Raw genomic sequence first — 57,671 nt, 5'->3', positions numbered from 1 at the left:
GGGTTCAATTTTCAATCGCAGCGCATGCAGCATGGGCACCGGGTCTAGAAACCGACGCTGAGTGGCGCGAATGGGCGCAACGTTGCCCCCTGATTCAGGGTGACACCGAGCCTCCGGTTTTATCCATGCCAGCGATGCTGCGTCGACGCGCCGGATCTGTCGGCAGGATGGCGCTTGAAGTAGCATATCTCTGCCTACAAGGGCGATCCGACGTTGCTACAGTGTTTTGTTCGCGGCACGGCGAGTGCGCACGTTCGGTAGAACTGTTGCAAGATCTGGTGCGAGAGGTGCCGCTATCTCCGACTTCCTTTAGTTTGTCGGTGCACAACGCGACCGCTGGTTTGCTGTCGATTGCGCGACACGATCAGGCAAGTCATAGCGCTCTATCTGCAGGTAATAGCGGCGTCGAGCATGCGGTGATTGAGGCTTGCGGATTGCTAGCTGACGGTGCGCCGGAAGTATTGTTGGTGGTCTACGATGGTCTGTTACCGGATGAGTTCGGTGAATTCAAGGATTGCGAAGATCAGCCCTTTGCCTGGGCTTGGTTAATTCAACCGACCGTGCAGAGTGGCGCTGATACGATATTTCTTACTTGGGAATCTGCGGCTAGTCATAGTCTTAGTACGCATAGTGGGCGTAATGCGGAAAATACCGACATCACTAAGTTGTTGATGGCGAAGGTTCCTCAGCCAGCTGGTCTGGATATATTGGCATTTCAATTACGACAAGATCACGAGTTGATTCGGTTGGTTGACAACCGCCGCTGGTCTTGGCGATACAGTGTCGACCAGGAGCAACGGCGAATCGCGATGGTGACCAGTGAATAGAATTGTCAAACGCGTGAACCATTTTTGGCGCGTTGCTGCAACCGGCTTAAGTTTTCTGGTGTTTGGTGTAGTTGGATTGTTGATGGGATTGATCTTTTTTCCCTTGATGAATAGTTTCGTCAAGAAGCCGGAATCAAGCGCATCGGTAGCGCGCAAGATTATACGCGTGATGTTTCGGACTTTTATAAGGTTGTTGCGCATATTAGGCGTTTTGCGTTATGAAATTAGTGGGCTGGAGCGACTACAACGGCAAGGTTTGCTGATCTTGGCAAATCATCCAACTTTGATGGATACCGTGTTCCTGATGGCCTTTGTAAAGGATGCCGATTGCGTGCTCAAAAGCCAACTCTGGGAGAACAACTTTATCAGAGGATCAGCGCGTGCCGCCGGTTATATACGAAATGATACCGGTACGGGTTTATTGTCCGACGGTATCGCCTCTTTGCGGAGCGGGAGCAATTTGATTATTTTTCCTGAGGGAACGCGGACAGACGGTTCTATTGCCTTCAAACGTGGTGCTGCAAATATTGCTGTACGCAGTTTGTCGAACGTGACACCGGTCGTCATTCGTTGTTCGCCACCGACTCTCGGAAAAGGAGAAAAATGGTGGCAAGTACCATCAGCCATGGCACATTTCAGTATTGCGGTAAAAGAAGATATCGACGTCCAACCCTTTGTTGAGACGGCGGGAAGTGAAACGTTGGCTGCAAGGCATTTAACTGCTTATTTACAGAATTATTTTATAAAAGAAAGTCAATGTGATGGAGCAGCTTGAAAACGAGGTAAAGCAAGTCATTATCGAGGTATTGCAACTTGAAGATATTACAACCGCAGACATTGATACGAATGCGCCATTGTTTGGTGAAGGACTTGGACTAGACTCGATCGATGCACTCGAACTTGGGGTTGCCATCCAGAAGCGTTACGGTATTTCATTATCAGCAGATTCGGCGGAAACGCGTAACCATTTTGCTTCGGTACGCGCATTAGCCGCGATGATTGCCAGCAACAGAAAAAAATGAAGGTGTGACATGACGGCATCGATAAAAGTGGCAACGGCAGGAACTGCAGCTGCGACAATGACGAAAGAAGACATTGGTGCTTGGGTAGTAGATGTGTTGCACGATATGTTTGAAATCGATAAAGCCAGCATCACGCCGCAGGCCAACTTATACACGGATCTGGATATTGATAGCATTGATGCTGTTGATCTGGTGGTCAAACTGAAGCAATTTACGGGAAAGCGATTGCAGCCGGATGTATTTAAATCGGTCCGCACGGTGCAGGATGTCGTTGATGCCGTGGTTGCTTTGTTGGCAGAGGATACAAAATAAAACGCTTCTTTTCCGGCCTCTCTTCTAGTTACTTGTCTCGCCTGGTGTCATGCCTTTTGCCACGCTCATTGACGCGCTTATTCTCAGGTTTCATGCAACCCTGGATGCGGACGGTGTTGACCATCCTGACTGTGGTAATTACGCTGTTGTATCCGTTTGTTATCTGGTTCGGACATGGACGGGTTTCGCCTCGCGCGCTTGCATTGCTATTAATCATCGCAGCTGCAACCCGGCTGCCAATGGTTAAATTAAGTAAGGTTAGTCGTTGGTGTTTGGTCGCGGCATTGCTATTAGCTGCTGTTGCGATTTGGAATAATGCGTTGTTACCGTTAAAACTGTATCCGGTATTGGTTAATGCAGGCATGTTATGCGTCTTTGGATATAGTCTTTTCGTACCGCCTTCAATCATAGAGCGGATGGCGCGACTAACTGACCCACAGTTACCGGATTTTGCGATTGCTTATACTCGCCGTGTCACACAGGTCTGGTGTGGCTTTTTTGTGGTGAATGGTTCGTTAGCATTGATCACGGCATTTTGGGCATCGCCAGCAGTGTGGAGCGTTTATAACGGCATAGTTGCTTACGTTGCAATGGGGCTTTTGTTTGTGGGTGAATATATGGTCAGAATAGCGCTAAAACGTCGGCATAGACTTCAGTCATCTGGGCCACAGAATGTCTAGTTTAAACGATCTGTTGTCGTTATTATCGCCATTAAGCGCGCCACCAAAAGTAGGTATTAGCTCTACGGACAGGGCGCGTCCATTCGCATGGCGCGATGGCGAGAGCCTCGATCGTGCTTACTTTTTGGCGCGGGTTGATGCATGGCGTAACGCGTTATCACGTGATTCGGGCGCTTCTTTTGCATTATATTTGACAGATTGCGCCGAATTTTCCTGCGCATTATTAGGTGCCTGGCAGGCGGACAAAATCATTTATCTTGCAGGTGATGTATTGCCAGCAACATGTGCCGCCTTGGCGACGCTTGTGGATGGTTTTGTGGGCGAGTTTCCAGACGATTATCTCCCAATACGGTTGTCAATGCATTTGCCAGTAAGGTCAGGCTTGGAAGCGGTCAATCTTGCAGAGTCATCGATTTTCCCGCACCGTATTGATGACGCTTCCTATTATGGCTTCAAGACGCTATCGCCTGATTTCTCGGGATTGGTGATTTATACGTCGGGTAGTACCGGCGAACCGCAAGCGGTTATTAAGAAATTATCTCAGCTATCAACTGAAATCACGACGCTAGAAGCTTTATTTGGAGACGCTATCGGCGATGCGCATGTTATTGCTACGGTGTCGCATCAACATATTTATGGGCTTTTATTCAAAGTGTTGTGGCCGCTGACAACTGGCCGCACTATTCATGCACGGCAAATCGCATTTTTAGAAGAGCTATTGCCAGTCTTGCGCGTCACTGTTGATCGGCCTGCAATACTCATTTCCAGTCCCGCGCATCTGAAACGGATTCCGGCGTCAATGCAACCAGAGCTATTGCATTCATTGCGTGCAGTCTTTTCTTCTGGCGGACCATTGTCGCAAGATGCTGCACAAATAGCCTCGCAGTTTCTCGGGCATGTGCCGATCGAGGTCTACGGAAGTTCGGAAACAGGCGGTGTAGGATGGCGTCAACGTTCTTTCGATTTCATTGACAATCCTCTTGCACAAGTGGATGAAAGTTGGACTGTCATGCCTGAGATTACGTGGCGTATCAGTTCGGATGAATCAGTCCTCGAAATTTGCTCGCCGCATCTGCCTGATGCGAATTGGTTCAGTTTGACGGATCGGGTACAAGCAATTGATGAAATGCGGTTTTTGTTAAGAGGCCGAATTGATCGTATTGTGAAAGTAGAAGAAAAGCGTATTTCGCTAGACATGATCGAGTCACAATTGAAGATATCTTGCCTGGTGACGGACGTACGGGTTTTATTGCTTGATGAAGGGCCGCTTCAGCGCCGTCAGCAGATCGCCGCATTCGTTGTGCTGTCGGATGCCGGTCGTCTTTTCTATGCCGAGCAGGGAAAATTACTATTGAATCGACGACTACGGGATAGTATCGCCCATGCGATTGAGTCGATCGCGCTGCCGCGTAGCTGGCGCTATCTCGACGCGCTCCCATTGAACGCGCAGGGCAAGACGACGCGTGCTGCGTTATTGGCCGCTGCGGCCGAGACCGTGAATGCGCCATCATCGAACGCGTTGTTGGTGAGTCCCGTGACAAAACCAAACGTACGCGTGCTGGAAATGGATCTGGCGCAATCACGCGTCGTGCTTGAACTTACTGTTCCGCGTGATCTTCTCTATTTTAATGGTCATTTTGACGGATCACCTATTTTGCCAGGTGTGGTTCAGGTTGATTGGGCGATTGCGTATGGACGAGAATATTTACCTTTAGCGCCGCGTTTTTTGAGCATGCATGCCCTTAAATTCCAGCGCGTAGTCATGCCCGAAGAGGTTCTGCAACTGAGGCTTCAGCATGATAGTCAAAAATCCTCTCTGACGTTTAGTTTCAGCTCTGATGCTGGTCAGCACGCAAGCGGACGTATTCTGTTTGGAAATACTTCTAAAGTGGACCAGCCTCAACATGGTAGAGATTCGGTGGATGACAATAATCATCAGACTTTGAGTCACCAAAAAAATCCCGATCAGAACCCCGATCAAAATATAGACATCAAAACGACTGCCAATATGGATGCGTCAGATATCGTCACGCGGCAAATTTTTACGGTGGACTTTAATCCTTGTGCCATTATTCCAGTTTATAACCACGCACATGCAATCGGTCACGTGGTGGCGGCAATTCTGTCGTGCCAACTGCCATGTATATTGGTCGACGATGGCAGTTCGGCGGAGTGCGCTGCAGTATTAGATACGCTCGCTGCTGCGCATCCGGACCACATCATTCTGCTGCGTCATGCCGTAAATCGAGGTAAGGGCGGAGCCGTCGTGAGTGGTGTTCGTCATGCGGCACAAGCTGGCTTTACGCATGGGCTACAAATAGATGCAGACGGACAGCATTGTACGGATGATATTCCACTCTTTTTAGCGCAATCTGCTGCACGGCCAGATGCATTGATTGCCGGTGTGCCGCAGTATGACGATAGTGTGCCCAAGGTGCGGTTTTACGGACGTTATCTGACCCACGTATGGGTTTGGATCAATACGTTATCGCTTGATATCAAAGATTCGATGTGTGGTTTTCGGATCTATCCACTCGCGCCATTTGTAGCCTTGTCACATAAAAGAATACTTGGTCAACACATGGATTTCGATACTGACGTCATTGTGCGTTTATATTGGGATGGCATGCAGATTGTCAATTTTCCGACCAAGGTCGGTTATCCGAGTGACGGTGTTTCTCACTTTCGTCTGGTGAGAGATAATTTATTGATTTCTCGGATGCACGCGACGTTGTTTCTTGGCATGTTATGGCGTGTGCCGACTTTGCTGGTGAGAAAGTTTTCGCGCCGACGGAGCGGTCAATGACGCGCGCGCACCGTCATTGGGCCCAGATTAACGAATCCAGTTTTGTGGTTGGCATGCGTCTGATGTTTTGGCTATATCGTATCGCTGGTCGTTTGCCGTTTCGATTGGTGTTATATCCCATTCTCGGTTTTTATCTGGCGACCAAACCGATAGCGCGCCATGCCTCAAAAGATTATTTGCGGCGGGTGCGCGCATGTGGTTCGGTTGATGATAACGCGCAACTTCAGTCAGGTTTATCCGGGGTATTTCAGCACTTTGGCGCGTTTGCAGAAAGCATTCTGGACAAAATGCTGCTATGGGGCGGATTGTTTAAAACCCAAGACGTCACCAGCACCGGGAAGGAGCTGATTCGGGATAATTTGGAGGCAAAGCGCGGTGGCTTGTTGATTTGCGCCCATCTTGGCAATTTAGAGTTATGTCGCGTGTTATCGCGGCAGCGCAGCGGTTTGCGTATTACTGTTTTGGTCCACACCAAGCATGCGAAAGCTTTTAACCGATTGCTGGCAAAGCTTGATCCGGATAGTCAGTTGAATCTGATGCAAGTGACTGAACTGACCCCCGTCATGGCAATGTTGTTGGCAGAAAAGGTGGCCCAAGGCGAGTTTGTGGCGATTGCTGGCGATCGCATTCCAGTATCGCCGCAGCCACGCGTCGCCCATGCCAACTTTCTTGGGAACTCAGCCCCATTCCCTATTGGTCCTTATGTCTTGGCTAGCGTATTGCAATGTCCGGTTTATTTGCTGTTTACGTTGACTATTGGTAGCCGTTCCCAATGTCATTTTGAATTGTTTCGGGATGCCATTCATTTGCCACGTAAACATCGCAATCAAATATTGAATGAACTGGCCGCCGCGTATGCGAAGCGACTGGAACACTATTGTTTGAAAGCGCCTTTGCAGTGGTTTAACTTTTATGATTTTTGGTATTTATCAACCTATGACAACGCACAACACTGATCTAAACACAGCATCAGAGATGCCTGACATTTTGCCGCGAAATATTTGTTTTGATCGAGAGCGTCTGACGATTGAAGATATTGTCGAGATCGCGTCCGGCTCAGCAAAAGTGACCCTATCTACGGATCCCGTATTTCGGGCCACGATCATGCGCGGAGCCGATTTTCTGGATCGTTTGTTGCGAGAGGACGGAACTATTTACGGCGTGACGACCGGTTATGGGGATTCCTGTATGGTCAATGTGCCGGCTGAATTAGTGCTGGAATTACCGCATCATTTATATACCTATCATGGCTGTGGTCTCGGGGAACATTTTACGCCCGAGCAGACGCGGGCTATTCTGGCGGTCCGCCTGGCGTCGTTGTGTAAAGGGTATTCTGGTGTCAGTGTCGGCCTACTCGAACAGATTACTCGGCTGTTGAAAGAAGATTTGTTGCCGTTGATTCCCGCAGAGGGATCCGTCGGGGCTAGCGGTGATTTGACGCCGTTATCCTATCTCGCCGCCGTGCTGTGTGGTGAGCGCGAAGTCTGGCGTAAAGGCGTCAAAGTATCTGCTGCCGAGGCATTGGCTGCGGTCGGCATGACACCATTACGTTTGCGACCCAAAGAAGGTCTGGCGATCATGAACGGTACTGCTGTGATGACGGCGCTGGCCTGCCTTGCATATGACCGCGCCGAGTATCTGGTGCGCATTGCCACCCGCATTACCGCGATGTCGAGCTTTGCGCTGGACGGCAATGCACATCACTTCGACGAGGCGTTATTTGCTGTCAAACCGCACGCAGGGCAACAACAAGTTGCCGCATGGTTACGCCAGGATTTGCCGGCTCCAGATGCGCCTCGCAACGAACAGCGTTTACAGGATCGTTATTCGATTCGCTGCGCCCCACACGTGATCGGTGTCCTGGCCGATGCGCTTACCTGGATGCGGCAATCGATTGAGAATGAACTCAATAGTGCTAACGATAATCCCATCATTGACGGTGAAAATGAACGCGTGCTGCATGGCGGCCATTTTTATGGTGGTCATATTGCCTTCGCTATGGATAGCATGAAAAATGCGGTTGCCAACGTGGCCGACTTATTAGATCGGCAGATGGCGTTACTGGTCGATAGTCGTTATAACCACGGCTTGCCATCCAATCTATCAGGCGCAGAAGGACCGCGGGCTAGTATTAATCATGGCTTAAAAGCGCTACAAATCAGTGCATCGGCCTGGACCGCTGAAGCGCTGAAACTGACCATGCCAGCCTCCGTATTTTCACGTTCTACCGAATGTCATAATCAGGACAAAGTCAGCATGGGTACGATTGCTGCGCGGGATTGTTTGCGGGTGCTGCAATTGACCGAACAAGTAACGGCGGCATTGTTAATTAGCGTCCGCCAAGGTGTTTGGCTGCGCTGCCGGGTGGACGAGACAGCAAAACCCCAAAAGAACTTGCAAGTAATGCTGGATGTGCTGGCGGATGATATTGCGGCGATCAAGGAAGACCGTATGTTAGAGCCTGATTTGCGTTTGTTGCTGGCGCGTATCAATTCGAAAGCATGGGATTTATATGTATAAAAAGGAAAGTCGCTGGACTGCCGAGATTGCCTTGAAAGTACAATTTTACGATCTTGACCCGATGGACATTGTCTGGCACGGCAATTATGTAAAGTATATGGAGCAAGCACGATGCGCGCTGCTCGATGCGATTGCGTACAACTACTCGGAAATGCAGGATTCGGGTTATGCATGGCCGGTGATTGATTTACATCTGCGGTATGTTCACCCCGCAACGTTTGGTCAAGATATCAGCGTTCGCGCAAGTATTGTCGAATGGGAAAATCGCCTGAAGATGGATTATTTAATCACCGATCTTACCACCGGCCAGCGCTTGACCAAGGGTACGACCACGCAAGTCGCGGTTGATATCGCGACGCGTGAAATGTGTTTTGCTTCGCCTGCTGTGTTGTTTCAAAAATTGGGAATTGCTACACCATGAAACGTTTATTTTCATCCGGTTTATTTTCGTCGATAGTCACGCCAGTTTTGATTAGTGGTTTTTTCATCGTTCTGGCTGCATCTGCGCAAGCGGCTGCACCTATCGCAAAAATACAGGAAATGTTGGCAAAGCCGCCGGTCTTGTGTGGTCGCTTCGACCAAGCCAAGCAACTGATGGGAATCAAAAAACCATTACTGTCGAATGGTCGTTTTTGTGTTGTGAGCGGCAAAGGTGTTCTATGGCGAACATTGCAGCCATTTCCGAATACATTGCGTCTCAAGCGCGATGAGATCGTGCAAATGCAGGGTGATCGCGTGGCTATGCGACTGGATGCCAAGCAGGAACCGGTAGTCCGAATGATCAATAGCGTGATGTTCTCTTTAGTAGCTGGCGATTTGAGTCAATTGGAATCTTTGTTTGACATGGATGGCAGCATTCAGGGCAGCATCTGGAAAGTCGCTCTAAAGGCACGTCAACCGGCGCTAGCCAAAGCGATCGGTACGCTGACACTGACCGGCGGTACTACCGTCAAAAGCGTGACGATCAACGAAGCCAGTGGTGACCGCACCGAGATTACTTTCTCCGGCGTGCAGAGCGGCGTAAATGCGATGACCAGCGAAGAAGGGGCCGCACTTGACTAACGAGGCCGGTGATAAGGCCAATACTGAAATCGATACCGGAACCAGTAATAGTGTTAGCAAGTGGCCGAAACGATTGGTGTGGATCTGGCTGCTGGTGGTTGGGCTGATATTGAGTCATAACGCCTATCTATGGTTGGTACAAAAGGTCGTACCCGATACTGATATTCTTGCGTTATTGCCCGTGGAGCAGCGTGATCCGGTTTTACAACAAGCGTTCACGCATATGGTGGATTCGGCCCAGCAACGGGTTATTGTGCTGGTTGGGGCCGACGATTGGGCGCAAGCGCGTGCAGCTGCCGATGCTTACTCTGCGGTACTGATCAAACATCCCGCATTGTTCGAGGCCACAGCACCGATGTCGGAGCAAGCGCAGACCGACTGGTTAGGGCCATCGCAGCAAAATCGACTCAGTTTGTTGACCGCCGAGCAGCAAAAGCTGCTGCAGGAGAAGCCACCGGCGTTCTGGGTTGAGTCCGCCTTGAGACAGTTATATAGTCCTTTTTCTGGTCCTAAATTGGGTGCGTGGCAGGATGATCCGTTTGGCTTGTTTACGGGCTGGGTGCAGGCGCGCGCGCAAGAGACGCCGGTCAGGCCCCGTGATGGCTATTTGTTCGTGGAGGCCAATGGCCGCCAATATGTGATGCTATTGCTGACTTTGCGTCAACCGGCGTTTTCAATGGCAAACCAGCAAGCAGTATTGCCATTGCTGAACGTCGCTGCCAAGGCAGCCAAATTAACCGTTCCCAAAGTTGAGTTGATTAGCGCCGGTGTGATATTGCACGCTGGTGCTGCCAGCGCTCAGGCTAGCGCCGAGATGTCGACCATTGGTGTAGGTTCGCTTCTTGGGATCGTACTGCTGATGTGGTTGACATTCGGTGCATTTCGGCCTGTCGGCTTGATTGTTCTGTCGATCGCTATCGGCTGCCTTGGAGCCTTTTCAATTTGCTGGCTTATTTTTGGACGCGTGCATTTGCTGACCCTTGTGTTTGGCGCTAGTCTGATCGGTGTTGCACAGGATTATGGCATCTATTTTTTATGTAGTCGTGCAGGAAGTGATAAGTCCCTACCGTCGCACCAATTGTTACGGCGTCTATTGCCGGGATTGTTATTGACGTTGACCGCTGCCGTGATTGGCTACATCGGGTTGGCGCTGACGCCTTTTCCAGGGCTAAGGCAGATGGCGGTCTTTTCGGTACTGGGTTTGGTGTTTGCGTGGCTGACCGTGATTTGCTGGTTTCCGACTTTGGTCCAGCCGTCGACTTTAAAGGGGACACGTTTTGCCGACTGGTGTGGGGCGAGTCGTCATCACTGGCCGCTATTTCAACGTAATTTTGGCACCTTGTTGGTAGCGATATTATTTGGTGTTTTCGTGGTGACTGGATTAACCCGATTGCGCGTCAACGATGACATCCGCTCTTTGCAGTCTCCGCCGAAAGTGCTGTTAGACGATCAGATCAAATTATCAAAAATACTCGACGCACCGACTCCCGTGCAATTTTATCTGGTACGCGGTGATAGCGCGGAGCAAGTGTTGCAACGTGAAGAAGCGCTGCGGTTACGGCTCGATCCATTGATCGCGCAGCACGTAATCAGCGGTTATCAGGCGATGTCCAGCTGGACGCCATCAATGCAAGCGCAAATCGCGAACCGCGTATTAATGGAGCGCGCTCTACTAGGTAAAGACGGACCGTTGAAAGCCCTGGCGGCGCAGCTTGGCGAGGACCAAAGCTGGATTAAGCAGATGCGTGAGCGGGCGTTGGGTGCGGCAACTCAGGTTGGTACCAACACCAGCACTTTGACGCCTGATGCATTTTTAAAAACCCCGGCGAGTGAACCGTCACGACATCTTTGGCTTGGTCGGGTTGAGGGTGTGCATGGTGTGACTTTTGCCAGCATTGTGGCGTTGCGTGGTCTGAATAATTATGCGAATTTACCCCTGTTACAAAAGACAGCATCGCACTTGGATGGTGTTCAATGGGTCGATAAAGTGAGCGAAATTTCTACTGTATTGGGTGATTACCGGCAATATATGGGAAGTGTATTACTGGGCGCTTATGTTGCCATTTTCTTGCTGCTGTTCGGGCGTTATCGTTTTGCAGGATGGCGTGTGGTGTTGCCTCCAGCTATTGCCAGTATTGGGGTGCTTGCTTTACTAGGGATTATTGGTCAACCCTTGCAAATGTTTCATATGCTGGCGCTGATGCTGATCCTCGGATTGGGTGTTGATTACGGTATTTTTTTGCAGGAGAAAACTGACCATCAAGATCCCGCAGGACGGTTTGCCTGGCTGGCGGTTTGTTTGTCGGCTGTAAGCGCCTTATTGTCATTCGGGCTATTAGCGTTATCAAGTACGCCGCCGTTGCATGCGTTTGGATTCACGATGTTGGTTGGCATCGCGATTGTGTGGCTGATAGCACCTTGTTTTAGCCAAAGTAAAAACTCACGGTTGTAAAGGTAGAAAAAATGGATATTAACGTTAAGAAGTGTGATGTTGTCGTAATCGGTGCGGGTCCGGCAGGATCGGTCGCAGCTGCGTTATTGCGACAGCAAGGTCGCCAGGTCCTGGTCCTTGAGCGTGAGCAGTTTCCGCGTTTTAGTATTGGTGAAAGTTTATTGCCGCAAAGTATGGCTTATCTGGAGCAGGCCGGCATGCTGCAAGCGGTAGTTGAAGCTGGATTTCAATATAAAAATGGCGCAGCTTTTGTGCGCGGCAAAAAATACACTGCTTTCGATTTTCGTGATAAACATGCTAACGGTTGGGGCACCACTTATCAGGTGCAACGTGCCAATTTCGATCAGTTGTTGGCCAAAGAAGCAGAGCGCCAAGGCGCTGAAATATGTTTTCAGCATACAGTCACCGCTGTCGACCTCAATGGCGGCAAGCCGCGTGTTAAGGTGCAAGATCCGAGTGGCATAGAATATAAGGTTGAAGCAGAGTTTATTTTGGATGCAAGTGGATTTGGCCGTATTTTGCCGCGCTTGCTGGAACTGGAAACGCCATCTAATTTTCCTGTTCGTGGTGCGATTTTTACGCATATTGAAGATGGCATCGCTTCACCAGATTTTGATCGGAATAAAATTCGTGTCACGGTGCATCCTGAGCATTGCGACGTCTGGTATTGGCTGATTCCGTTCGCTGGCGGTCGCTGTTCGATCGGCGTGGTGGCCGAAACAGCGTTTTTGGCTAAATATCAAGGGTCGGACACTGAACGTCTTCAAGCGCTGGTGAATGAAGATCCGGCATCGCGGAAACTGCTGGAAAACGCTTGCTGGGATACGCCAGCGCGTTCTATCGTCGGTTATTCTGCCAATGTTAAATCGTTATGGGGAAAAGGTTATGCGTTGCTTGGCAATGCTGGTGAGTTCCTTGATCCGGTATTTTCTTCGGGTGTCACTATTGCCTTAAAATCTGCCAGTTTGGCTGCCGAAGTATTAGGTCGCCAGTTATCCGGCGCTAAAGTCGATTGGGAGAGTGAGTATGCGACTCCACTCAAAAAAGGCGTCAATACGTTTCGGACGTTTGTTGAGTCGTGGTACGGCGGTGGATTTCAAAACGTTATTTTTCATGAAAATCAGCAACCCGAAATTCGTCGCATGATTTCGTCAATTTTGGCTGGTTACGCGTGGGACGAGAGTAATCCCTATGTACGCGAAAGTAAGCGTCGTTTGAAGGCGCTGGAGGAAATATGCGCTTGACTGCGATAGGCAAACGTTATGCGGCCTTAATCGTGGTGGCCGTGCTGATGGCGGGTTGCGCCAGTACCGAGCCTGCGGCACCGCCAGAGCGATTGGGTTTAAAACTGTCGCCAGCGTCATTGGGTGCCAGCATCAGCTTGCAACAGCATTTGACGGTTGAACGTAATGGTCGCACTGATCAACTGGATGCTGCGCTTGAAATTGATCCTAAAGAATTAAATATGGTCGGGTTGGCGTTGGGGCAACGCGTATTGACTTTGCATTATGATGGAAAAACGTTAGAGTCCTGGCGTCATCGGATGCTGCCGTCTCAAGTTCGGGCGGATGACGTGTTGGAGGATACGCAACTGACCTTATGGCCGGTAGAAGCCATTCGGAAGGCGTTGCCTGAAGGCTGGAAAATTGAACAACAGGGTTTGCGCCGGACCTTGTTGCGTGATGGCGTCCCGGTCACTGTCATTGTTTATAGTAATGCGTCGCCATGGAGCGGCAAGGTGGAATTAACGAACATCCGTTATGACTATCGTCTGACAATTGAGTCAGTTGGCGGCGATAGTTCAAGTACGCCGATAAACATTGCGGCACCTTAATTTGGTCATTTGAATATGTTTTATTTAAACGAACTGGGTCTTATTTGCGCGCTTGGCGATACCCATGCCGGAATCCGTCAGCGCCTGTTTGCCGGCCAAACCGGCATTGTGATGACGGATCGCTATTCATCCGTTGGTGCGTTGCCGATCGGTTGCGTGGAAAGTGTTTTGCCTACGATGGATCTTGGTAACTACCCGCTAGCCCATCGTAGCCGGAATAATCAACTGCTGTTGGCTGCGTTAAAACAGATACGACCAGCAGTGGATGCCGTCATCGAACAGTACGGACCCGACCGGATAGCGATTGTACTTGGCACCAGTACCTCTGGCATTGCCGAAACCGAAGCGGCATTTCACGCGGCGTATGGGAAAACTGCAAGCGTGGACCCTGCGGATCGAAAATTTCCGCCAAACTTTACTTATAGACAACAAGAGATGGGATCAGCCGCAGCGATGTTAGCCGATGCGTTAGGAGTAACTGGTCCGGCTTATGTGCATTCCAGCGCTTGCGCTTCCAGCGCCAAAGCGATGGCGAGCGCCGCACGACTAATCCAGATGGGTTTGTCTGATGTAGTACTTACCGGCGGAGTTGATTCGTTATGCGCATTCACTGTAGCTGGATTCGGTGCTCTGGCGTCGGTCAGTAAAGTGCGGTGCAATCCATTTAGCGCCAATCGCGACGGTATTAATATTGGCGAGGGTGCAGCATTGTTTTTGATGAGTGCAAAACCTGCGACGGTAGCATTGCGCGGGTGGGGCGAGTCTTCTGATGGTTATCATATTTCTGCGCCAGATCCAGATGGTAACGGTGCCCGAATTGCCATTACCCAAGCGCTCAGAAGGGCCAACGTCGACGCGACGCAGATCGATTACATCAATTTGCACGGTACGGCTACCCAGCAAAACGATGCTATGGAAAGTAGGGTCGTGAATACTATTTTTGGCGACCGAGTCGCCGCAAGTTCGACTAAAGCTTATACCGGTCATACCTTAGGTGCAGCGGGTGCCGTTGAAGCCGGTTTGTGTTGGCTGGCAATGCAAGATGACAATTCTGGCGGTTATTTACCACCGCATTTGTGGGATGGTGTCACGGATAACAAGTTGGCGGAATTGAATCTACTACCTGAAGGATATCGGCTTGGGCATCCATTGCGCTGGGCGCTAAGTAACTCATTTGCATTTGGTGGCGCTAACGCAGCGCTGGTGATGGGACGCGAATAATGGGCGAGGTTTCCTGCAAAATTGACAGTGATGATATCAGTCAGGTTTCTATAGAGCCTGGCGGTGTAGTAATGAATCAAGCGGTTGATGGAGTAATCAATGAGGTAATCAATGCAGTGAAAATGCAACCTGCACAAAAGCAGCTTGCATCACTTTTAATTTTATCAACGGATGGTGTGGCATCTGGTCGTTTTGCACCACCGAATATTCAGAGTTTGTTGCCACATTCGGGTGTGATGGTTTTGCTTGATCGGTTTGTTTTCGCTGACGAAGAGTGTTTATGCGCTGAGGTGGTGATTCGAGCAGATAGTCTATTTATGGGAACCGATGGTGTTGGAAGTTGGGTTGGCGTGGAATATATGGCGCAAGCTATTGCAGCTTTTGCTGGTTATAAGGCACGCATCGATGGCAATCCGGTAAAAGTAGGATTTTTGCTTGGCACGCGACGTTATGAGGCAAGTTGTGGCTTTTTTCCATTGGGCGCAGTATTGCATATTTTGGTAAAACGACTTATGCAGGCCGATAATGGACTCGGATCATTTGAGTGCGCAATCTATGACGCCACCGATAGCGTAGACGAAATGAAGCGCGGTGAGGTTGCAGGGACGCTGTTTGATCTTGCTGGCGAAGCGGATAACAATATGCGGCCTTTAGTGCGTGCCACTATTACCGTGTTTCAACCGCATGATGTGACTGGTTTTCTTGAAGGAATGGTGGAATGACGTTGGCAATAGTAAATAATGAAAATGGTAAAGCCGACAATGGTAAAGCCGACAACTTAAGCAAGTCGGTACTGGTAACCGGGTCAAGCCGTGGGATCGGTAAGGCCATTGCATTGCGATTGGCACGAGAGGGCTATGACATCGTATTACATTGTCATCGTCAGCGCGATGCGGCGGAAGCGGTAGCCGCTTTAATACGTGCGATGGGTCGTCAGGCACGTGTGTTGCAGTGTGATATCGGTGACCGGCAGCGTACGTCTGATATTTTGTTGGCAGATATCGCAGAGCATGGTTGTTATTACGGTGTGGTGTGTAATGCCGGTGTGGCCCGAGACAATGCTTTTCCCGCGATGTCGGGTGAAGATTGGGATCTGGTGTTAAAGACCAATCTGGATGGATTCTATAATGTTCTCAATCCGCTAGTGATGCCGATGGTGCATCGTCGTGCGCCAGGTCGCATTGTGACATTGGCATCAGTATCGGGATTGATCGGCAATCGCGGACAAGTCAACTATAGCGCTGCGAAGGCCGGCATCATTGGTGCTACCAAGGCGCTGGCAATCGAGCTAGCGAAGCGCCACATTACGGTTAATTGTGTCGCACCGGGTTTAATTGAAACCGACATGATCGCAGATGTTCCGCTTGAGGAGGCACTTAAAATGATTCCAGCCCGGCGTGTAGGTAAACCGGAAGAAGTTGCAGCTACCGTGTGTTTCCTGATGGGAACTGATGCCGCTTACATCACGCGTCAGGTGATTTCTGTCAATGGAGGAATGGCATGACGCGGCGTCGCGTAGTGGTCACCGGAATGGCAGGAATCAGCCCGATAGGAAATGATTGGACAAGTATCCGTGCGCGTCTGGGCAGTTATCGTAACGCGATCGTGCGGATGGAAGAGTGGGCCGATTATGATGGATTGAACACCCAATTGGGCGCACCGGCGACAGACTTTACGCTGTCTGATCGCTACACGCGGCGAACGATGCGCAGCATGGGACGGGTCGCATTGATGGCAACCCGAGCGACTGAAGTGGCGTTGATTGATGCAGGTCTCATCGATGATCCACTACTCAAAAATGGGTGTTGTGGGATCGCTTATGGTTCGTCCGCGGGCACGCCCAAAGCGATAGGTGATTTCGGCAAGATGATGGAAGAGCGCTCGACAAGAGGGATCAACGCGACGACTTATATCAAGATGATGGCCCATACGGCGCCAGTGAATATTGGTGTGTTTTTTGGCGTGACCGGCCGCGTGATAACAACATCCAGTGCATGCACTTCAGGTAGTCAAGGCATTGGTTATGCCTATGAAGCGATTTGTAGTGGTCGGCAAAACATCATGATTGCTGGCGGTGCCGAAGAGTTGTGCGCGACCGAAGCGGCAGTCTTTGATACCTTGTTTGCGACCAGCATACGCAACGACATGCCTGAATCGACGCCGAGACCATTTGACACGAAACGCGATGGCTTGGTGATCGGTGAAGGTGCCGCAACATTCATTCTGGAGGAATTGGAGCATGCACGTGCGCGCGGCGCAACAATTCACGCCGAGATAGTCGGATTTGGAACCAACAGTGATGGTTGCCATGTAACGCATCCCAATACCGATACGATGCGCATTGCGATGGAGTTAGCACTGCAGGATGCGGCTCTATCGTCGTCTGCAATTGGTTATATCAGCGCACATGGCACGGGTACAGAGCAAGGTGACATTGCTGAGTCTCACGCCACGGCGCAGGTATTCGGCAATCAGGTTCCCATAAGTTCGCTGAAAAGTTATACCGGCCATACGCTCGGTGCATGCGGTGCTTTAGAGGCATGGACGGGTATTGAAATGATGCGGGAAGGCTGGTTTGCCCCGACAATCAATTTGACCGAATTAGATCCGCGCTGCGCTGATCTGGATTACATCACGAATGAGGGGCGGGCCATTCAGTGCGATTATTTTATGTCGAATAATTTTGCGTTTGGTGGAATTAATACGTCATTGATTTTTAAAAGATTTGGATAAGACTATTTATGCGTGCCGCCTCAGTTTGGTTGGTCGACGGGCGTCATTGGCCGGACCACATACTTGCGCCGTGGCTCGCCTGTCTGACCGAAGCTGAACAACAACGTTATCGCCGTTTTATCAGACCAATGCGGCAGCGCGAGTTTTTAATAGGGCGGATTCTTTTACGGTTTGCCGTTGCGCGACTAGCTAATTTAGCATTCACTGACATAGGCGTTGTTGACCGTAAAGATAACGCACCGTTACCGGTGCTTCCAGACAGATTGTCTAAGGAAATTATCGATCTGCCTTTTTTAAGCTTATCTCATAGCCGTGGCTGGGTTGCTTGCGCGGTGAGCGTTGATACGCCGCTTGGCCTTGATATTGAGGCGCTGGATGCCAGTCGTGATGTTACATCTTTAGGAGACATTGCATTTACCTGCGCCGAGAACCAATGGCTATCCCAGCACAAGGACGCGGAAAAAAAAGCAGCTTTTTATGCTCTTTGGAGCGAGCGGGAGGCGTTGTACAAAATGAGGTCAAGCGCCGACCGTCCGTGGAGCGAGGATGCCTTGGTGAGTGATGGCATAAAATTGACATCCGGGTCGGATTGGACTTTATACTCTCCTCTACACTCCAAGCTCGCTATCTGCTTGTGCAGCAGATATGCGGTGTCAAAGCCGCTTTTGCTTGAATTAACTGGTGACTCTCCATTCGCATGGGCGCTGCAGGCTGATGGATTGCCCGAAACTGATGTAAGCTTTAATCAAGCTTTTACTCAACCGTTTCAAGCTTTGCCAACCGTATTGCATTAGCTGTCGCTCTTGAGTGCAATGGGTACAATCCGGTCTGAGCAACCTCTGCAATTGAGGCGTTTAACTGCGACAGTAAATTGCTGGACTGTTTCATATGCCGGTCAATGAGCTTGTTTTTTTCGATTGGAATGGGCTTGAAGAAAGTGCCGGTCGCAAAGGCAATCAGTTCTTTAGTGCCGTTCAATAACTCCTGAATTGCGAGTTTCGCCACTTGCTGATGCAAGCCCAGCATCCTTATTGTCATGGCATGGGCCGACTCAGAAAGTGCATCCATTTTTTCTTGTCCCATTAAGCTAAACTCTTCCTGATCGCGTTGATTGGGTACAGGGCCAGCCATTGCCATACGAACACTGCGATGTGTGATGACTTGCGCGGACGCTGTCATCATTTCACGCGTTTGGGTTGCCAGGTCGCCCCATACGGTATAGGGATTTTCTGTAGTACTTGCTTGGGTTAAGCGGTTTGTGTTGGATTTCATAGTAACTCCTAAATGAGATCATTGAATACCGCAAAAGCATATCGAAAAAGCTCCGTGCGCATTCAATGTGTATTGACTCTATGGTTGCCGAGAAAGCACAAAACACAGCCTGTTAGCGCTAACAATACTCTTTTTTTTGATTTCCCGTGAGATATTTGTTGCGGTGCACCATAAGAGTGCTGCTTTGTTAAAAAACATTAAATGGAACCAAAATCATATTTTTTTGGGCTTATTGACAACTTCACATAAAAACAAGCAAATCTTCCATTAACCTAAGGGCGGCTTCAGGTAAAATTCTTGTATGAAAATTCTCATCAGCAACGACGATGGTTATCTGGCCCCGGGCATCATTGCATTGGCAAATGCGCTGACACCGATAGCGGAAATTGTGGTGGTCGCGCCAGACAGCAATCGATCCGGCTCTTCTAATTCTTTGACACTAGATCGTCCGTTGTCGGTTCATCGCGCCGAAAATGGTTTTTATTTCATCAATGGAACACCGTCGGATTGCGTGCACATTGCACTGACCGGGATGCTTAATTTTCGCCCCGATTTGATTGTTTCGGGGATCAATCAAGGTCAGAATATGGGAGATGACACCTTGTATTCGGGTACCGTCGCGGCTGCTACCGAAGGATTTTTGTTCGGCATTCCCTCGATTGCGTTTTCGCAGGTAAGTAAGGGTTGGGAAGAATTAGACGCCGCAGCTAAGGTCGCGCGTGAGATTGTCGAGCGTCGATTTGCGACTATGCCGCAGCCTTATCTCTTAAACGTCAATATTCCGAATCTTCCATACCATCAATTGAAGCCCGCGCTGGCTACACGTCTGGGTAAACGGCATGTTTCTGAATCGGTCATCAAGACGCAAGATCCTCACGGGCGAGAAATTTACTGGATTGGTCCTGCAGGTGCAGCAAAAGATGCCAGCGAAGGGACCGATTTTCATGCGATCGCAAAAGGGCATGTCTCGATTACGCCATTACAGATTGATTTAACCCATGCGATGCAACTGGCCGCACTTACCAAGGATTTGTCATGACGGAAGCGCCAAAGCGTTTCCCCTTGACGTTGTCATCGGTGGTCGACACTAAATCGCGGTCTTCCGGCGTGGGTTCCAATCGTGTCGTTGCAACTCCCCAAACTGCGACTAGAAATGCCGCTTACGATAATCTTAAATCGGCTCCGCCAAAAGCGGCATTTAATTCTGCCTCTGATAAACAACCCTATTTTAATCCTTCAGCATCGGCGGGTAATGCGGGCAAGAAGACCGGTTCGACTCCCGGTAACCAGCACAATCTAGCCAGCCAAACCAATCAAACTAACCAGCATTCAACAGATAAACGGTCTACGACGTTGGTGTCGGAGGGAGTTCGTAAAGCCATGGTCGCGCGGATTGCGAAGCTGGGTGTGAGAGACGTCAGCGTGCTGGCGGCAATGGAGGCGGTACCGCGGCACATGTTCATGGAGCCCGGGCTGGCTAGTCAGGCTTATATTGATGCATCGCTACCCATCGGCCACCATCAAACTATTTCACAGCCGTATATTGTTGCCCGAATGATTGAGGTTATGCGCGACAATCAGCAAGGTGGCGTGCTCAATCGCGTATTGGAAATCGGAACCGGTTGCGGCTATCAGGCCGCGGTGTTGTCTTTGGTGGCAAAAGAGGTCTATTCGATTGAACGGATCAAGCCTTTACATGAGTTAGCGAGAAGTAATTTGCGACCGTTGCGTGTAGCAAATATCCGACTGCATTACGGAGATGGTATGCTTGGCCTGCCGCAAGTGGCGCCTTTTGATGGAATTATCTTAGCTGCCGCTGGGCTTGAAGTGCCGCAAGCATTGCTGGATCAGATGGCGATAGGCGGTCGACTGGTGGCGCCAGTGGGTTCGCGTCATCAAGTTCTTCAGTTGATTCAGCGTATCACTAAATTTGACTGGACCAGCACTACGCTCGAAGATTGCCATTTCGTGCCGTTGCGTTCCGGGATCGCATGAGCTGAGCAGTCTTCGGCAATATAACGAAAAAGCCAGAAGATGCAGAATATAGCGGCCCGGCAGCGATGGTTGGCCAACATCGGTCTATAAAGACTTGCTGGTAACAAATTTTTAAAACTTTTAAACGAAAAATGATCGGATATTGAATCCATGAAATACTATGGCGTTCAATGTTGTGTTTAATCGGTTGTCTGTTACTACAAATAACCGCATCGATCTTAACCGCGATACGTCGCAAATAAAAATGTAATGAGAATGAAGAAAACACGCCTTGTATTGCTGGGAATAATCGTCGGCTCAATTGCTGCATGTAGCACGACGCGAACACCCGCGCCCGTAGTAGATCGCAGAGTCGGTGGCCCGAACGTAAGTGCGGCTCCTAATACGCCTCAGGCACCCAGGGTTAGCGGCCCAGGATATTACACAGTGAAAAAGGGCGATACGCTGTATCGGATTGCACTTGAGTTCGGGCAAAGTTATCGCGATATTGTCAGCTGGAATAATCTCAATAACGCCAACGACATCAAGGTTGATCAAGTGCTGCGGGTTCAACCTCCTGAGGCTGGCAGCAGTCTGGCTGGTGGCGCACAAGTCGGTAACGTTTCGAGCGAATCCGGGGTCGATGTCCGCCCGCTCGGCACAGCGCCTTCCGCTTCTTCCAGTGCAAATGGCACGATGAATGGCGGTAATAAAACAAGTCCACGCGGCGACAAGCGTCCATATTCGGACAGCGCGCTGGCGGAATTGCAAAAACCGGATGCGCCATCTCCACCATCGGCATCTGATAGTCGGCCTGATGTGAAGCCAGACTCCCGCGCAGAAGTAAAACCGGATCCAACGAAAAATAACGAGAAAGCGATCTCACCACCAATCGCCTCTGCGACAGAGGATGGCCGCGTAGACTGGATGTGGCCAACAGAAGGCAAGGTGTTGGGGGGATTCGATCAAGGTAAAAAGGGTATTGATATTGCCGGAAAAACGGGGCAGCCTGTGTTAGCGGCCGCGGCAGGTAAGGTTATGTATGCTGGTAGCGGTATTCGTGGTTATGGCAATCTGGTGATCGTTAAGCACACCAATAATTTATTATCCGCGTACGCGCATAACAAGGTTATTCTTGTGAAAGAGGGACAAGTTGTCAGCAAGGGGCAAAAGATCGCAGAAATGGGAAATTCGGATAGTGATTCGACCAAGCTGCATTTTGAAATTCGCCAGCAAGGCAAGCCAGTTGATCCCTCAAAATTTTTACCTGGTCGCTAATCTATAAGCAGCACGATAGAATAGAGGCAAATAAAGGTTAGCAAGTCAGTTTGATGGTGCATTGTTGTTATTGGGTATCGGATTCAAAGAGGTTGTCAACTGTGTAATTAACCAAGTGAACGGCTAAATGAACAAGCGCCTTCCTGCTCGACAAAGTGATCAAAATAAAGTGTCATCTGGAGAAGTGCCAGATGACATTATCAGTGATCTCGACACCACCGCTGAAAAAGAAGCGCTCGAGGAGAGCGATGATGGCGAGGCGGAAGATATCGAAGCCGGTATTGATGATCTTGATGCCGGTGATAGTGTCGTGGTCGTGGTTGATGGTGTTGATGAGCTGAAAAAAGTATTAGCGGCCGAATTGTCCACCGATACCACGCAGCATTATCTTAATCAAATTGGTACCCGACCACTCCTCACCATTCCTGAAGAAGTACATTTCGCGACACTGGCCAAGCAAGGGGATTTTCCTGCTCGCCAAAAGATGATTGAGCACAACCTACGTTTGGTTGTTTCAATCGCTAAACACTACATCAATCGCGGAGTTACCTTGCTTGATCTGATCGAGGAAGGTAATCTCGGTCTCATGCGTGCCATAGACAAGTTTGAGCCGGAACGGGGCTTCCGATTTTCGACCTATGCGACCTGGTGGATACGGCAAAGCATTGAACGGGCAATTATGAATCAGGCGCGCACTGTCCGCTTGCCGGTTCACATGGTGCGTGAATTAAATCAAATCTTGCGGGCCAAATATCACCTTGAAGCACAACATCATGATGGCAAAGATGCGAATGCAGAAGACATTGCCCATTTAGTAGGTCGTCCTGTGGATGAAGTGCAAGCAGTATTAGCGCTTTCAGAGCATGCAACATCGCTAGACGCACCGTTAGATCAAGATCCATTGGCCAGTCTTCTGGATTTGTTGCCGAGTGCCACTGAAGAACATCCTGATGCCTGTGCTGAACAAAAAGAGACATCTATTCTGGTACGGGTTTGGCTAGAAAGACTCACTGACAAGCAGCGCAATGTGATCATGCGTCGTTTCGGTCTGGATAATGATGATCCTTCAACCTTAGAAGAGCTAGCGGTTGAAATCGGCGTCACGCGTGAACGAGTCCGGCAAATTCAGCAGGAAGCATTAATAAAGCTGAAGCGCTTGTTAGGAGCAAAAGGGGTGGATAAAGACGCCTTTCTTTAGCCTTGGAAGATCCTGAAAGCTAATTGGACAGATGACTTACGTCGGATAGTCGTTATAATTCGGTCCTTTCCCAATCTCGTTTTATGCTGTTCCTTCAAAATCGCTTCCTTTTCCTGTGCAGCAACTTCAGATGGTGAGCAGCAGATTCTGGCGCGGATTTCCTTTGCCGCCGAATGTGGATGCTTCGCCCATGTGAATGATACTTCTGCCGCATAGAGAAATACGGAGCGGGTTTAATGCGACGACATAAGCAATGTACTTCTATTCTTATGCATCAAGACATCACTATTGATATCAAATCTCTCGACATGGATGCCCGGGGAATCGGCCACCTGCACAATGAAGACGGCACTCAAGGCAAAGTGATCTTTGTTGAAGGAGCCCTTCCAGGAGAAAATGTTAGCTTTCACTCATTTCGTAAAAAAAAGAAGTGGGAATTCGCTACGATGACAGCATTGCATCGGGAATCTGTCTCGCGCATAAAGCCACGTTGCCAGTTTTACGGTGTGTGTGGCGGATGCGCAATGCAACATTTAGAGCCGAACGCCCAGGTTGCCATAAAACAACGTGTACTAGAAGATAACCTTTGGCATATCAGCAAAGTGAAAGCGGATCTCATGCTGCGGCCAATTTATGGGCCAACATGGGAATATCGCTATCGCGCTCGGATTTCTGTGCGGAACGTGCCTAAAAAAGGCGGCGTTCTAGTTGGATTTCACGAGAGAAAGTCGCCCTACGTCACCAACATGACCAGTTGCGAAATTTTGCCCGCAAAGGTGTCTGCGATGTTAGTGCCGTTGCGTGGATTGATCGGCTCACTGACCATCATCGAACACTTGCCGCAGATTGAATTAGCGGTGGGCGAAAATGCGCAAGGCGAAGTCACTGTGATGGTATTGCGCATTATGGCGGCGTTGAGCGCGGAGGATGAAGTTAAGCTGAAGGCGTTCGCCGATGAGTATCAGGTCCAGTGGTGGCTCCAAACCGGGGCGCCAGAGACAGCAGCGCCGTTTTATCCTGCGCAGAGCGATCTGTATTACACGTTGCCTGAATTTAATATCCGCATGCCGTTTAAGCCGACTGACTTCACGCAAGTCAATCATCAGATCAATCGTGTATTGGTAGCAAAAGCAATACGTTTGTTGGGCTTATTGCCGGAAGAGCGGGTTGCTGATTTGTTTTGCGGTTTAGGTAACTTTACGTTGCCACTCGCAACGCTGGTACGAGAAGTGGTTGGCATCGAGGGTAGCGAGGCGTTAGTTGTGCGCTCGAGAGAGAATGCGGTCGTCAATCAATTAGGCGACAAAACCACTTTTTATTGCCGGAATCTCTTCGAGGCCACCACTGGAGATTTTATTGCACTCGGTAAATTCGACAGAATGTTAATTGATCCGCCAAGGGACGGTGCGGCGGCAGTATGTGCAGCCATAGTCGGATTGGCAGACTCAAATCGTCACCTTATGCCGAAACGCATTGTGTACGTGTCTTGTAGTCCATCAACATTGGCGCGTGATGCTGGGACGTTAATTCATGGCGGATATCGATTGTCTCAGGCGGGTGTCGTTAATATGTTTCCGCATACGGCCCATGTCGAATCGATTGCCGTATTTGATTTGGTTGAAGCGACCGCATAGCGTTAATTGCAAATTGTTAAGTCCTTTACAAATGTATAAACGTTAAAAAGCCAACCTCAAACGGTTGGCTTTTGAATAGGTATTTCGCGTCTACAGCTAAATGATTAAATGTAATATTAGTTCCGATTGCCACCAAAAATCCCTAGCAACGATAAGAGATTAACAAAAATATTATAAACATCAAGATAGATGCTTAATGTTGCGCGAACATAATTAGTCTCGCCACCGTTAATAATTTGTTGCACGTCGTATAAGATGTAGGCCGAAAAAATCGCAATAGCAATGACTGATACTGCCAAATAAAGTGCTGGGATTTGTAAAAAGATATTCGCCACACTTGCCACTATTATAACGATCAAACCAGCAAACAACCATTTCCCCAGGCCAGAGAAGTCGCGCTTGGACACTGTAGCAATTGTTGCCATGACTGCGAATACGATCCCGGTACCGCCGAACGCCATCATAATCAGTGTTCCACCATTCGAAAACCTGAGCGTATGTTCAATCAGTCTCGTCAGCATCAGACCCATGAAGAACGTAAAGGCTAACAGGACGACTACACCCCAGCCGGTATCTTTGGTTTTTTCAATAGCGTAGAAGAATCCGAAAGCAATTGCCATAAACGCAACAAATCCGATCATCGGATTGCCGGAGAATAGATTGAAATTGAGTTGTACGCCAACCCAGGCACCGCCAATTGTTGGAATCATCGACAGCGCGAGTAGCCAATAGGTATTACGTAGCACGCGATTGCGAACGCCGCTTAGACCTGCGGTGGTGCCCGTTGGTGCGTAACGATGTTGCTGATTTGAATTCATGATTATCCCTTTTTTAACAGCGTGAACATAAGCTGGAAGTAGCATAGCACGTTGTGGTAAGACTATCTTTGCCACGGCCATCAAGCCTTATAGGTCGTTCGTTAATTCAGACAGTTTTCAGCGTCAGAGGTTCTATTGGGGTGTTAGGTCGCGGTGATATGGTTCTCTTGCAGGTGTTTCGTGGTAAAATCTAAGGTTGATTGGATTATAAAACAATCCTTCTAAAACATGGCATTAATGCATGATTTTACCTAACACAATTTCAGCCAATTTCGCATAGTTCTGACTAGCACCGTCTAGTATCAATGCAATTGAAGATGTAATTGAATAACTTACACCAGTTTGACCTTTCTATATTATTGGAGTTTTTTTAAATGGCAATTGAACGCACCCTATCGATTATCAAACCAGACGCAGTCGCTAAAAACGTCATCGGTCAAATTTACAGCCGTTTTGAAACAGCTGGCCTGAAAATCATCGCTGCGCGCATGATGCATTTGTCCCGCGCCGAAGCAGAAGGTTTTTACGCTGTGCACGCTGCTCGTCCATTCTTCAAGGATCTGGTTGATTTCATGATCTCTGGTCCTGTTATTGTGCAAGCACTGGAAGGCGAAAACGCTATCCTGACGCACCGTGACCTGATGGGCGCGACAGATCCAAAGAAGGCCGATAAAGGCACGATTCGTGCTGATTTCGCAGATTCGATCGATGCAAATGCAGTTCATGGCTCCGATGCCGCTGAAACAGCTGCTGTTGAAATCGCTTATTTCTTTCCTGCTTTGAACGTGTACTCACGTTAATTCGCAAAGCACGAATTAGTAAGGTGTTAATAAGTATCAAGTCAGTACGTGCAATGAAGCACAGATAATTGATAAGTTAGTAAGTTGTAGTACGTTGATCCGCCTGACATTTGCATTCATTTTTTGCATTTGCACACGGATCAACAATTAGATGGAATCTGTCATGACAGCTCTCACCAACCTGCTGGATCTGGACCCTGCGCAACTTGTCGACTATTGCGGCGAATTGGGTGAGAAGCCGTTTCGCGCTAAGCAATTGCTACGCTGGATACACCAGTTCGGAGCAAGTGATTTCGACGCAATGACCGATCTGGCCAAGTCCTTACGCGACAAACTGGCCACGCGCGCGATGATCGCCGCACCGGCCGTAATTAGTGATCATATTTCCACAGATGGCACCCGCAAATGGTTGCTGGATGTCGGACAGGGTAATGCTGTAGAAGCGGTATTCATTCCCGAAGAAAATCGGGGCACGCTGTGCATTTCGACTCAGGCTGGATGTGCCGTAAACTGTCGTTTTTGTTCAACTGGCAAGCAAGGTTTTAGCCGTAATTTGACCGTGGGTGAAATCATCGGTCAGTTATGGATGGCTGAATTTGAGCTCCGCAAATCAAAAAATATTGACCCTGGTCCAAAAGGTGAGCGCCAGATTACCAACGTGGTAATGATGGGCATGGGCGAGCCATTACTAAACTATGAACCGACCGTTACTGCCTTGAAACTGATGTTGGACGATAACGCCTACGGCCTTTCTCGCCGCCGCGTTACGTTGTCAACCAGCGGCGTGGTACCGATGATTGACAAGTTGTCGCAGGATTGTGCTGTGGCGTTGGCCGTCTCATTACACGCTTCCAACGATGCTTTGCGGGACGGATTAGTGCCACTAAATAAAAAGTATCCACTTAGCGAACTGATGGCATCTTGCCGACGCTATCTGGAGTTTGCACCGCGCGATTTTGTAACATTTGAATATTGTATGTTAGACGGCGTTAACGACAGTGATGCTAACGCCCGCGAGTTAATCGCTCTGGTCCAGGGACGCAGTGGTAGCGAGGCAGTGTCCTGCAAATTCAATCTCATACCGTTCAATCCGTTTCCAGAGTCTGGTCTTAAACGGTCTAATAATCCGCGGATAAAAGCATTTGCACAGATCCTCATGGATGCCGGAATCGTCACAACGATACGCAAGACGCGAGGCGATGATATCGATGCCGCATGCGGGCAGCTAGCCGGAGAAGTGCAGGACCGCACCAAAGTCCAGGAGCGCATGCAAAAAATGGCCGAGTATCAGCAAAAATTTGGTAAAAATTTCGGTCGCATTGTTGAGGTCTCTGAGTGAAATCAAGGTGCATGAGTATTCTCATCATGGCTACCGTTGCGATGTTGACGTTGTTGGCGGGCTGTACATCGCCATCTGGTGGCAACTTTGCGAATAAAACCGAACCGGGCGCGCGCCGCGAACTTCCAACCAATTCTGATCTGACTGAAGCGCAGCGGCGTGCCCGTATCCGCCTGGAATTGGCGGTTGGTTACTATGGTCAGGGTCAGTTGGAAGTAGCGCTGGATGAAGTGAAACAGGCGATCGCCGCAGATCCTGAGAACGCAGATGCTTATGGCATGCGCGGATTGATCTATATGGACATGGGCGAAGTCGGCTTGGCCGACGATAATTTGCTCAGGGCGCTTAAGTTAGCACCTAACAATCCTGATATCGCCAATAACTATGGTTGGTTTCTTTGTAAAAATGGACGAGAAAAAGAGTCAATCGCTTATTTTCAAAATGCATTGAAGAGTCGTTCTTATCTTTCTCCCGCTAAGGCGCTCACTAACGCTGGTGTCTGTAGCCTAAAGTTGAGGGATGGCATCAGCGCAGAACGGTATTTTTTGCAAGCATTTCAGTTTGACGCCGGCAACCCTCTGACTAACGTTAACCTGGCTTTGATTGCCGCAGATCGCCATGACACTGAGCGGGCGCGTTTTTATATGACGTTGGTCACAAAAATAGACGTACTGAGTGCGGATGTCTTATGGAGCGCCATTAAGGTTGAACGTAAGTTGGGTGATCGCGTAGCGGAAACAAATTTGGTGACGCAGTTGCGTCGAGTCTATCCAGGATCTGCAGAATATGGATCCTATCAGCGCGGAGTTTTTGATGAGTGAGCCGGACCAAACTATTACTAATATCACCAGCGAGGAAATAATTCAGGGTAGTGATCAGGTAGCCTCTGTAGGGATGCAACTGGCGTATAAACGTCAGCAAAATGGTTGGTCTATCGATGATGTCGCCAACCAGCTGAAGCTGGCACCGCGCCAAATTCAGGCGATCGAAGCTGACGACTACGCTGCCTTGCCGACTATTGTGATGACACGTGGATATATTCGGTCCTACGCAAAGATGTTAGGACTGGATCCAGCGACGATTTTACCGAGCACCGTGCCTGTCATGCCGGTAAAAACCCAAATTTTGGGCAAGCAACCTACCAGCGCGACGATTTTTTCTGAGTCGCGGCTACTGTTGGGGGGGCGTAATCGAATTCCTTACAATTGGATTTTCGGCGCTATTGCTTTAGTTTTGATCGGTATTTTAGTGGCGGAGTTTGGTGGTTTTTCTTCATTGCGTCGACCGTTCGGAGCAACAGCTCCGGTATCGGCTGCGAATCATGTAGAGGATGGGGTGCCGTCGAGCCAAGTAAACACGCCCGCCGCACCAGCATCAAATAGTCATACGGTGATTGCTACTGAAAGTGTTTTAGCGCCTCTCGATGCCGTTATTGCAGCGGTCAAGCCACAAGAGGCAACCGCTGCAATTCCAGCTGCCCTAGCGGGAGCTAATATTTTAAAATTAACGTTCAAGCAGGATTCCTGGGTTGAAATAAGGCGTGCCGATAAAAAGATTCTTTTCTCTCGCGTAGGAAAAGGCGGTAGTACCGAAACATTTGATATTGATCAGCCTGTGTCCGTTGTGATTGGTAATTTAGCGGGCGTTGATGTGACTTTGCGTGGTGAAGCAGTCGATCTGAAAGCTGGCACTAAAAACAATATTGCCCGACTGAATCTGAAATAATTCTGAAAGCGAACCATCCATGTCGGATTTGAATTCTCCAATAGCCTCTGGTCCCGGTATTCGTCGCATCAGTCGCACAGCCATTGTCAGTTATGGTAAGCGTCAAATATTGATCGGCGGCGGTGCGCCCGTTGCAGTGCAGTCTATGACAAATACAGATACTGCGGACGCCATTGGAACAGCGATTCAGATCAAAGATCTGGCGCGCGCAGGATCTGAATTGGTTCGTATTACCGTCGACAGGCCGGAAGCGGCGGCAGCCGTGCCAGCTATTCGTGAGCAACTTGATAAAATGGGAATTGATGTCCCGTTGGTAGGGGACTTCCATTACAACGGCCACACCTTGCTCAATGATTATCCCGAGTGCGCGCAAGCGTTGTCTAAATATCGGATTAATCCGGGCAATGTTGGTAAAGGTGCCAAGCGTGACACCCAGTTTGGCCAAATGATCGAGATAGCTTGTAAATACGATAAGCCTGTCCGGATTGGTGTAAATTGGGGCAGCCTTGATCAAGCTCTATTAGCGCGCATCATGGATGAAAATGCGCAACGAGATGAACCGTGGGGTGCTCAGGCAGTCATGTACGAAGCATTAGTGACGTCTGCTATCGAAAATGCCATTCGTGCAGAAGAGCTGGGTCTGGCGGCAAATCGTATTATCTTATCGTGTAAAGTTTCTGGAGTGCAAGATTTGATTGCGGTGTATCGCGAATTGGCGCATCGCTGTGATTATCCTCTGCACTTAGGACTGACCGAGGCTGGTATGGGAAGTAAAGGGATAGTTGCCTCCACAGCCGCATTGTCTGTACTGTTGCAGGAAGGAATCGGCGACACGATCAGGATTTCACTCACCCCTGAGCCGGGTGGTGACCGTACGAAAGAAGTTGTTGTGGCGCAAGAAATATTGCAAACAATGGGCTTGCGTAAATTTGCCCCAATGGTGATTGCTTGCCCAGGATGTGGGCGGACTACTTCGACTGTATTTCAGGATTTGGCAGATAAAATTCAGACTTACCTGCGCGATCAGATGCCAGTGTGGAAAAAGGCTTATCCCGGGGTTGAAGGCATGAACGTCGCAGTCATGGGCTGCATCGTAAATGGTCCCGGTGAATCCAAACATGCGAATATCGGGATTAGTTTGCCCGGCACTGGAGAATCTCCTGCCGCACCAGTTTTTATTGATGGCGAAAAAAAGATGACGTTGCGCGGGGAGCGAATTGCTGAGGAATTCCAGGGCATAGTGCTCGATTATGTTAAAAAACGCTACGCCACTCAAGCTGTGGAGTAGCCAAGTTCCAAGTTGTGCAGCGCTGTTTAGTATCAAGCCTCATCAAATTTATGAATACTTAAGTGAGCATTAAAAAGAATGTCCGAATCTAAAAAAGTTGAAAAAATTGTTGGCGTAAAAGGGATGAATGACATCCTGCCTGCTGATGCGGCTTTGTGGGAGCTGTTTGAAAATACAGTGGAGTCGGTCCTGAAAAGCTACGGCTTTCAGCAGATTCGTACCCCTATCGTCGAACCTACCGCTTTGTTTTCTCGCGGTCTTGGCGCGGTTACCGATATCGTCGAAAAAGAAATGTACTCATTTACTGATTCGATGAATGGTGACAATCTAACCTTGCGCCCAGAGAGTACCGCGAGCGTCGTTCGCGCTGCGATTGAGCATAATTTGACTTACGATGGCCCTAAGCGGTTGTGGTATAGCGGCCCTATGTTTCGCCACGAACGTCCACAGCGTGGGCGCTATCGTCAATTCCATCAGGTCGGTGCCGAGGCAATTGGCTTCACTGGACCGGATATCGACGCAGAACTTATCATGCTTTGTCAGCGTCTTTGGGATGACCTGGGGCTCGACAACATTAAACTTGAATTAAACTCAATCGGTGACGCCGAAGAGCGAAATCGGCATCGCGTCGACTTGATCGCTTATTTTGAGAGGCACAGCGAGGTGCTGGATGCTGATGCGCAACGTCGCTTGCATTCCAATCCTTTGCGTATTCTGGATACCAAAAATCCGGCTATGCAAGATATGGTCAACGGCGCGCCGCAATTGCTCGATTATCTGGGTGAAGCTTCGCGTGCCCATTTCGATGGCGTACAAAAAATACTCAATCACAATAACATTCCGTTCACTATCAATCCTCGTTTGGTGCGCGGTATGGACTATTACAATCGTACAGTTTTTGAATGGGTGACAGATCAACTCGGCTCCCAAGGTACGGTTTGTGGTGGTGGACGCTATGATCCGCTGGTCGAAATGTTCGGCGGAAAATCGACACCGGCATGCGGTTTTGCGATGGGTGTTGAGCGGTTATTAGAGTTGATGCGGGCTAGTGGTGAGCCGGTAACACGTAATGAGTGTGACGTTTATCTGGTGCATCAAGGGGATGCCGCGCAATTACAATCGTTTGTGTTAGCTGAGCGTTTGCGTAGTGCCGGATTGGATGTTGTGCTACATTGCGCTTCGGCAAACTCAGGAGGAAGCTTTAAGGCGCAGATGAAGCGGGCTGATGCCAGCGGTGCCGCCTATGCCGTTATTATCGGTGACGATGAAATCGCGAATAATACCGCTGCAGTCAAAGTACTTCGCGCCGAAATTGGCGCTAAAGAGGATGGCAGTAATCAGGCCATCGTGCCTTTTGACGGCGTCACTGACTATTTGGTAGATCAGATAGTCGGAAACGATCATCACGGGCACGATCATGACCACCAGCACGTTCACTATCACCATTAAAGTAAATTATCATGGCATTTAATCTTGAAGAGCAAGAACAGTTAGCGACCATAAACGACTGGTGGAAAAAGTATGGAAACCTCGTTACCTGGGTGGTGATCATTGCGCTCGCCGGTTATGCCGGATGGGGTGGCTGGAAGTACTATCAAAATAGTCAGGCTTCGCAAGCATCGCAATTGTATGAGGAGATGCAAAAAGCGGTTGGTGCCAAAGATAATGCTAAAGTACAGCGCGCAGCAGCGGATATGCAACAAAAATTCAGTAGTACAGCCTACGCAGAGATGGCAGGGATGACTGCTGCGAAAGCTGCCTTTGACGCGAACGATCTGAATGGCGCCAAGGCGCAATTACAGTGGGTTATTGATCATGGTCGGCAAGAAGAGTACAAGACAATTGCTAAAATTCGTTTGGCCGGTATCCTGCTTGATCAAAATGCGTATGACGAAGGGCTAAAAGTATTGACCGGAGATGTATCGCCGGAATTTGCCAGTGCGCTGGCAGATCGTAAAGGTGATATTTTGGTTGCTCAAAATAAACTTGATGAGGCGCGCGTCGCTTACCAATTAGCCATCGACAAGGCCGTCCAAGGTAACCCAGGACGACAGCTGATTCAAATAAAGCTGGACGCGATTGGTGGGGCGCCAGCTAAGGCTGCTGCCTGATCTGTTAAATATTTATAGACAAAAAGTTTTATAAAAATCAAAAGATTCGCTCAGAAAATTTTCGCAAAAAAGGAAACAAATGCAGAAATTGCAAAAAGTCCGTACAGCCGTAAAATTTGCATGTGCTGGTGCGGTGCTTGTGTTGTCAGGATGCTCATTGTTCGCTGGCAAAGCACCCAGTAATCCACCAGCTGCGCTAGTGACGTTTAAACCTGCTGTTACGGTGCGGACCGTTTGGACAGCTTCGGTGGGTGGTGCGGGCACTTATACATTTTCGCCAGCGGTTTCAGGTACGAGCGTTTACGCGGCATCGGCGGATGGTGTCATCAGTCGCATCGACGCATCCACGGGCGTATCGGTCTGGCGCATCAACGCGGGCATGAAATTAACCGCGGGAGTGGGTACTGATGGATTCTTTGTCGCAGTAGCTGGCGAAAAAGGCGCGTTATTAGTCTATGATGCTGAAGGAAAACTACGCTGGAAAGCGCAAGCATCAAGTGAAATATTGTCGTCACCAGCGGTCGGGCAGGGTTTGGTGATTGTGCGCAGTCTGGATAATCGAATTTCGGCTTTTGACGCAGAGACAGGTGAGCGTCGCTGGACAGCGCAACGCAGCGTTCCATCGCTTACTTTGCGGTCTGCGCCTGGAATATTGATTGTCCCGCAAGCTGCTTTCGTGGCATTGCCAGGTGGTCGTTTGTCTGCATTGAATTTGACCAACGGCGGACCATGGTGGGAAATGGCAATTGGCGATCCTCGCGGTACGACAGAGCTGGAACGGGTTGCAGATGCTTCCGGTATGCCGCTTTTGGTCGGGCGTGACATCTGCGCAGTCGCTTACCAAGGTCGCGTTGGATGTTTTGATGCAGGCTCCGGCGCTGCCCACTGGGTTAAAAATTTCTCCAGTGATGTGGGCGTCGGAGGAGATGATCAGCGTCTTTACGCTGCCGACGAGCATGGCGGAGTAAGCGCATTTGCGGTCGATAGCGGGACCGCAGAGTGGAGTAATACGGAATTGGCGAATCGTCGCCTAACGAGTCCTGTTGTATTAGGTGACACGGTAGTAGTCGGCGATTTCGAAGGCTATATTCATTTCTTGTCACGTGCGAATGGGACATTGATCGGTCGTGTTCGTGCCGATAAAAGCGCGATTCTGCCCAATGCTGTTGTTGTGGGCTCGAATGTAATTTTTCAAACTAAATCAGGGACATTGATCGCATTCGCGACAGAGTAACAACTTAATGAAGCCAGTAATCGCACTTGTAGGACGCCCAAACGTCGGGAAATCGACTTTATTCAATCGCATGACGCGCTCGCGCGATGCGTTGGTTGCCGATATGCCCGGCCTGACCCGTGACCGCCACTATGGTGAGGGTCGCATGGGCGAGCGGCCGTTTTTGGTCATCGATACCGGCGGTTTCGAACCGGTCGCCAAAGATGGCATCATGCATGAAATGGCAAAGCAGACCAAACAAGCGGTGGCCGAGGCTGACGTTGTCATTTTTATCGTAGATGGCCGCCAAGGATTGACGCCACACGATAAGACCATCACCGATTTTCTACGCAAGTCGGGCCGGTCAGTCATGCTGGTCGTGAATAAATCTGAGGGAATGAAGTACACCTCCGTCACGGCAGAGTTTTATGAGTTAGGCTTGGGCGATCCGTATGTCATTTCTGCTGCCCATGGTGATGGTGTTGCGGATCTGGTGGAAGAGTCGCTTGATCTTGCTTTTGCGCAGCGTCCTCCAGAAGTTGAAGAGCCGGTCAGCAATGAGAGAAGTATCAAAATTGCGATTGTAGGTCGTCCTAACGTCGGTAAGTCAACGTTAGTTAACACCTTGCTGGGAGAAGAGCGCGTAATTGCGTTCGACATGCCGGGAACAACTCGCGACTCTATTGAAATTCCTTTTGAGCGTGATGGCACCCAATATACGTTAATCGATACCGCCGGAATTCGTCGGCGTGGTAAGGTTTTCGAAGCAATTGAGAAATTTTCGGTCGTGAAAACGCTTCAGTCGATATCCGAAGCGAATGTGGTGTTGTTACTACTTGATGCGCAACAAGACATATCTGAACAAGATGCGCATATCGCGGGTTTCATTTTGGAAACAGGTCGTGCGTTGGTGGTCGGCATTAACAAATGGGATGGCTTAACCAGCGAGCGCCGCGATGAAATTAAAATTGATCTTGATCGCAAACTGAATTTTCTCTCTTTTGCAAAATTTCATTACATATCAGCTTTGAAGTCTACCGGTATTGCACCGTTGATGAAGTCTGTCGATGCTGCGTACGCTGCCGCGATGTCGAATTTGACAACGCCGAAACTAACAAGGGCATTGCTGGAAGCCGTCGAGCATCAGCAGCCGCGACGTAAGGGCTCAATCCGTCCTAAACTGCGCTATGCGCATCAGGGTGGTATGAACCCGCCGATCGTCGTGATACACGGCAATTCACTCGAAGCGATTGATGCCAACTACAGGCGTTATCTTGAAAAATACTTTCGTGAAACTTTTTCACTAATTGGGACTCCATTACGTATCGAGTTCAAGTCGGGGAAAAACCCGTTTGCACGTCCGGTAAAATAGTTCGTTGGCAGTAATGTGAGAAATCGTTTACATTCGTCATACACCACCGAGTCATACATAGAAGCTCCGTCAAATAAGGCGGGGTCTGTTTGACTTCTAATCACAACAACATAGTGGAGTAGCCATGAGTAATAAAGGGCAATTGTTACAAGACCCGTTTCTGAACGCCTTACGTAAAGAGCACGTTCCGGTTTCGATATATTTAGTAAACGGTATTAAGCTGCAAGGTCATATTGAATCGTTTGATCAATACGTTGTGCTCTTACGCAATACCGTCACGCAAATGGTATACAAGCACGCGATTTCGACTGTTGTTCCTGCACGGGCTGTGACGCTTAATCTTGAAGCAGACGCAGAATAATCAATCGCTGTCAGTTTGGGCAGCTATTCGACTCCCCCCATGCGCGCCGCACTAGTCGGCGTGGACTTCGGCAAAGGTGACTTTGCCGCAAGTCTGGAAGAACTATCCTTGCTCGCAAAATCGGCGGGGGCGATGCCAATCATCACCATCACCGGAAGGCGAGGGGCGCCGGATGCCGCGTTATTCGTCGGTTCAGGCAAGGCGCAGGAAGTTGCCGATGCTGTGCATGATGATGAGCTAGAGATCGTTATTTTTAATCATGCACTGTCCCCTGCACAGCAACGCAATCTTGAGCGCGTATTAAAAGTGCGTGTACTTGATCGGACGAGCTTGATTTTGGACATTTTTGCCCAACGTGCTAAGAGTCACGAGGGTAAAGTGCAGGTTGAGTTAGCGCAACTTCAACATTTGGCGACGCGCCTTATTCGAGGCTGGACCCATCTGGAGCGTCAAAAAGGGGGGATTGGTCTACGTGGCCCCGGCGAAACGCAACTTGAAACTGATCGTCGTCTGATCGGGGACCGTGTTAAGGCATTGCGTGGTCGGTTAGAGAAATTACATCGACAACATGCTACGCAACGGCGCGCACGTGGGCGCAGTAACGTTCCTTCAATTTCTCTGGTTGGTTATACTAATGCGGGAAAATCGACGTTGTTCAATGCCTTGTCCAAAGCCGGCGTGTACGCGGCAGATCAATTATTCGCGACGTTGGATACGACTTCACGAAAAATTTACCTTGGGGAAGGTGCCAATGCAGTGATTTCGGATACCGTAGGTTTTATTCGTGAGTTACCGCATCAATTGGTCGCCGCGTTCAGGGCAACGCTTGAAGAAACAATCCATGCAGATTTGTTGTTGCATGTTGTAGATGCTGCCAGTCCGACCAGATTGGAACAGATCGAGCAAGTTAATTTAGTCTTGAAAGAGATCGGTGCTGATCATATTCCGCAGATTTTGGTGTGGAACAAGATTGATGCCGCTGAGTTGGAGCCGGGGATAGAGCGTAACGAGTATGATAAAATCCAGCGTGTTTTTGTAAGTGCTCAAACTGGCGCCGGTCTTAATTTAATGCGTCAGGCTATTACTGAATTTGTAACAGATAGCAACGCGGCGAGGGTCGAGCAACACCAAGGTGAGAATACCCAAGATTTGCAGTTAAAACGCCTCTAACGAGCATTCCAACCTATTTCTATACCGGATCACGATCGAATGCTTGGTTCTATATTAAAAAAACTTGGTGTCAAATTTTCGCTAAACGACCCGCAGTGGGGTCGTAATTCGCAAAATGACAACCAACAAAACAACGACGGCAAAAAGCCGAACAATGGCCCTCCAGATCTCGACCAGCTATGGCGCGATTTTAACCAACGTATAAATCGCTTTTTTGGTAACAAAAAAAATGGCGGTGGCAGCGGTGGCGGTGATTCTAATGGCGGAGGCAGTGGTTTTCCTACAGGGAAAAGCGCTGGTGTTGGCGCGGGCGTTATCGCCGTCATCGTTGCTTTCCTTTGGTTGGCTAGCGGTTTTTTTACCGTTCAGGAAGGCCAAACTGGTGTCGTAATGACATTTGGAAAATATAGCCACTCCACTATGGCCGGTTTTAACTGGCGCTGGCCGTATCCGATTCAAAGTCATGAGATTGTCAACGTTTCAGGCGTTCGGACAATTGAAGTTGGTTATCGCGCCAATGCTAAAAATAAGCAACCTAAAGAAGCGCTCATGCTGACTGAAGATGAAAACATCATCGATATTCAGTTTGCAGTTCAGTATAAACTTAAAAATGCTGCCGACTGGCTCTTTAAAATTCGAAATCCGGAAGAAACGGTACGTCAGGTCGCCGAAGCTTCAATTCGTGAAATCGTTGGTAAAAGCCAAATGGACTTTGTGCTGTACGAGGGGCGCGAAAAAGTTGCGTTAGATGTTAGTCAGTTAATGCAGCAAATTCTCGATCATTATCAGAGTGGAGTACAAATCACGAATGTGACGATGCAAGGTGTACAACCACCTGAACAGGTCCAGGCCGCTTTCGATGATGCGGTTAAAGCAGGTCAGGATCGCGAACGGCAAAAGAATGAGGGCCAGGCTTACGCTAATGACGTGATTCCTAAAGCGCGTGGCGCAGCTTCTCGTTTGCTCCAGGAAGCCGAGGCGTATAGTGCCCGTGTTACTGCGAATGCCGAAGGTGATGCATCACGTTTCAAGCAAGTGCTGACTGAGTATCAGAAAGCGCCAGCCGTCACCCGTGACCGTATGTATTTGGATACTATGCAACAGATTTTTGCGAATACGACTAAAGTCATGATTGATGCCAAGAGCGGAAATAATCTATTGTATTTGCCATTAGATAAGTTGATTGCCCAATCCGTAGCATCAGGTTCGGCTGGCAACGCAATGCCGAATACAGGAGCTACAGGTGTCAGTCCAGCTACTGCGCCGGTAGCAACGGTTAAAGAGAGCGATGCGCAGGCAGTTATTGACTCGCGTTCCCGTGACACACGTGATCGGGAGAGCCGCTAATGAATCGCTTAATATCTCTCGCTGTAGGTCTGTTTATCGTAATAGGAATATTGCTTTCGACGGTATTTGTAGTTGATCAGCGTCAATACGGCATCCTGTTTGCCTTCGGTGAAGTGAAGCAGGTAATTAATGAACCTGGTTTGCATTTTAAATTGCCGGCTCCGTTTCAAAATGTCGTATTTTTGGATAAGCGGATTTTGACGATTGATCCGCCAGAAGCAGACCGGTTTATCACTGCCGAAAAGAAAAATATCCTCATTGATGCTTTCGTAAAGTGGCGTATCACCGATCCTAAGTTGTTTTTCGTCAGTTTTGGTGTGGACGAACAACGTGCTCAAGATCGCATGTCTCAAATTGTCAAAGCGGCGTTGAACGAAGAAATAACTAAACGCACAGTGCGTGAGGTAATTTCAGGCGAGCGCGGCAAGGTGATGGATGCGTTGCGTAAGAAGGTGGCGGAAGAGGCCAGGCAGATTGGAGTTGATATTGTTGACGTGCGGTTAAAGCGCGTCGATTATGTTGATCAGATTAATGCTTCTGTGTATGACCGGATGAAGTCCGAGCGTGCTCGTGTTGCCAATGAATTACGATCTACTGGTTTTGCTGAGTCTGAAAAAATTCGGGCTGATGCAGATAAACAACGGACTGTGATTTTGGCTGAAGCTTATCGTGATGCAGAAAATATGCGAGGCGAGGGCGATGCCAAAGCTTCACAGACTTATGCGCAAGCGTTTAGCAAAAGTCCAGAGTTCTACAAGTTTTACCGTAGTCTTGAAGCGTACCGGGCAAGCTTTAAGAGTCGCCATGATTTGATGGTGATTGATCCGAACTCCGAGTTCTTTAAGTATTTCAAGAGTCCGGGAGTTGGTTCGGCTAAATGAGCGAATAAGTAAAGATCTGACCCAAAAAAGATTGTCTGAGGTTAATATTTAGTGGCTTGTCGCATACCGCGACAGTCACTAAAGTCGTTAACAACACTGATCCAGGTCGTAATTTAATGGCGTCATTTATCGAGACGCCATTTCTTTTTTTGGTGGCGAGGATAATTTCTGATACATTCGGCACTGTCTGGTTTGCGGCACGCACGCGGAGTGGATTGTATGCACGGATTGTTGGGTTGTATACTCCGTCGCGTTTGATAATGATGGTTTCCTGCACTGGTAAGTTCCGGTGCTGAATTTTTTGGTTTATTTTTTATATGCCTAATTGGCTTCTTCCTGAAAACATTGCCGATGTTTTACCGTCCGAGGCGCGTAAGATTGAGGACTTAAGACGTTTAATTCTTGATAACTTTCGCGTGTATGGTTACGAACTTGTGATGCCGCCGATGTTGGAGTACGTCGAATCGTTATTGGCAGGCGCGGGGCAAGATACCGAATCGATGACCTTTAAACTGGTCGATCAATTATCTGGTCGTACACTTGGAATCCGAACTGATATGACAACGCAAGTGGCGCGAATTGATGCGCATTTGCTCAATCGTTCGTCGCTTACGCGACTTTGCTATGCGGGTAGTGTTTTACGCACCCGTCCGTCCGGTTTGCATGCGACTCGCGAGCCATTTCAGATTGGTGCAGAGATTTATGGACATGCAGGACTTGAAGCGGATGCAGAAATTCAACATCTTGCACTAGCTTCGCTTGCGCTTGCTGGTATCACCAAGGTTCGTTTGGATTTGTGCCACGTCGGTATTTTACGAGCGATTATTGCTGAAGACCCCGCTAAAAAAGACGAAATTGCGCTAGTTAAGTTATTAGAAGCAAAAGACACTCCGGGTTTATTGGAAATAAGTGCATCCTATGGTGCTGTGACGCGTGCCGCTATACTAGCTTTACCGAATTTGTATGGCGATAGCACTGTGATTCAGCGAGCCCGTGACATATTGCCAAAATTACCAGAAATTACCAAAGCGCTGGATGAACTACAAGCACTTGCGCATGCAGCGGGCGAAGACTGCGTAACCGTGGATTTGGCGGATTTACGGGGTTATCATTACGAAAGCGGGGCAATATTCGGCGCTTACGTTGCTGGTCTTCCGAACGCTTTAGTTCGCGGCGGTCGTTATGATCATGTCGGTGAAACGTTTGGTCGGTCCCGTCCGGCGACAGGTTTCTCGATGGATTTACGTGAGTTAGCGCGTCTGATGCCGAGTGCAGAGCGTAAGGCGGCAATTCGCGCGCCATGGAGTACAGAAGCAGGTTTGAAGGAAAAGATTGTGACGTTGCGTCAGGCTGGTGAGATAGTAATTCAAAGTTTGCCAGGCCACGAAAACGATCAAGATGAGTTCGATTGCGACCGTGTGGTCGTGCTCGAAAATGGCCACTGGATTATCAAAAATTTGGACTAAGTGATGTTACAGAAAAGTACGCAGAAAAACGTTGTCGTCATCGGTACCCAATGGGGCGATGAAGGTAAAGGCAAGATTGTTGATTGGTTGACTGATCATGCGCAAGGTGTTGTGCGTTTTCAAGGTGGCCACAATGCTGGGCATACGCTGGTCATCGGCGGTAAAAAAACGGCATTGCAACTCATTCCGTCGGGCATCATGCGACCGGGCGTCGCATGCTATATCGGTAACGGCGTGGTCTTGTCGGTTCCTGACTTGTTGCGTGAAATCGATAAGCTGCAAGCTGCGGGTGTTGAAGTAGCATCCCGTTTGAGAGTATCCGAAGCTTGCCCTATTATTCTGCCTTACCACACCGCACTTGATGCGGCACGCGAAGTAGCGCGTGGCGCGGCGAAGATAGGTACGACCGGCAAAGGTATTGGTCCAGCATATGAAGACAAAGTAGCGCGTCGGGCAATTCGCGTTGCCGATTTGCTGAATGAAACACGCTTCGCTGAAAAGTTGAGAGAAAACCTCGATTATCACAACTTCGTGCTGACCAATTATTTGAAGGCAGATGCAGTTGACTTTCAGAAGACCTACGACGATGCATTAGCCAACGTGTCACGATTGGCGCCTATGGTCGCCGATGTGTCGAGTGAGTTATATGCGGCCTACAATAATGGCGCCAAGATACTGTTTGAAGGCGCGCAAGGTAGTTTGCTTGACGTTGATCATGGTACTTATCCATTCGTAACATCAAGTAATTGCGTCGCTGGTAACGCTGCTGCGGGTTCGGGCGTCGGTCCAAACATGTTGCATTATATCCTGGGTATTACCAAGGCTTATACAACGCGCGTTGGATCAGGACCATTCCCATCTGAACTGCCTACCGATCAAGGCATCGGTTTGCATCTATCAAGTATTGGTCATGAATTTGGTACCGTCACCGGTCGTGCGCGTCGCTGCGGTTGGTTTGATGCTGCACTGTTGAAGCGATCAGTACAGATCAACGGTGTCTCCGGTATGTGTTTAACAAAGTTAGACGTGCTTGATGGACTGGAATCATTGAAGCTATGCACCGGTTATACGATCGATGGCAAAGTAGTCGATATTTTCCCGGTTGGTGCTGAAGAAGCTGCACGTTGCGTGCCAATCTACGAAGAAATGCCGGGCTGGACGGAAGTCACAGTGGGTGCGAAAACGATGGATGCGTTGCCAGCAAATGCACAAGCTTACGTGAAGCGCATCGAAGAACTGGTCGGCGTACCGATTGATATGGTCTCTACCGGTCCTGATCGTGAAGAAACTATTGTCTTGCGTCATCCTTTCAAATAACTAAAAAGAAGATAAGTAAGATGAACGTCTCCAACGATCAACACCTATGGGTTTCATGGGATGAGTACAACCGTGCCATCGAAAAACTTGCACTCACCGTGCACGAGTCTGGTTGGAAATTTGATCAGGTTCTTTGCTTGGCGCGTGGCGGGTTGCGCCCTGGCGACGTCTGCTCACGTATCTTTGACGTTCCATTAGCCATTTTGTCGACCAGTTCCTATCGTGAAGCGGCCGGAACTGTGCAAAGCGAACTGGACATTGCTGCGCACATTACGATGAGTCGCGGATCGCTGGCTGGTCGCATTTTGCTGGTCGACGATTTGGTCGATTCAGGCGTGACGCTTGATAGAGTGCAACGTCATCTTCAGGAAAATTACTCGCCGGTCACAGAGGTTAAATCAGCTGTAATTTGGTGGAAAGATTGCTCGACAATTAAACCAGATTTTTATGTGGATCACCTGCCTACGAATCCGTGGATACATCAGCCGTTCGAAGACTATGATAGTTTGCGTCCACATCAGCTCGATGCATGGTCAAAGCGAGGCATGGCACGTTAATTCTGCCCAGCGGGCCTCGCTCGTACGACCAAAAAACCTAGCGGTGCGCTAGGTTTTTTTTGTTGAGATGTCGTTCTTGAGGCACGGTATATGTTTCTTTGGTACCAATTTAATCTTGAAACACTAGGTATAGCGTGTGTCTTAGAGGGGTATATCGACGTTCGTTGGGAAAGTATAAACCAATCATTTGTTTACCCGATGTCACAATATCGAATTCTTTGGGGTGTTTATCATCAGTCTCCAAAGCCCCATTTTTGGGCTCATAGACGCTTCCTCCTGGCACGGTTCCACGATACATCCAATGGCTTCCCTCCATCAACATGATCGAATAGCCGTCATCAAGCCTCACGATCACGCGATTCAACATCGTTCTCATCTGATTTCTATCGGCCAGCGTCAATGGCGTGATCGGTTGCGGTTTAGCCGCGAGTTTATCTACTCGCGTTACGCATCCAAACACAGGTAACAAAATGGTAACGCTCAATAACAATGCAAATGGTCGAGGTGTCATTTTGGTTTTCCAAAATAGGTCGATGTGGCTGACATTCAGATCAATAGTCGAGCGATTTACGTCGAACCAGCTAATTTCATCTCAGTACCGAACAAGTAGATGTTACCGCAATTGATTTCGTTATCTCCACAAAAAAATCAGTACTACTTCCATAGGCTTGATGAGGCGGACTGATTTAACTCAGCACGATTTATATAGCAGAAAAGAACGCTTATATAGGCCTAAATACGAATGATTTGCTGTTGTGTCGCCGCGACAGTGAAGACAAGACGACTTTCCAGCTAATTCGTAAGTGATGTTTTTTGATCTTGATTATTTCGAAATATAAATTCGATTAAAAAAAATAATAGAAAAATATTTCTGTGATGGCGCATTGTTGCTTACAATAGAGTTCACAAAAATAATCACGGAGAACCAAAATGATCGATGTCGCAGTCTTTGGAGCGGGCCGAATTGGCAAAATTCACGCGGCCAATCTTGTGCAGCAACCTGGCGTAAGACTCAAGTATGTTTGTGATGTGAACTCTCAGGCTGCGCAAGAGCTCGCGGCCCAAAATGGGGCGCAAGTGGCTGATATCGACGCTGCTCTGGCTGATCGGTCCGTTGGGGCGGTACTCATTGCTTCCAGTACCGACACGCATGCCGATCTTATTTTGCGGGCAGTAGCGGCCGGAAAAGCCATTTTTTGCGAGAAACCGGTAGACCTGACATTGGCCCGCGCCAAGGCTTGCGCGTTGGCAGTTGCCGAAGCGAAAGTGACTTGCATGATCGGCTTTCAGCGGCGTTTCGATCCTACTTTTGAGGCTTTGAAGACACGCTTGGCGGCCGGTGAAATCGGCGATCCTGAAATGCTGGTGGTCACCAGCCGCGACCCAGGCGCACCACCAGTTTCTTACTTAAAAAGTTCGGGCGGCATTTTCAAGGATATGTTGATTCATGACTTTGATATTTTTAGATGGATACTGGATGATGAGGCGGTCAGTATTTCAGCCACTGGCAGTTGCTTAAGCGATCCGGCCATTGCCGAAGCCGGTGACATTGATTCTGCCGTGGTAACGATACGTACTCGCCGTGGCCGTTTGTGCCAGATCAACACCAGTAGACGCGCTGCGTACGGTTACGATCAGCGCTTCGAAGTGCTGGGCAGCAAAGGAATGTTGCAAGCAGGAAATCACAAGCCAACTGAAGTGATCTCATCAACTGCGCATCATGTCAGCCAAGATAGGCCAGAGCATTTTTTCCTGGAGCGTTACCGTGCTGCTTATGCACGCGAAATTGCCCATTTCTTTGATGTGCTGGTGAATGGCGGTAACGTGCGCACAACTATTGACGATGGCGTGAAGGCTTTAGCCTTGGCTGAAGCGGCAACGTTATCGTGGCGTGAAAGTCGTACGATAGATTTGTCCAAATGAGTCAGATCATGCGCACACATCAATCTTTAAAAGTGGGAATCGTAGGACTTGGCCGGCTTGGAAGGCGACACGCCGAGAACCTGATGCGACATATTCCAGGTGCGGAATTAGTCGCCGCATGTAGTCCTCTTGAAAGCGAATTAAGCTGGGCAAAAGAAGCGTTGGGAATCAAGAGCCTATACAGCAATTACGAGGCTTTGTTGGCGCACGAGGGACTCGATGTGGTGTTTCTGGTGACGCCAACCTCAATGCACCCGCAACAGATCATTGAGGCGCTGCGATCTGGAAAGCATGTGTTTTGTGAGAAACCGCTATCGCTGGATCTTGACGACTGTGTACGCGTGAGAGCGGAGGCTGCGTTACATCCACATCTGAAGGTAATGATTGGCTTTGTAAGACGTTTCGATGCGAGCTATCAGGATGCTTACCAAAAAATCCAATCTGGCAGCATCGGTCAGCCGTTTATGGTGTATTCACAGACGTGCGATCAACTTGATCCAGAGGGTTTCTTTGTCAAGTTTGCACCGACTAGCGGCGGGATTTTTCTCGATTGCAGCGTTCACGATATTGATTTGGCGCGATGGATGCTGGGCAATCCAAAGCCAGTACGTGTCTTCGCCAGCGGCACGATTGCAGTGCATCAGGACTTAAGCGCGTGCGGAGATGTCGATAATGGCGTCGCAATCTGTGAGTTTGAGAATGGTCGTATTGCGACCTTATACGCCTCGCGCACGATGCCGCATGGGCATGAGACCGTTACTGAAGTGACCGGTACGGGAGGGCGCTTAACGGTCGGGCGAAATCCTCGCCAAAATCGGGTCGAGATTGCAGACGCGACGGGAATCCGTAACGAATGCACGCCAACTTTTTTCGATAGATTTCAGGATGCTTTTTTGACTGAGGCAATGTATTTTGTTGATGCTATTCAGCAAAATAGGCCATTAAGTCTGACGCTCGATGATGCGACCGAGGCCACGCGGATTGGTATTGCCTTGAGGGAATCGTTGCTATCGAAGTTGCCCGTTACTCTTTAAAAGACGCAACTGGCGACCAATAAAGGCGGCTTTAGCCGCCTTTATTGGTCGCCAGTGGGTGCAAATCATTCACACAACTCGACCATCTAATCATTTAAATAGGCGACGAAAATGGGTCGAATATCCGGTTCGCCATCTCGCAGTGATTATTCATCGTAACCCTCGATAACATTGGTTTCCTCTACATTGAGTTCCAGTCGATACGCTAGTGCAATAAATAGCGCCTGACACAAACACATCGCATTGGTCAGCGATCGAAAAGCAAAGGCGCTTCCTTCTTTTACCGTCAATGAAACCGTAGCATGTTTAGCCAACGGACTGAGCTGGCTGTCCGTAATGATCAACGTCTTTGCCTGGTGATGATGGGCCAGGCGCACGCAGGCCTGCGTCTCCTTTCCATAGGGTGTGAAGCTGATGGCGATCATTACGTCATTTTTGCCAATACTACGAATTTGCTCTCGGAACATGCCGCCAAGGCCGGACAACATATGCACGCGTTTGTTGGTGTGCTGAAGTGCGTACACGATATAGGCGGCGATAGGAAAGGAGCGACGCACGCCGATAACGTAAATATTCTCGGCCTTATGCAAAAGTTTAACCGCCTCTTCGAACCGGGCTTCGTCGAAGCCGCTCAACAGTTCATCCAGGCCGCTTCGACTTGCATCGATGAATTCACGTGCCATGGCGCCGCTAGGAAGTGGCGATGCTTTGGTCTCTATCAATTTGCGAATACGTTGTTGATAGTTCGGCGATGGGCCGGTTTGGGCGGTATAAGCGTCACGGAACACGGCTTGCATTTCGCTGAATCCACTGAATCCAAATTGTTTGGCAAAGCGGACGATCGCCGATGGCTGAACATCGCAATGCTCGGCGATGTCACTAATGCGCTCTAACATCAAACTGGTACGGTGCTGCTCAACGTACTTCGCAATAATTTTTAATTGCTTTGAAAGTGCGGCATATTTATCCGCAATTTGCAGCATCAATTGATCAACTGGGGCAGTTTCCGCCATGGTGTTTCCTCGTGTTTCTTTTTTAGTTTCGGTGCAGTTACAACTCAGTTACGGCGCAGTTGCAATTTAGTTGCTATTTACTTGATAGTTATTTGTTAGCAACGTCATTATAAAGAGTATGCATCATTTGAAAATTAAATTCTAAATTAAAAATTAATTGAAAAAAAAGTTGCATTGTTATTCCGCATGATCTATTGTTTAGTGCCGGTCAGTTCTCAGTAGGTTGATCGCGCCACGTACCGCACCCTATAGTTCGGACAAAATAAAATCGGAGATAAAAATGCTACCTAGTAGATCAAGCAGATCAAAGCAGCTTCTTAAAGCCTTGATGATCGCCACATTGGCGATGTCAGCGGTATCTGGCAATATCGCCCATGCAGCGAGTGAAAAATTTGTTCTCATCAGTCATGCACCAGATTCTGACTCTTGGTGGAATACCATTAAAAATGCTATCAAGCAAGCCGGTGAGGATTTTAATGTTACCGTCGATTATCGTAATCCTCCAAATGGTGACCTAGCGGATATGGCGCGTTTGGTTGAGCAAGCGGCTGCGCGCCATTATGACGGTGTCATTGTCAGTATTGCTGATTTCAGCGTACTAAAAAAATCTATGGAAAATGTGACCGCCAAGAAAATTCCGCTGGTCACCATCAATTCAGGAACGCAGAAACAAAGCCAAGAGCTGGGGGCGATCATGCACGTTGGTCAACCCGAATATGAAGCCGGTAAGGGTGCAGGTGAAAAAGCGAAAGCGGCTGGTATTAAATCTTTCTTGTGCGTCAATCATTACGCAACCAATCCCTCTTCGTTCGAACGTTGTCGTGGTTTTGCCGAGGCGATTGGCGTAGATTATAAAAAATCCACGCTTGACGCGGGTCAAGACCCAACCGGCATAGAAAGTAAAGTGTCTGCGTATTTACGCAACAATCCCGGTACGCAAGGTGTATTAGCGCTTGGTCCTGACTCCGCCGGTCCAACCCTGCGCGCATTGCAAAAAATGGGCCTTAAAGGGAAGATGTGGTTTGCCACTTTTGATCTGTCTGACGAGATTGCAAAAGGTATTCAAGACGGGTCGGTGCAATTTGCGATAGATCAACAACCCTACCTTCAAGGCTATATTCCGGTTGCAGTATTGGCAATCGTGACACAAACCAAAACCACCGATATCCCGACGATTCAAGCCAAGTTGAAGGCAAATCCAAAGTTTCAGGCACGTCTGGCAGAGTATGGCCTGACACCGATCTACGGTCCACGTGATATCAGTTCCGGTCCAGGCTATATCACCAAAGACAATATCGCTAAAGTACTCAAGTACGCTGGACAATATCGTTAAGCATTCTTCTTTATAGCGATAGACTAGATGTAGAGACCGCCCGCATCAGAACGTATGGCGTATAAATGTAAAACGCATGCGGGCGTCTGGATGACAGTTTGAAGTCGCATCAAAAAGTGACGGCCAGTATTTGATACTTTCCGCGCCGGGCACTCACCACTATTAGTCAGAAAAGCAAAATAAGCAGGAGATATCTCATGAGTTCACATAGCGTACATGCTGAAAAAGTCACGTCTGTCATCGGCGAATCAGCTCCCAAAATGATGGTTGATCAGGATGAACGAGTGCGTTCAGAAGCCGGCTTGAAAAGGTTTTTGGGCCGTCCGGAGTTTGCTTCACTCGCAGGCGTGGTATTGGTGTTTATTATCTTTGCGTTGACTGCCGGTGATTCTGGCATGTTCAATCTTGATGGCGTGGTCAACTGGATGCAGGTTGCTGCTTATCTTGGTTTGATTGCTATCGGTGCTTGCATGCTGATGATCGCCGGAGAATTCGATTTATCGATAGGCTCGATGATCGGTTTTTCTGGAATGATGGTGGCTATTCCTACTGTCTATTTTCACTGGCCTTTCTGGCTGGCGGTTGTCTTTGCTTTTGCCGGATCAATGGCACTCGGGTGGCTCAATGGCTATCTGGTGATTAAGACGCGCTTGCCTTCCTTTATCGTTACCTTGGCGTTTCTATTTATTTTGCGGGGTTTGACGTTGGCCCTTTCCATTATGTTTGCTAACCGCACCATCGTCAGCGGAGTGGGTGAGTATGCCGCGAAAGATTGGCTTGGCGGGCTACTGTTCACTGGAACCGTCGGCAATGGTTTGTTCCGTTGGATGGCCGGTCAAGGTTGGATTGCCACGAGTGGTGGTGGCGCGCCGTTGGTCGCCGGTATCCCCAAAGTGATTATATGGTGGGTCGTACTGGCAATCGTTGCCAGCTTTGTGTTGGCAAGAACCCGTTTCGGCAATTGGATTTTTGCCGTCGGCGGTGATGCCAATGCGGCAAAAAATGTCGGCGTACCGGTCCGCCGGGTCAAAATCACGCTATTCGTGTTCACTGCTTTCTGCGCCTGCCTTTTCGCCGTACTCCAGGTTGCCGATGTTGGTTCTGCTGCAGCTGACCGCGGCCTTCAAAAAGAATTCGAGGCGATCATTGCAGCCGTCATCGGCGGAGCTTTGCTTACCGGCGGTTACGGGTCCGTCATTGGTGCGTGCTTTGGCGCATTGATCTTTGGCGTAGTTCAGATTGGTATTTCGTACACCAATCTCAACTCCGACTGGTTCCGGGTCTTCTTGGGCGTCATGTTACTGGTCGCTGTTTTGTTCAATAATTATGTCCGTCGTCGTGTGACGGAGGCGAGGTAATCATGAGCGACACTATTCTTGCTTTAGAAAACGTCAGTAAATTTTTTGGTTCGGTAATCGCGTTGCAAAACGTTACGCTTCGACTCAAAAAAGGTGAAGTTCATTGCTTGCTGGGCGATAACGGCGCCGGAAAATCGACCCTTATCAAAACACTTGCCGGTGTGCACAAACCATCGGAAGGCGCCTATCTGGTGGATGGCAAGCCGGTTTGCTTTAATTCGCCCAAGGAGGCGCTGGATGTCGGTGTCGCCACGGTGTATCAGGATCTGGCTTTGGTTCCGCTTTTATCGGTCGCGAGAAATTTTTTCATGGGACGTGAGCCGACTAAAAAAATGTTTGGTATCACAGTGATGGATATGAAGTACGCCGCCAAAACTGCAAGTGACAAATTGGCTGAAATGGGCATCATGGTGCGCGATCCTCACCATGCCATTGGCACTATGTCAGGCGGCGAAAAGCAATGCCTTGCTATCGCACGGGCAATTCACTTTGGTGCGCGGGTGTTGATCCTTGATGAGCCAACGGCAGCGCTTGGCGTCAAGCAATCGTTTAATGTCCTGAAACTTATTCATACAGCGCGTGAGCGTGGTATTTCAGTGATTTTTATTACCCATAATGTGCATCACGCTTATCCGATCGGTGATTCATTCACTTTACTCAATCGCGGCAAATCGATGGGTACTTTTACCAAAAATAATGTGTCCAAGGATGCTGTCCTGGACATGATGGCGGGCGGTGCTGAAATGCAGACGCTGATGAATCAACTTGATGGCATCAGGATTTAAGAGGAAGTATTCATGACCACATCATTAACATCAGCGGTGACCGTATTTGCGCCAGATCGGCCACGCGATATCGTTTGTCTGGGCCGTCTTGGCGTAGATTTGTATGCACAACAAATTGGCGCCCGTCTTGAGGACGTCACCAGCTTTGCCAAATATCTGGGCGGTTCGTCGTCCAATATTGCTTTTGGTTGCGCACGTTTGGGGTTGAAGTCAGCCATGCTGGCGAGGGTTGGGAATGAGCATAACGGCCAATTTTTGATCAACGCCCTCGCCGCAGAGGGTTGTGATGTCAGTCAGATTAAAATCGACCCAGAGAGATTGACGGCGTTGGTCATGTTGGGGTTGAAGGATAAAGACACATTTCCACTCATTTTTTATCGCGAGAATTGCGCTGACATGGCGATTTCTGAAGAGGATATCGATGAGGCTTTCATTGCTTCGAGTAAAGCATTATTGATTACGGGAACCCATTTTTCTACCGAAAAAGTTAATCGCACCAGTAATCGGGCTTTGGAATACGCGCATCGCCACAACGTGCGCACGGTGCTGGATATCGATTATCGTCCAGTATTGTGGGGCTTGACCGCCAAAGGCGATGGCGAAACCCGCTTCATTGCTGACCACAGCGTGACGGCGCATTTGCAAAGTATTTTGCCGAAGTTTGATTTGGTCGTTGGTACCGAAGAAGAGTTTATGATCGCCGGTGGCGGTAACGATATTATGGCTTCGCTACGCGCTGTGCGCGCTGTCAGCAAGGCCCAATTGGTCGTCAAGCGTGGACCGCTTGGTTGCGCTGTCATACACAGCGATATTCCGAATAGTCTTGATGCCGCCTTTAATTATTACGGCGTGCGCGTTGAGGTATTAAATGTACTGGGAGCGGGTGATGCCTTTTTGTCGGGCTTTCTTAAAGGTTGGTTGACGGGTGCTGATGATGAAACCTGCTGTCGCTTCGCCAATGCTTGTGGCGCATTAGTCGTCTCACGCCATGCTTGCGCGCCAGCAATGCCGACGCCCGTTGAGCTGGATTATTTTTTAGCAAATAGTGATCGCTTGCAACGTCCGGATCTGGATGCGCATCTGACACGCTTGCATCGTGTGTCGACTCCGCGTCTGGCGTGGGATGAAGTAAATGTATTTGCGTTTGATCATCGCAATCAATTTTTTGAACTAACCCGTGAAAGCGGTGCTCCAGAATCACGGATAGCTGCGTTGAAGTGCTTGCTGGTAAAGGCCGTGGCGGAGACCGAGCAAGCTTTACAACTACAAGGCAAGATTGGCGTATTGATTGATGATCGTTACGGTCAGGATGCATTGAATGCGTCCACCGGTCGTGGTTGGTGGGTCGGGCGAACGGTTGAATTACCGATGTCGAATCCGCTTCAGTTTGATTACGGGCGCTCGATTGGTTCCCATTTGATCAGTTGGCCAAAAGAGCACGTGGTCAAGTGTCTGGTGCAATTGCATCCAGATGACGCTGTGGAAAATCGTTTGGAACAAGAGGCGCAAATACGGGCCTTGTATGACGCCGTGCAGGTTAGCGGTCACGAGTTGCTGCTAGAGATTATTCCCCCTAAAACGCTGGCAATCGCGGACAACACAGTACTGCGGGCGATCAAGCGATTATATAACCTTGGTATCTATCCTGAGTGGTGGAAACTGGAGTCAATGTCGGCGCCACAGTGGACGGCGATTGATGGTTTGATCGCTGAGCGTGACCCTTATTGTCGTGGCGTAGTTTTGTTAGGATTGAACGCATCCGTGGCGCAACTGACCGCAGGTTTTCTCGCATCAAAAGACAGCAAAACATGCCGCGGATTTATGGTTGGAAGGACTATTTTTCACACGCCTTCACGTCGTTGGTTACAAGGCGAAATTGACGATGCTGCTTTAATTTCTGAGGTGAGGGCAACCTTTGAACAACTCATTGGTGTGTGGCGAGATAGCCGTGGGCGCAGAGATCAGCCTGCCGATGCATCAGCAAAAAACGTGGAGCACGCAGCATGAGTAACGGGAGCGGAACAATTAGACTGACGATGGCGCAAGCATTGGTGCGCTATCTGGCGGCATTGCGAGTGGACCATGTGGACGACCGTGGCACCGTATCGGGTGAAGAAGCATTATTCGGCGGTGTTTTTGCCATTTTCGGTCATGGCAACGTGGCTGGATTAGGCGAAGCCCTATATCAGCATCGCGAAGAATTGCCAACTTACCGGGCGCATAACGAGCAGGCGATGGCGCACGCCGCCATTGCTTATGCTAAAACGCATATGCGGCGGCGCATGATGGCGGTGACCAGTTCTATCGGTCCCGGTGCGACCAATCTGCTAACTGCGGCGGCATTGGCGCACGTCAATCGATTGCCAGTATTGTTGTTGCCGGGTGATATTTTTGTCTCGCGTCGACCCGATCCGGTATTGCAACAACTTGAAAACTTTCAGGATGGTACGGTATCCGTGAACGATGCGTTTAAGTCATTGTCACGTTATTTTGATCGTATTTATTATCCCGAGCAATTATTGACCGCGTTACCCCGCGCAATTCAGGTGCTGACCGATGCGGCGCAATGCGGACCAGTAACTCTGGCGTTGCCGCAAGATGTGCAAACCATGGCATACGATTATCCATTGGCTTTTTTTAAGCCGAAACTGGTGACCTTTCGCGCCCAACCGCCATCAGAGGACGCATTGCAAGAGGCCTTAGCATTGCTGAAAAATGCGCGACAACCGCTGATCGTCGCAGGCGGTGGTGTCTTGTACGGCAAGGCAACCGCAGCGTTACGCGCATTCGCCGAAAAGCATGGTGTGCCGGTTGCAGAAACACAAGCCGGTAAGGGCGCATTGCCTTGGGATCATCCATTGCAGTTGGGCGCGCTTGGGGTAACGGGTTCACCTGCCGCGAATACATTGGCAGATCATGCCGATGTCGTGATTGCGATTGGTAGCCGGTTGCAGGATTTCACCACCGGATCGCATTCATTGTTTGCACAGGCCAAGTTGGTCAGTATTAACGTCAATCCATGCGACGCCATGAAATGGCACGCTTCCGGAATGCTGTCGGATGCAGGCTTGGGATTGACTGCTTTATCCGACAGACTTAAAGATTGGCGCGCTAGCGAGGCCTGGACTGTTGAGGCGAACGAGCAAGCTCAGGCATGGCGCGCAACGGTGACCGGCATTACCAATCGGCGTGAAATACCCTTACCGGTGCTGCCTTACGATGGCGAGGTTATCGGCGCGGTGCAACGCTCGTGCAATACCTCACCGATGAGCGACATTGTTGTGTGTGCCGCTGGAACGCTTCCTGCAGAACTCCACAAACTTTGGCGCACGGCAACACCCGGTGGCTATCATGTCGAATATGGCTATTCCTGCATGGGCTACGAGATCGCGGGCGCGCTGGGCGTCAAGTTAGCCAAGCCAGATCGCGATGTCATTGTAATGATCGGTGATGGCAGTTATCTGATGATGAATTCTGAGATCGCCACATCGGTCATGCTGGATAAAAAGTTGATCATCGTCGTCCTCGACAATCGCGGTTATGGTTGCATCAATCGCTTGCAGCAAGCCTGTGGCGGTGCGCCGTTTAACAATATGCTGGAAGATTGTTTGCAAGGCGCGCTGGGTGTGCCCCAGATTGATTTTGCGATGCATGCCAGATCGTTGGGTGCGTTGGCCGAAAATGTCAAAACCATTCCCGAGTTAGAAGCGGCAATGCAACGCGCCCGTGCCGCTGACCGTACTTATTTGGTGTGTATCGACACCGATCCCAAGCGCACAACCGAAGACGGCGGCTGTTGGTGGGAAGTCGCAGTGCCGGAAGTGTCCGCACGGACTTCGGTTCAAATGGCCCGTGAGCAATATGAGCATGCGCAACTGAACCAAAAACTCTAATTGGAAAATATCGTGGCTAAACAATTCAATGTAAAAATTGGTATCAATCCAATCTCCTGGATGAACGATGATTTGCCCTCATTAGGTGGTGAAACCCCGCTTGACGTCGCGCTATCAGAAGGGGCGCAGATCGGCTATCGCGGGTTTGAATTGGGTAATAAGTTTCCCAAGGAGGCAGCCGCACTCGCTGCTGTACTGGGCAAGTATTCGCTGGAATGTGTATCGGGTTGGTACTCCGGTCGATTGGCGACTGGCACGGTTGAGGATGAGATTATTGGAGTCGGACCACACTTGCGTCTTCTGGCAGAAAATGGTGCCAAGGTAATGGTGTATGGCGAAGTCGCTAATGCAATACAGGGAAGACCGGAACCGCTTTATAAGCGCCCCCAATTTACTACTCCGCAGCAATGGCAGGAATATGCAGACAAGTTGACCGCGTTTGCGACCTACACGTTGTCACATGGTGTGCGGCTGTCCTACCACCATCACATGGGTGCATACGTCGAGACGGCAGCGGATATTGATCGATTGATGGCGCTCACCGGCGAGTCGGTTGGGCTATTGTTTGACAGCGGCCATATTACGTTCGCTGGGGGCGATGCATTGGCGGTATTAACGAAACATATAGCACGCGTGTCACACGTGCATTGCAAGGATGTGCGTCCGTCCGTGATGAAATTGGCCCGCAATGGCAATTGGAGTTTCCTGCAAGCAGTTATTAATGGGGCTTTCACTGTCCCGGGCGATGGCGCGATTGATTTTTCGGCATTGCTATTGATGCTCTATCATCACGATTATCAAGGCTGGTTGGTGGTGGAAGCGGAACAGGACCCAGCCGTTGCACCGAGTTATCAATATGCCGAAATGGGCTATCAACATCTCGCCGGATTGGTGCAGGGAATTGAGAGCGGTAGTATTTTTGGATTGGAGGAAGCCGCATGAACTTGTTAGTTAAAGGACGGCAGCAAGGTCGGGAGATCGTGCGTGTTACGCCGGAATCGGCCGGATGGCATTATGTTGGATTTGCGGCCTATCGATTAAGTAAAAACGAGCATCTTGATTTTGATACCGGTTCCCGCGAAATGTGTATCGTCATTTTGCGTGGCGTAGTCAGCGTTCGCGCCGGTGATGCGCATTGGGCTGAGATTGGCGAGCGTCAAAGCGTGTTTGATGATGCTTCGCCGTATTCGGTCTACGTGCCGCACGGCCAAAAGATCAACATTACTGCGCATGATGACGTTGAAGTCGCCATCTGTAGCGCACCGGGTCATGGTGATGTTGCAGCCCGATTGATTGAACCGGTGACTGCAAAACGCTCGGTACGAGGGCAGGGAAGCAATACGCGCTATGTGTGCGATATTTTGCCGCAAAGCGCACCTGCCGATCACTTATTGGTTGTCGAGGTCATTACGCCGGGTGGGCATTCATCAAGTTATCCGCCGCACAAACACGATACCGATGACATCCCGACTGAGAGCGCTTTGGAAGAGACGTATTACCACCGAATAAATCCTGCTCAGGGATTTGCTTTTCAACGGGTCTATACAGATGATCGCTCTCTGGATGAATCGATGGCGGTGGAAAATCATGATGTTGTGATGGTGCCAAAGGGTTATCATCCAGTCGTAGCACCGCACGGTTACGACTGCTATTACCTCAACGTAATGGCGGGGCCGAAGCGCACCTGGCATTTTAAAAATGACCCTGCCCATGATTGGTTAATGCCGCGTTAGTAGCGTCTGTTGTAAGGATGGTGCAAGTAGGACGGAGGAACATAGCGCGATCCGTCATCCGATGCGGCGGCAGTTTTTTTTAGCGTGCCTATTTTAGTTTCATGCGAGAAATTGTTGGCGTGGTTGGCGCGTCATCGCTTTCCAGACTACCGGACAACACCAGGCAATATTACGCATTTCGTATACATCACTTTCGAGGCAACTACTATGTCATCACCCACAGTTATTGGTCACTTCATCAACGGTCAGCATGTCGCGTCAAAAGCCGAACGCTCCAGCGACGTATTTAATCCTGCCACCGGCGCTATCAGCGCCAAAGTCGGTCTTGCGTCGACCGCCGAAGTCGATGCAGCGGTTGCTGCCGCAAAGGCCGCGTTCCCTGCATGGTCGGCATTGCCGCCGTTGCGTCGCGCCCGCATTATGTTTAAATTCAAAGAATTACTCGATAAAAACCATGATCGCCTCGCGGCAATGATCACCAGTGAGCACGGCAAAGTGTTTACCGACGCTAAAGGTGAAGTTACGCGCGGTATCGAGGTTGCCGAATTTTCCACTGGCATACCGCAATTGTTGAAGGGTGAATACACAGAGCAAATTAGCAATGGCATTGATGCATGGACTATGCGCCAGCCATTGGGTGTTTGTGCTGGGATTACGCCGTTCAATTTTCCTGTCATGGTGCCGATGTGGATGTTTCCTATGGCGATTGCCTGCGGCAACACGTTCGTATTGAAACCATCCGAGCGCGATCCCTCAGCTAGTTTGCTACTGGCTGAACTGTTGACAGAAGCAGGTCTGCCGGATGGCGTCTTTAACGTGGTGCAAGGCGATAAAGTAGCGGTTGACGCAATCCTGGATCATCCGGACGTGAAGGCAGTCAGTTTCGTCGGATCAACACCTATTGCTGAATACATCTATGCCACCGGCTGCGCCAAGGGCAAGCGCGTGCAGGCATTGGGCGGTGCAAAAAATCACATGGTCGTGATGCCGGATGCTGACTTGCATCAAACCGTAGACGCGCTCATTGGTGCTGGCTATGGTTCTGCGGGCGAGCGTTGCATGGCGATTTCCGTCGCAGTCGCCGTTGGTGATGTTGCCGATAAGCTGGTTGCAGCGCTGGCCCCGCGTGTGCGCGAACTGCGCATCAATCAGGGCATGGACTTAGAGGCTGAAATGGGTCCGGTCGTGACACAAATTCACAAGGATAAAATCCTTGGTTACATCAACGACGGTATCGCTGCTGGTGCAACGCTCGCTGTTGACGGGCGTAGCTTTACTTTGCCCGGTCATGAAAAAGGGTTCTTTCTTGGCGGCACGTTGTTTGATCATGTCACCGCCGAGATGAAAATTTATCAGGAAGAAATTTTCGGACCAGTGTTATGTATTGTGCGGGTACCTGATTTTGCAGCGGCTTTGGAACTCGTCAATGCGCATGAATTTGGTAACGGCACCGCCATCTTTACACGCGATGGCAATACCGCACGCGAATACACATCAAGAGTGCAGGTCGGAATGGTCGGCGTCAATGTCCCTATTCCGGTGCCGATGGCATTCCATAGCTTTGGCGGTTGGAAGCGGAGTCTGTTTGGAGATCATCACGCACACGGCCCGGAATCAGTGCGCTTCTATACTAAGCAAAAAGCGGTGACACAACGTTGGCCAGCAACGATTGCAGCTGGCGCAGAATTTGCCATGCCGACAATGAAATAGATTTGCTGGAGATATTTGTTGTTGGATGGGGCGAGAATGTGACGGAAAATCTGCCTTGCTGGCGATTTTCTGTTGCAAGTTCAGGATGCATTTTTCAGGATTTAACCTGATGTTTTGCAAAGCTAAATGAGTGACAATAATGAAATAAACCTATCTGTTAGTTTATTTCAGATACAAAAAAACCGCATAAACATCGATGCTTATGCGGTTTTTCTATTTTTACACCAATTACTTGGTGCCCACGGAGGGACTCGAACCCCCACACCCGAAGGCACATGGACCTGAACCATGCGCGTCTA

Annotated in this window: 53 protein-coding genes (1 of these 53 running past the window's edge); 49 read left to right on the top strand and 4 right to left on the bottom strand. The window is 49.4% G+C overall.

Going from position 1 to position 57,671, the window contains the following annotated elements:
- The 18 genes from QN379_RS16565 to QN379_RS16480 form a co-directional block, all read left to right on the top strand.
- A protein-coding gene (locus tag QN379_RS16565) for a beta-ketoacyl synthase chain length factor (RefSeq protein ID WP_323507108.1) crosses the window boundary here: on the top strand, positions 1-827 show its 3' portion. 34 nt of this gene lie to the left of the window's left edge; only the last 827 of its 861 coding nucleotides appear in the window; the start codon falls outside the window, past its left edge; it ends in the stop codon at positions 825-827.
- Positions 820-1,602 (top strand): lysophospholipid acyltransferase family protein, encoded by a 783-nt coding sequence (locus QN379_RS16560; RefSeq protein WP_322237382.1) that lies wholly within the window; start codon positions 820-822, stop codon positions 1,600-1,602. The genes QN379_RS16565 and QN379_RS16560 overlap by 8 nt, the downstream gene beginning before the upstream one ends.
- Entirely contained in the window at positions 1,589-1,849 is a 261-nt protein-coding gene (locus QN379_RS16555) for a phosphopantetheine-binding protein (protein ID WP_323507107.1), read from the top strand. The genes QN379_RS16560 and QN379_RS16555 overlap by 14 nt, the downstream gene beginning before the upstream one ends.
- A gap of 57 nt (positions 1,850-1,906) precedes the next feature.
- On the top strand, positions 1,907-2,161 hold the full coding sequence (locus QN379_RS16550; RefSeq protein WP_322240568.1) for an acyl carrier protein: 255 nt from the start codon (positions 1,907-1,909) through the stop codon (positions 2,159-2,161).
- 92 nt (positions 2,162-2,253) lie between these two features.
- On the top strand, positions 2,254-2,841 hold the full coding sequence (locus tag QN379_RS16545) for a hypothetical protein (RefSeq protein WP_323507106.1): 588 nt from the start codon (positions 2,254-2,256) through the stop codon (positions 2,839-2,841).
- Positions 2,834-5,647, top strand: coding sequence for an AMP-binding protein (locus QN379_RS16540; protein WP_323507105.1), 2,814 nt, complete (start codon positions 2,834-2,836; stop codon positions 5,645-5,647). The genes QN379_RS16545 and QN379_RS16540 overlap by 8 nt, the downstream gene beginning before the upstream one ends.
- Positions 5,644-6,603 carry an acyltransferase gene (locus QN379_RS16535; RefSeq protein WP_322237393.1) on the top strand — a complete coding sequence of 320 codons (960 nt, stop codon included), beginning with the start codon at positions 5,644-5,646 and terminating at the stop codon, positions 6,601-6,603. Before QN379_RS16540 ends, QN379_RS16535 begins: the two co-directional genes overlap by 4 nt.
- A 19-nt stretch (positions 6,604-6,622) precedes the next feature.
- The gene (locus QN379_RS16530; protein WP_323507104.1) at positions 6,623-8,167 is read left to right on the top strand and encodes an aromatic amino acid ammonia-lyase; all 1,545 of its coding nucleotides are present in this window, start codon (positions 6,623-6,625) and stop codon (positions 8,165-8,167) included.
- Positions 8,160-8,588 carry an acyl-CoA thioesterase gene (locus QN379_RS16525; protein WP_322237398.1) on the top strand — a complete coding sequence of 143 codons (429 nt, stop codon included), beginning with the start codon at positions 8,160-8,162 and terminating at the stop codon, positions 8,586-8,588. The genes QN379_RS16530 and QN379_RS16525 overlap by 8 nt, the downstream gene beginning before the upstream one ends.
- Positions 8,585-9,229 carry an outer membrane lipoprotein carrier protein LolA gene (locus QN379_RS16520; protein ID WP_323507103.1) on the top strand — a complete coding sequence of 215 codons (645 nt, stop codon included), beginning with the start codon at positions 8,585-8,587 and terminating at the stop codon, positions 9,227-9,229. The genes QN379_RS16525 and QN379_RS16520 overlap by 4 nt, the downstream gene beginning before the upstream one ends.
- A 76-nt stretch (positions 9,230-9,305) precedes the next feature.
- On the top strand, positions 9,306-11,681 hold the full coding sequence (locus QN379_RS16515) for an MMPL family transporter (protein ID WP_323507120.1): 2,376 nt from the start codon (positions 9,306-9,308) through the stop codon (positions 11,679-11,681).
- Between the two features lie 11 nt (positions 11,682-11,692).
- Positions 11,693-12,925: an NAD(P)/FAD-dependent oxidoreductase gene (locus QN379_RS16510; RefSeq protein ID WP_322237404.1), complete on the top strand. Its 1,233-nt coding sequence runs from the start codon at positions 11,693-11,695 to the stop codon at positions 12,923-12,925.
- Positions 12,916-13,515, top strand: a complete 600-nt coding sequence (locus QN379_RS16505) for a DUF3261 domain-containing protein (protein ID WP_323507102.1) — start codon at positions 12,916-12,918, stop codon at positions 13,513-13,515. Before QN379_RS16510 ends, QN379_RS16505 begins: the two co-directional genes overlap by 10 nt.
- Before the next feature lie 15 nt (positions 13,516-13,530).
- On the top strand, positions 13,531-14,736 hold the full coding sequence (locus tag QN379_RS16500; RefSeq protein ID WP_323507101.1) for a beta-ketoacyl-ACP synthase: 1,206 nt from the start codon (positions 13,531-13,533) through the stop codon (positions 14,734-14,736).
- The gene (locus tag QN379_RS16495) at positions 14,736-15,458 is read left to right on the top strand and encodes a hypothetical protein (protein WP_323507100.1); all 723 of its coding nucleotides are present in this window, start codon (positions 14,736-14,738) and stop codon (positions 15,456-15,458) included. The genes QN379_RS16500 and QN379_RS16495 overlap by 1 nt, the downstream gene beginning before the upstream one ends.
- Positions 15,455-16,240 (top strand): 3-oxoacyl-ACP reductase FabG, encoded by a 786-nt coding sequence (gene fabG / locus QN379_RS16490; protein WP_322237414.1) that lies wholly within the window; start codon positions 15,455-15,457, stop codon positions 16,238-16,240. Before QN379_RS16495 ends, fabG begins: the two co-directional genes overlap by 4 nt.
- Positions 16,237-17,469 (top strand): beta-ketoacyl-ACP synthase, encoded by a 1,233-nt coding sequence (locus QN379_RS16485; RefSeq protein WP_322237417.1) that lies wholly within the window; start codon positions 16,237-16,239, stop codon positions 17,467-17,469. Before fabG ends, QN379_RS16485 begins: the two co-directional genes overlap by 4 nt.
- 128 nt (positions 17,470-17,597) lie before the next feature.
- The gene (locus QN379_RS16480) at positions 17,598-18,263 is read left to right on the top strand and encodes a 4'-phosphopantetheinyl transferase family protein (RefSeq protein ID WP_323507099.1); all 666 of its coding nucleotides are present in this window, start codon (positions 17,598-17,600) and stop codon (positions 18,261-18,263) included.
- Here QN379_RS16480 and QN379_RS16475 read toward each other — a convergent pair.
- Positions 18,223-18,741, bottom strand: a complete 519-nt coding sequence (locus tag QN379_RS16475; RefSeq protein WP_323507098.1) for a polyhydroxyalkanoate granule-associated phasin — start codon at positions 18,739-18,741, stop codon at positions 18,223-18,225. The two genes, QN379_RS16480 and QN379_RS16475, sit on opposite strands and share 41 nt — an antisense overlap.
- 301 nt (positions 18,742-19,042) lie before the next feature.
- On the opposite strand from QN379_RS16475, the gene surE reads away from it, so the two are divergent.
- The 5 genes from surE to rlmD all read left to right on the top strand — a co-directional run bounded on the left by surE (position 19,043) and on the right by rlmD (position 24,825).
- Positions 19,043-19,780, top strand: a complete 738-nt coding sequence (gene surE, locus QN379_RS16470) for a 5'/3'-nucleotidase SurE (protein ID WP_322237424.1) — start codon at positions 19,043-19,045, stop codon at positions 19,778-19,780.
- A complete protein-coding gene (locus QN379_RS16465) occupies positions 19,777-20,736 on the top strand; it encodes a protein-L-isoaspartate(D-aspartate) O-methyltransferase (protein WP_322237426.1) in 960 nt (319 codons plus the stop codon). Before surE ends, QN379_RS16465 begins: the two co-directional genes overlap by 4 nt.
- A gap of 255 nt (positions 20,737-20,991) precedes the next feature.
- Complete coding sequence (locus tag QN379_RS16460; protein WP_323507097.1) at positions 20,992-21,993, top strand: peptidoglycan DD-metalloendopeptidase family protein; 1,002 nt, start codon at positions 20,992-20,994, stop codon at positions 21,991-21,993.
- Between the two features lie 127 nt (positions 21,994-22,120).
- Positions 22,121-23,191: an RNA polymerase sigma factor RpoS gene (gene rpoS, locus QN379_RS16455; RefSeq protein ID WP_322237430.1), complete on the top strand. Its 1,071-nt coding sequence runs from the start codon at positions 22,121-22,123 to the stop codon at positions 23,189-23,191.
- Positions 23,192-23,460: 269 nt separating this feature from the next.
- On the top strand, positions 23,461-24,825 hold the full coding sequence (rlmD, locus tag QN379_RS16450; protein ID WP_322240575.1) for a 23S rRNA (uracil(1939)-C(5))-methyltransferase RlmD: 1,365 nt from the start codon (positions 23,461-23,463) through the stop codon (positions 24,823-24,825).
- Between the two features lie 116 nt (positions 24,826-24,941).
- Here the strand turns inward: rlmD and QN379_RS16445 are convergent, their stop codons facing one another.
- Entirely contained in the window at positions 24,942-25,643 is a 702-nt protein-coding gene (locus QN379_RS16445) for a Bax inhibitor-1/YccA family protein (protein WP_322237432.1), read from the bottom strand.
- Positions 25,644-26,017: 374 nt separating this feature from the next.
- Between QN379_RS16445 and ndk the strand changes: the two genes are divergently transcribed.
- The 16 genes from ndk to QN379_RS16365 all read left to right on the top strand — a co-directional run bounded on the left by ndk (position 26,018) and on the right by QN379_RS16365 (position 42,590).
- Positions 26,018-26,443 carry a nucleoside-diphosphate kinase gene (gene ndk / locus QN379_RS16440; protein WP_322237436.1) on the top strand — a complete coding sequence of 142 codons (426 nt, stop codon included), beginning with the start codon at positions 26,018-26,020 and terminating at the stop codon, positions 26,441-26,443.
- Positions 26,444-26,606: 163 nt separating this feature from the next.
- A complete protein-coding gene (gene rlmN / locus QN379_RS16435) occupies positions 26,607-27,782 on the top strand; it encodes a 23S rRNA (adenine(2503)-C(2))-methyltransferase RlmN (protein WP_322237440.1) in 1,176 nt (391 codons plus the stop codon).
- A gap of 11 nt (positions 27,783-27,793) precedes the next feature.
- On the top strand, positions 27,794-28,603 hold the full coding sequence (gene pilW, locus QN379_RS16430) for a type IV pilus biogenesis/stability protein PilW (RefSeq protein WP_322237443.1): 810 nt from the start codon (positions 27,794-27,796) through the stop codon (positions 28,601-28,603).
- Entirely contained in the window at positions 28,596-29,507 is a 912-nt protein-coding gene (locus tag QN379_RS16425; RefSeq protein ID WP_323507096.1) for a RodZ domain-containing protein, read from the top strand. Before pilW ends, QN379_RS16425 begins: the two co-directional genes overlap by 8 nt.
- A 19-nt stretch (positions 29,508-29,526) precedes the next feature.
- A complete protein-coding gene (gene ispG / locus QN379_RS16420) occupies positions 29,527-30,795 on the top strand; it encodes a flavodoxin-dependent (E)-4-hydroxy-3-methylbut-2-enyl-diphosphate synthase (protein WP_322237448.1) in 1,269 nt (422 codons plus the stop codon).
- Between the two features lie 78 nt (positions 30,796-30,873).
- Positions 30,874-32,244: a histidine--tRNA ligase gene (gene hisS / locus QN379_RS16415; protein WP_322237451.1), complete on the top strand. Its 1,371-nt coding sequence runs from the start codon at positions 30,874-30,876 to the stop codon at positions 32,242-32,244.
- Between the two features lie 11 nt (positions 32,245-32,255).
- Positions 32,256-32,906, top strand: a complete 651-nt coding sequence (locus tag QN379_RS16410; protein ID WP_322237455.1) for a tetratricopeptide repeat protein — start codon at positions 32,256-32,258, stop codon at positions 32,904-32,906.
- 79 nt (positions 32,907-32,985) lie between these two features.
- Positions 32,986-34,140, top strand: a complete 1,155-nt coding sequence (gene bamB, locus QN379_RS16405; RefSeq protein WP_322237458.1) for an outer membrane protein assembly factor BamB — start codon at positions 32,986-32,988, stop codon at positions 34,138-34,140.
- 7 nt (positions 34,141-34,147) lie between these two features.
- Complete coding sequence (der, locus tag QN379_RS16400; RefSeq protein ID WP_322237461.1) at positions 34,148-35,491, top strand: ribosome biogenesis GTPase Der; 1,344 nt, start codon at positions 34,148-34,150, stop codon at positions 35,489-35,491.
- 124 nt (positions 35,492-35,615) lie between these two features.
- Positions 35,616-35,852, top strand: coding sequence for an RNA chaperone Hfq (gene hfq / locus QN379_RS16395; protein WP_108439546.1), 237 nt, complete (start codon positions 35,616-35,618; stop codon positions 35,850-35,852).
- Positions 35,853-35,891: 39 nt separating this feature from the next.
- The gene (hflX, locus tag QN379_RS16390) at positions 35,892-37,022 is read left to right on the top strand and encodes a GTPase HflX (protein WP_322237464.1); all 1,131 of its coding nucleotides are present in this window, start codon (positions 35,892-35,894) and stop codon (positions 37,020-37,022) included.
- 39 nt (positions 37,023-37,061) lie between these two features.
- Positions 37,062-38,369 carry an FtsH protease activity modulator HflK gene (gene hflK, locus QN379_RS16385; RefSeq protein ID WP_322237467.1) on the top strand — a complete coding sequence of 436 codons (1,308 nt, stop codon included), beginning with the start codon at positions 37,062-37,064 and terminating at the stop codon, positions 38,367-38,369.
- Complete coding sequence (hflC, locus tag QN379_RS16380) at positions 38,369-39,250, top strand: protease modulator HflC (protein ID WP_322237470.1); 882 nt, start codon at positions 38,369-38,371, stop codon at positions 39,248-39,250. Before hflK ends, hflC begins: the two co-directional genes overlap by 1 nt.
- A gap of 317 nt (positions 39,251-39,567) precedes the next feature.
- Positions 39,568-40,716, top strand: a complete 1,149-nt coding sequence (locus QN379_RS16375; protein WP_322237473.1) for an ATP phosphoribosyltransferase regulatory subunit — start codon at positions 39,568-39,570, stop codon at positions 40,714-40,716.
- A 3-nt stretch (positions 40,717-40,719) separates the two neighbouring features.
- Positions 40,720-42,033 (top strand): adenylosuccinate synthase, encoded by a 1,314-nt coding sequence (locus QN379_RS16370; protein ID WP_323507095.1) that lies wholly within the window; start codon positions 40,720-40,722, stop codon positions 42,031-42,033.
- Between the two features lie 20 nt (positions 42,034-42,053).
- Positions 42,054-42,590, top strand: a complete 537-nt coding sequence (locus tag QN379_RS16365) for a phosphoribosyltransferase (RefSeq protein WP_322237478.1) — start codon at positions 42,054-42,056, stop codon at positions 42,588-42,590.
- Between the two features lie 109 nt (positions 42,591-42,699).
- Here the strand turns inward: QN379_RS16365 and QN379_RS16360 are convergent, their stop codons facing one another.
- Complete coding sequence (locus QN379_RS16360; RefSeq protein ID WP_323507094.1) at positions 42,700-43,101, bottom strand: hypothetical protein; 402 nt, start codon at positions 43,099-43,101, stop codon at positions 42,700-42,702.
- A 419-nt stretch (positions 43,102-43,520) separates the two neighbouring features.
- Between QN379_RS16360 and iolG the strand changes: the two genes are divergently transcribed.
- Both iolG and QN379_RS16350 read left to right on the top strand, forming a co-directional pair.
- Positions 43,521-44,513, top strand: a complete 993-nt coding sequence (iolG, locus tag QN379_RS16355; protein WP_322237484.1) for an inositol 2-dehydrogenase — start codon at positions 43,521-43,523, stop codon at positions 44,511-44,513.
- Positions 44,514-44,521: 8 nt separating this feature from the next.
- Positions 44,522-45,547 (top strand): Gfo/Idh/MocA family oxidoreductase, encoded by a 1,026-nt coding sequence (locus QN379_RS16350; protein ID WP_323507093.1) that lies wholly within the window; start codon positions 44,522-44,524, stop codon positions 45,545-45,547.
- A gap of 146 nt (positions 45,548-45,693) precedes the next feature.
- Here QN379_RS16350 and QN379_RS16345 read toward each other — a convergent pair whose 3' ends face one another.
- On the bottom strand, positions 45,694-46,560 hold the full coding sequence (locus tag QN379_RS16345) for a MurR/RpiR family transcriptional regulator (protein WP_323507092.1): 867 nt from the start codon (positions 46,558-46,560) through the stop codon (positions 45,694-45,696).
- Between the two features lie 328 nt (positions 46,561-46,888).
- Between QN379_RS16345 and QN379_RS16340 the strand changes: the two genes are divergently transcribed.
- From QN379_RS16340 to QN379_RS16305, 8 genes are all read left to right on the top strand, one after another.
- Positions 46,889-47,893 carry a sugar ABC transporter substrate-binding protein gene (locus tag QN379_RS16340; RefSeq protein WP_416186875.1) on the top strand — a complete coding sequence of 335 codons (1,005 nt, stop codon included), beginning with the start codon at positions 46,889-46,891 and terminating at the stop codon, positions 47,891-47,893.
- 260 nt (positions 47,894-48,153) lie between these two features.
- Positions 48,154-49,251, top strand: a complete 1,098-nt coding sequence (locus tag QN379_RS16335) for an ABC transporter permease (RefSeq protein ID WP_322240577.1) — start codon at positions 48,154-48,156, stop codon at positions 49,249-49,251.
- 2 nt (positions 49,252-49,253) lie between these two features.
- Positions 49,254-50,036 (top strand): ATP-binding cassette domain-containing protein, encoded by a 783-nt coding sequence (locus QN379_RS16330; RefSeq protein WP_323507091.1) that lies wholly within the window; start codon positions 49,254-49,256, stop codon positions 50,034-50,036.
- 12 nt (positions 50,037-50,048) lie between these two features.
- Entirely contained in the window at positions 50,049-52,043 is a 1,995-nt protein-coding gene (locus QN379_RS16325; RefSeq protein ID WP_323507089.1) for a bifunctional 5-dehydro-2-deoxygluconokinase/5-dehydro-2-deoxyphosphogluconate aldolase, read from the top strand.
- A complete protein-coding gene (gene iolD / locus QN379_RS16320) occupies positions 52,040-53,929 on the top strand; it encodes a 3D-(3,5/4)-trihydroxycyclohexane-1,2-dione acylhydrolase (decyclizing) (protein ID WP_323507088.1) in 1,890 nt (629 codons plus the stop codon). Before QN379_RS16325 ends, iolD begins: the two co-directional genes overlap by 4 nt.
- A gap of 12 nt (positions 53,930-53,941) precedes the next feature.
- Entirely contained in the window at positions 53,942-54,871 is a 930-nt protein-coding gene (gene iolE / locus QN379_RS16315; protein WP_322237501.1) for a myo-inosose-2 dehydratase, read from the top strand.
- Positions 54,868-55,662, top strand: a complete 795-nt coding sequence (iolB, locus tag QN379_RS16310) for a 5-deoxy-glucuronate isomerase (protein WP_323507086.1) — start codon at positions 54,868-54,870, stop codon at positions 55,660-55,662. The genes iolE and iolB overlap by 4 nt, the downstream gene beginning before the upstream one ends.
- Before the next feature lie 207 nt (positions 55,663-55,869).
- Positions 55,870-57,372 (top strand): CoA-acylating methylmalonate-semialdehyde dehydrogenase, encoded by a 1,503-nt coding sequence (locus QN379_RS16305; protein ID WP_322237506.1) that lies wholly within the window; start codon positions 55,870-55,872, stop codon positions 57,370-57,372.
- Positions 57,373-57,671 lie beyond the last annotated feature (299 nt).

The organism is Glaciimonas sp. Gout2, assembly GCF_035018905.1.
Lineage (GTDB): Bacteria > Pseudomonadota > Gammaproteobacteria > Burkholderiales > Burkholderiaceae_D > Glaciimonas.
Note: the sequence above shows the minus strand (reverse complement) of the source record. Positions and strands in the feature narration are given on the sequence as shown.

What these genes read in the sequence shown, in the direction of transcription:
- QN379_RS16475 (WP_323507098.1), bottom strand. Translation starts at nt 18,741, where the DNA reads ATGAAATCCAACACAAACCGCTTAACCCAAGCAAGTACTACAGAAAAT.
- bamB (WP_322237458.1), top strand. Translation starts at nt 32,986, where the DNA reads ATGCAGAAATTGCAAAAAGTCCGTACAGCCGTAAAATTTGCATGTGCT.
- rlmD (WP_322240575.1), top strand. Translation starts at nt 23,461, where the DNA reads ATGCATCAAGACATCACTATTGATATCAAATCTCTCGACATGGATGCC.
- QN379_RS16340 (WP_416186875.1), top strand. Translation starts at nt 46,889, where the DNA reads ATGATCGCCACATTGGCGATGTCAGCGGTATCTGGCAATATCGCCCAT.
- QN379_RS16325 (WP_323507089.1), top strand. Translation starts at nt 50,049, where the DNA reads ATGACCACATCATTAACATCAGCGGTGACCGTATTTGCGCCAGATCGG.
- QN379_RS16305 (WP_322237506.1), top strand. Translation starts at nt 55,870, where the DNA reads ATGTCATCACCCACAGTTATTGGTCACTTCATCAACGGTCAGCATGTC.
- QN379_RS16510 (WP_322237404.1), top strand. Translation starts at nt 11,693, where the DNA reads ATGGATATTAACGTTAAGAAGTGTGATGTTGTCGTAATCGGTGCGGGT.
- QN379_RS16460 (WP_323507097.1), top strand. Translation starts at nt 20,992, where the DNA reads ATGAAGAAAACACGCCTTGTATTGCTGGGAATAATCGTCGGCTCAATT.
- QN379_RS16545 (WP_323507106.1), top strand. Translation starts at nt 2,254, where the DNA reads ATGCAACCCTGGATGCGGACGGTGTTGACCATCCTGACTGTGGTAATT.
- fabG (WP_322237414.1), top strand. Translation starts at nt 15,455, where the DNA reads ATGACGTTGGCAATAGTAAATAATGAAAATGGTAAAGCCGACAATGGT.
- QN379_RS16495 (WP_323507100.1), top strand. Translation starts at nt 14,736, where the DNA reads ATGGGCGAGGTTTCCTGCAAAATTGACAGTGATGATATCAGTCAGGTT.
- iolG (WP_322237484.1), top strand. Translation starts at nt 43,521, where the DNA reads ATGATCGATGTCGCAGTCTTTGGAGCGGGCCGAATTGGCAAAATTCAC.
- QN379_RS16345 (WP_323507092.1), bottom strand. Translation starts at nt 46,560, where the DNA reads ATGGCGGAAACTGCCCCAGTTGATCAATTGATGCTGCAAATTGCGGAT.
- QN379_RS16480 (WP_323507099.1), top strand. Translation starts at nt 17,598, where the DNA reads ATGCGGCAGCGCGAGTTTTTAATAGGGCGGATTCTTTTACGGTTTGCC.
- QN379_RS16555 (WP_323507107.1), top strand. Translation starts at nt 1,589, where the DNA reads ATGGAGCAGCTTGAAAACGAGGTAAAGCAAGTCATTATCGAGGTATTG.
- QN379_RS16505 (WP_323507102.1), top strand. Translation starts at nt 12,916, where the DNA reads ATGCGCTTGACTGCGATAGGCAAACGTTATGCGGCCTTAATCGTGGTG.
- QN379_RS16500 (WP_323507101.1), top strand. Translation starts at nt 13,531, where the DNA reads ATGTTTTATTTAAACGAACTGGGTCTTATTTGCGCGCTTGGCGATACC.
- QN379_RS16330 (WP_323507091.1), top strand. Translation starts at nt 49,254, where the DNA reads ATGAGCGACACTATTCTTGCTTTAGAAAACGTCAGTAAATTTTTTGGT.
- iolB (WP_323507086.1), top strand. Translation starts at nt 54,868, where the DNA reads ATGAACTTGTTAGTTAAAGGACGGCAGCAAGGTCGGGAGATCGTGCGT.
- QN379_RS16375 (WP_322237473.1), top strand. Translation starts at nt 39,568, where the DNA reads ATGCCTAATTGGCTTCTTCCTGAAAACATTGCCGATGTTTTACCGTCC.
- hflC (WP_322237470.1), top strand. Translation starts at nt 38,369, where the DNA reads ATGAATCGCTTAATATCTCTCGCTGTAGGTCTGTTTATCGTAATAGGA.
- QN379_RS16370 (WP_323507095.1), top strand. Translation starts at nt 40,720, where the DNA reads ATGTTACAGAAAAGTACGCAGAAAAACGTTGTCGTCATCGGTACCCAA.
- QN379_RS16365 (WP_322237478.1), top strand. Translation starts at nt 42,054, where the DNA reads ATGAACGTCTCCAACGATCAACACCTATGGGTTTCATGGGATGAGTAC.
- iolD (WP_323507088.1), top strand. Translation starts at nt 52,040, where the DNA reads ATGAGTAACGGGAGCGGAACAATTAGACTGACGATGGCGCAAGCATTG.
- QN379_RS16360 (WP_323507094.1), bottom strand. Translation starts at nt 43,101, where the DNA reads ATGACACCTCGACCATTTGCATTGTTATTGAGCGTTACCATTTTGTTA.
- surE (WP_322237424.1), top strand. Translation starts at nt 19,043, where the DNA reads ATGAAAATTCTCATCAGCAACGACGATGGTTATCTGGCCCCGGGCATC.
- QN379_RS16410 (WP_322237455.1), top strand. Translation starts at nt 32,256, where the DNA reads ATGGCATTTAATCTTGAAGAGCAAGAACAGTTAGCGACCATAAACGAC.
- rlmN (WP_322237440.1), top strand. Translation starts at nt 26,607, where the DNA reads ATGACAGCTCTCACCAACCTGCTGGATCTGGACCCTGCGCAACTTGTC.
- QN379_RS16540 (WP_323507105.1), top strand. Translation starts at nt 2,834, where the DNA reads ATGTCTAGTTTAAACGATCTGTTGTCGTTATTATCGCCATTAAGCGCG.
- hflX (WP_322237464.1), top strand. Translation starts at nt 35,892, where the DNA reads ATGCGCGCCGCACTAGTCGGCGTGGACTTCGGCAAAGGTGACTTTGCC.
- QN379_RS16550 (WP_322240568.1), top strand. Translation starts at nt 1,907, where the DNA reads ATGACGAAAGAAGACATTGGTGCTTGGGTAGTAGATGTGTTGCACGAT.
- QN379_RS16465 (WP_322237426.1), top strand. Translation starts at nt 19,777, where the DNA reads ATGACGGAAGCGCCAAAGCGTTTCCCCTTGACGTTGTCATCGGTGGTC.
- QN379_RS16535 (WP_322237393.1), top strand. Translation starts at nt 5,644, where the DNA reads ATGACGCGCGCGCACCGTCATTGGGCCCAGATTAACGAATCCAGTTTT.
- QN379_RS16520 (WP_323507103.1), top strand. Translation starts at nt 8,585, where the DNA reads ATGAAACGTTTATTTTCATCCGGTTTATTTTCGTCGATAGTCACGCCA.
- hisS (WP_322237451.1), top strand. Translation starts at nt 30,874, where the DNA reads ATGTCCGAATCTAAAAAAGTTGAAAAAATTGTTGGCGTAAAAGGGATG.
- QN379_RS16445 (WP_322237432.1), bottom strand. Translation starts at nt 25,643, where the DNA reads ATGAATTCAAATCAGCAACATCGTTACGCACCAACGGGCACCACCGCA.
- QN379_RS16425 (WP_323507096.1), top strand. Translation starts at nt 28,596, where the DNA reads ATGAGTGAGCCGGACCAAACTATTACTAATATCACCAGCGAGGAAATA.
- QN379_RS16350 (WP_323507093.1), top strand. Translation starts at nt 44,522, where the DNA reads ATGCGCACACATCAATCTTTAAAAGTGGGAATCGTAGGACTTGGCCGG.
- rpoS (WP_322237430.1), top strand. Translation starts at nt 22,121, where the DNA reads ATGAACAAGCGCCTTCCTGCTCGACAAAGTGATCAAAATAAAGTGTCA.
- ndk (WP_322237436.1), top strand. Translation starts at nt 26,018, where the DNA reads ATGGCAATTGAACGCACCCTATCGATTATCAAACCAGACGCAGTCGCT.
- hflK (WP_322237467.1), top strand. Translation starts at nt 37,062, where the DNA reads ATGCTTGGTTCTATATTAAAAAAACTTGGTGTCAAATTTTCGCTAAAC.
- ispG (WP_322237448.1), top strand. Translation starts at nt 29,527, where the DNA reads ATGTCGGATTTGAATTCTCCAATAGCCTCTGGTCCCGGTATTCGTCGC.
- QN379_RS16525 (WP_322237398.1), top strand. Translation starts at nt 8,160, where the DNA reads ATGTATAAAAAGGAAAGTCGCTGGACTGCCGAGATTGCCTTGAAAGTA.
- pilW (WP_322237443.1), top strand. Translation starts at nt 27,794, where the DNA reads ATGAGTATTCTCATCATGGCTACCGTTGCGATGTTGACGTTGTTGGCG.
- QN379_RS16335 (WP_322240577.1), top strand. Translation starts at nt 48,154, where the DNA reads ATGATGGTTGATCAGGATGAACGAGTGCGTTCAGAAGCCGGCTTGAAA.
- QN379_RS16530 (WP_323507104.1), top strand. Translation starts at nt 6,623, where the DNA reads ATGCCTGACATTTTGCCGCGAAATATTTGTTTTGATCGAGAGCGTCTG.
- hfq (WP_108439546.1), top strand. Translation starts at nt 35,616, where the DNA reads ATGAGTAATAAAGGGCAATTGTTACAAGACCCGTTTCTGAACGCCTTA.
- der (WP_322237461.1), top strand. Translation starts at nt 34,148, where the DNA reads ATGAAGCCAGTAATCGCACTTGTAGGACGCCCAAACGTCGGGAAATCG.
- QN379_RS16485 (WP_322237417.1), top strand. Translation starts at nt 16,237, where the DNA reads ATGACGCGGCGTCGCGTAGTGGTCACCGGAATGGCAGGAATCAGCCCG.